This is a genomic window from Caldicoprobacter guelmensis (assembly GCF_016908415.1).
GTDB classification, from domain to species: Bacteria; Bacillota; Clostridia; order Caldicoprobacterales; family Caldicoprobacteraceae; genus Caldicoprobacter; species Caldicoprobacter guelmensis.
Genome location: NZ_JAFBDW010000003.1, coordinates 346,029 through 394,366, shown reverse-complemented (window position 1 = coordinate 394,366; position 48,338 = coordinate 346,029). Strand labels below are relative to the sequence as shown.

Below are 48,338 nucleotides of genomic sequence, written 5' to 3'. Positions count from 1 at the left end.
GTCAAATAAAGACACAGTATAATTTTGACCATTGTTATGTGCATAGTGAAGTGGGTACAGAGGCTGTAGTTGGGTTTATGATAATAGCTTTTAACTTAAGCCAGTTATACTTTTTTAGGAACCTAAGGGGATTTAGGGAGAAGAGGTTATTGCAGATAGACATAATGGAAGAAATAAGAGATGAGATGTTGTTAATAAAGGATTGGGTTAATCCAATTTTTGGTGTTACGTAGTTAGTAATAAAACTGGAAATACAGCTTTGATTAGAATGGGGGAGGGGGGAAGTGTACCTATAAGACAGAGTTTATGGTCTTTTCAAATTCCAGAATTACAATAAAATGGAAAAACGTTGATTCCTTATTACAAAAAATTTATACTGGAAATTAGATGCGAAATTTCTGTGAGAAAGGGATGAATTGCAAGGAATACAAAAATGCAGTATAATACTCTCTATGACTATGCTTTTTATCATGTAGGGCAACCCTTTTTTCAGACTCATCAACATTATAAAACACCGCGTAGTCAGTTAGATATCTACAGTAGTTGTTGAAAAAATGGAAGAAAGGAGGGGATAAATCTTAGTAAGGTTGACAACCAGAATTTTGTGAATACACAAAGTGTCAAGGAAGAAGGGGTGATTGGATGAAGTTTACAAACGGTTACTGGCAGATGCGCGAAGGGCTTAAGGCTTTTTTCCCTGCAGAGGTGCATGACATAGAGATAAAGGGCAATTCCCTCATAGTGTATGCTCCGTGCAGGCATATAAGGCACAGGGGCGATACGCTGAATTGCCTGCTCTTTACGGTGGAGTTTAGCTCGCCCATGGAGGATGTCATCAGAGTAAAGATATGTCATCACAAGGGAAGGATTGAAAAACCCCCGTTTTTCAATATCAACGAAAAGAGCGATGTCAAGGTCGAGATTGTAAACGGTGATGAATACGCATCGCTGGCCTCTGGACAGCTTAAGGTGCGCATAAAAAAGCAGGGAGACTGGCGGGTTGAGTTCTTGGGGCGAGATGATGAGCTGGTCACCGAGAGCAGCTTCAGGAATATGGGCTATATAGTCATGGATAGCGGTGAGACGTATGTGCATGAGCAGCTGCTGCTTAAAGTTGGGGAGTGCGTGTATGGGCTGGGTGAGCGGTTTACCCCCTTTGTAAAGAACGGACAGACGGTGGATATGTGGAACGAGGACGGGGGTACCAGCAGCGAGATAGCCTACAAGAACGTTCCATTTTACATGACCAATCAGGGATATGGGGTGTTTGTCAACCATCCCGAGAAGGTATCATTTGAGATAGCATCCGAGAAGGTAAGCCGTGTGCAGTTCAGCGTGCCGGGAGAATACCTTGAGTACTTTATAATCTACGGCCCCGAACCCAAGAAGGTACTTGAGAAGTACACCGACCTTACCGGCAAGCCGGCCCTTCCGCCGGCCTGGTCGTTTGGTCTGTGGCTCACTACCTCCTTTACCACCAGCTATGATGAAAAGACGGTTAACAGCTTTATCGACGGCATGGCTGAAAGGGATATCCCCCTCCATGTATTCCACTTTGACTGTTTCTGGATGAAGGAGTTTCACTGGTGCAATTTTGAATGGGATGAGAGGGTATTCCCCGACCCTGAGGGCATGCTGAGGAGGCTAAAAGAAAAAGGGCTTAAGATATGTGTGTGGATCAATCCATATATCGCACAGCGTTCCAGGCTATTTGAGGAAGGAATGAAGTACGGCTATCTCCTTAAGAGGCCCAATGGCGATGTGTGGCAATGGGACATGTGGCAGGCCGGCATGGCTCTCGTTGACTTTACCAATCCCGAGGCTCGCGAGTGGTTTAAGTCTAAGCTGAGGCGCCTGCTTGATATGGGCGTGGATGCCTTCAAGACCGATTTTGGTGAAAGGATACCCACTGATGTGGTGTATTACGATGGGTCAGATCCGGTAAAGATGCACAACTATTATACCTACCTCTATAACAAGACGGTGTTTGAGGTGCTGGAAGAAAGGTATGGCAAAGGTGGAGCGTGTCTGTTTGCCAGGTCGGCTACGGCAGGCAGCCAACAGTTCCCGGTCCACTGGGGAGGTGACTGCACCGCAAGCTATGAGTCAATGGCCGAGACTTTGAGGGGAGGCCTATCCCTTGGAATGTCGGGCTTTGGTTTTTGGAGCCACGACATAAGCGGCTTTGAACACACCGCCACACCGGACCTGTATAAGAGATGGGCTGCTTTCGGCCTTCTGTCTTCCCACAGCCGCTTGCACGGTAGCAGCTCCTATAGGGTGCCATGGCTGTTTGATGAAGAGGCGGTGGATGTGGTCAGGCACTTTACGAAGCTGAAATGCAGGCTGATGCCTTATCTATACGCTGCGGCCTGCGAGGCCTCTCAAAAGGGCATTCCCGTACTGAGGAGCATGCTGCTGGAGTTTCCGGATGACCCTACCTGCAGCTATCTTGACTTACAGTATATGCTGGGCGAGTCCCTGCTGGTGGCTCCCATATTCAACGACAAGGGTATAGCCAAGTATTATCTCCCCGAAGGGCGGTGGACCCATTTATTGGATGGGCGTGTAGTAGATGGAGGGCGTTGGGTCAAGGAAAAGTATGATTATATGAGCTTGCCCCTGTGGGTAAGGCCCAATTCCATAGTAGCGATGGGTGCTGTTGATACAAGGCCGGATTACGATTATGCCCAGGATGTAACCTTCCATATATTCCAGCTAGATGATGGTAGCGTTGTGGAAGCAGAGGTTCCCAACATTTGCGGTCAGGTTGAGATGCGCGTGCGTGCTGAAAGAAAGGGCGATATCATCACCGTTACGGTAGATAATGCTACCAAGCAGTGGAACGTAATGCTGCGCAACATGACGCCGGTGGAGGTCATAAAAGGCGAAAAGGTTTCTCAGGATTACGTTGGAACTTATATAAGGGCTGAGGCTGGATTGAATGAAATATTGGTTCGGGTATAATCAGGGTTTTATTGCAAAAATTCACAATTTAACATCTTTAAATCCAGTTTCCATATGTCAATCTAAATAAAAACGGGTTACCCTTTCCAAAATGTAGGGATAACCCGTTTTTCAGCTTTTTGTTTAACCCAGTATCTTATCTACCTCTTCTGCATCTACGTCCATTATATACTTGATGCCGGTTATCTTAGCTGCTTCGGGTGTCAAAGCTGCTATATCATCTCGTGTGATGTATTTAACGTCAAACTTACGTGCTCCAGCCATTAATTGTTGTAAACCGCCCATAACCCTATCCATATACGTGTATACAGCTATTGCCGCGGGTGACATTTTGTTAAAGGCTTCTTCACCGTATTGTTCTTTGAGTTTAATTGCTCCATAGAATATCTGATCTACTGATTGACCATATTTCTTAAGGTCATCGGGAAGTTTGCCTTCCTGTATCATACGGCCTATAGTTTTGCCGACCATTGCAGCGGTCATAGGCGAGCGCCCCATGCCTACTAGTCTTACATAAGGTGCACCAAGAGCCAACCCCTTGAATATATGGTCTTCAAGCGTAAAACCACCAGCTATGGCTACTGCTGGTATATAAGCGCCTTTATCTGCCAAACGTTTTAGGTAATTGTAAAGTAATGCTTCAATGTATACAGTGGGGATACCCCATTCATTCATCATACGCCATGGGCTCATTCCTGTACCGCCACCTGCACCATCTACTGTCAACAGGTCAATTCGTGCATCTGAAGCGTATTTTACCGCTCTGGCTAGATCAGCAGGTCTATAAGCCCCGGTTTTTAGGAAAATATATTTAGCTCCAGCCTCGCGTAATTGATTAACTCTAGCGTGGAAACTCTCTTCGTCGACCATTCCCAATCTGGAATGCCGTTCAAATTCGGTAAAAGCTCCATTCTTAAAAGCCTTCTGTACTTCTGGATCTGTAGGATCAGGCAGTACTATATAACCACGCTCTTTCAGCTGTAGCGCACGTTCCAGGGATGAGAGCTTAACTTCACCTCCGATATCTTTGGCACCCTGCCCCCATTTTATTTCTACAGCTTCAACGCCTAGTTTTTCAATGGCGTATTCTAAAACTCCCAAATTGGTGTCTTCTACATTTGCCTGTACTGCGATGGTACCGTATCCGTTATAGTATTTTCTAAACGCGTTAACGCGTGCTTCCATATCTGGAGAATGCTTCACTTTGCCATTTACTATTTCAGCGTTGGGGTCCATGGCACAAACATTTTCGCCCACTGTCACAATTACACCGCACAACGCGGCTCCACCAGCATAGCCTTCCCAGTTTTCTTTAGCTACATTGGTAGACCCTTGAGCAGGAAATACTATTGGCATCTTCAGTTTAATCTTATTATCTCCAGCTCCTATTTCAGTTTCTAACTTGACTGCGGGGAAAATAGCCTTATCTGGGTCGGCTTCAATACCTACTGCTCCTACAGCGGTGCCCATGATATTGAAGTGAGAAAAGTCAATGGGATAATCTTTTTCTGCAGCAGCTGTAATTTTACCAAAGGGTTGTGGATACAGTACTTCTCTACCTCTTATGGAGGATAACCCAATCTCGCACAGACCGGTACATCCTTCTAAGCATACAGAACACATGCCACTGAAGGGTGAAAAATCGTTGGGAGTACGTAATCTGGTTTTCGTAGCCAAGCTACGTCCCGGTTTACTGAACGACATTTTATGACCCGCCTCCTTATTTGAATTAAAATTTAAAATTTTTGTTGGGGGATGGGGTGTACCTACGACAACACTTATATTTTAATATAGGAGTTTAGTTTATGCAAGATTAAAATTAAAATATGTCATTTTGAATTTTGCAGTTGTTTTGTAGTTTGTGGTTTGTTAGTAATTTTCCGATTTTTATTGTTGAATTGAAATCTGTGAAAGAAATATTGCAGGAAAATGAAGGAATGGTATGCACTATCTTTCTTCTTCAGTAATTGTGTATTAAGCAAGAAACAATTAGCTAACGTTAAATGGAATTAGCGGCTGAGAATGACAAATTTGTAAATGTTAATAATTGATTATGATAATTATGATATTTGCAAATAGGTGGGATGAGTAGAGTAAATATATTGTAATTTTCAACGGAGTATTATACAATAAAATTTGATAAAATGGGTTTAACTTATTATAAAATTCAGCAAAAAGGACGAAAGTGGCATATGAACGGAAAAAAGAAAATTCTTCTGGTGGAAGATAGCCGCTTGACAGCCGCTATGGTGGGTGATTTTTTAGTAAAAAATGGCTTTGAAGTGGAGGTTGTGCCTACAGGAGAGGAAGTGGTACAGCGGATAGGGAAGGGCATGATTCCCGACTTGATATTGATGGACATAGAACTAGCCGGGAAAATGGACGGCATTGAGACGGCGGATATAATATCAAAGCAGCAGGATGTGCCCGTCGTATTTCTCACTGCTAACACTTCAAAGGAAGTCATAGAGAAGATTAAGAAGGTTAAGGCCTATGGCTTTGTGCTCAAGGATACAGATCGGGTTGCTCTGCTTTCTACCATAGATATGGCCATGAGGCTGCACGAGGCAAGCGTGTATGCAGCTGTGTTTGAGCGGCTTTTTGAAACGTCTGTAAATGAGCTATACATATTTGACCCAGACTCATTCAAGCTTGTGGTAGTCAATGAAGCGGCCAGAAATAACTTGGGATACAGCCATCTTGAACTTGAAAGGATGACTATTTTTGATATAAATCCTCAGTTTAATGCTGAATTGTTAAAAGAGATAATTGAAGAATTGAAGTCTGGAAAACAGGAGCGTGTGGTGTTTAATACTCTTCACAGAAGAAAAGATGGTTCACTGTATTATGTTGAGTCGCATATGCAGCTCTTTGAGTACAGAAGAGCTAAATACTGCATGGTCTTTTCCATTGATGTTACCGAAAAAAAGAAAGTCGAGGACGAACTTGAGGAAAGCCAGAAACAGTACATTGAACTAGCACAGGAGGCTCCCATAGGTATATTGAAATGCGATGTTGATGGAAATATCGTTTATATAAACAAAAAAGCCCTGGAGATACTCGGGTCTCCCGGGGTGGAGGAAACGCAGTGCATAAACCTTTTAACATTTCCGCTGCTTGTCGAGGCGGGATTGTCACAGAAGTTGAAAGAGTGCATGCAAAACAATGTGTCTCGAACTCTTGAGAAATTTTATAGGTCAAAATGGGGAAAAGGCGCCTGGCTCAGGATTCACATTAAACCCCTTTTGAATAGAGAGGGAGTGGTCAAAGGCGCTCAAATCATAATGGACGATATAACCGAAAAGAAGGAGATGGAAAGGCAGCTTTACCAGATGTCCATCACTGATCCCCTGACTAGCGCATATAATTTTAGATATTTTAATAAAAAGCTTGAAGAGGAGATTTTACGGGCTCAGCGATATGGTGAGAGATTTTCGCTCATAATGTTTGACATAGATCGCTTTAAAAATTTTAATGATTCCTTTGGGCATCAGACCGGAAATTTGGTATTGAAAGCTGCGGTCGACATGATAAAGGAACGAATACGTAGGACTGATACCTTGGCGCGGTGGGGTGGTGAGGAGTTTATAATCCTCCTTCCCAACACAAAGCTGGAGGATGCGGTGAAATTGGCTGAAGAATTGCGCCAGAGATTGATGCAGCTGAAAATAGGAGAGGCTGATAGCGTGACAGCCAGCTTTGGCGTGGTTGAGTATCAGGAGGGCGATACACTGGATTCCATTGTGAAAAGGGTCGATGATATGATGTACAAGGCAAAAAATGAAGGGAGAAACTGTGTGAGGTATTGATGCCCTTCAAAATGCCTGTAAGCTTGTTGTTGAACCTTAGTCTTTATAGAGTACACAGAGTCTTGAAGGGCAAGTAGTCTTATGTTGTGTTATAGGTAACCTGAACTGTTTATTCACCATAATAAACAAATAAGGCCATGGTGAGAGGGTGTTATTCTTCTTGTCATGGCTTTTTTATATTTATTTGACACTGTTTGAAGATATATTGCTACCATACACTATTGTCAAACCTATAATCTGTAATTATCCCACATATTACAATTCGTAATTTTACTCTTGCATGTTTTATAGGTATAATATTGTGAAAATGTAATGAGACGCTATTATTTGCAAGTTTATTTAAACGATTTTTCATAAGCGGCTTATTGGAGGGCATATTATGGGATTTTTGATACTGGAGGACGGTACGGTATTCGAAGGGGTTATATTTGGATCGCAGGAAAAAGTCGTTGGAGAAGTGGTGTTTAACACTGGAATGACGGGATATCAGGAGATTTTAACTGACCCTTCATATCATGGTCAAATCGTTGTGATGACATTTCCTATGATAGGCAACTATGGCATCAATCAGCTGGATGTTGAATCTGATTACCCCAAAGTAAAGGGGCTAATTGTGAGAGAAGCATGCATGACACCAAATAATTGGATGAGCCAGGAGACGCTGGAGGAGTATTTGAGAAAAAATAACATAACTGCCATTGAGGGAATAGATACGAGGGCTTTAACCAGAAAGATAAGGGAAAAGGGTACTATGATAGGGCTCATTATGCCCTATTTTCCTGATAAAGAGGAAATAGATCAGTTGAAAGAGTATACCATCCGCAATCCGGTGGATAATGTGACTACCAAACAGGTATACACTATTCCTGGAGAAGGTCCTCATATAGCGGTGGTGGATTTTGGGGTAAAAAGGAATATCATAGAATCTTTAAGGCGAAGGGGATGTCGTATAACTGTATTCCCGGCAAAGAGCGATGCACATGAGATTTTGAGCGTTAATCCCGATGGTGTTCTGCTTAGCAATGGACCAGGGGACCCTAAAGATAATGTGGAAGCCATTGAGACCATCAAAATCCTTGTGGAGCGGAAACCGGTATTGGGGATATGTCTGGGCCATCAGCTCCTGGCGCTGGCAGCAGGGGCAGATACTCATAAGTTGAAGTACGGGCACAGGGGCTGCAATCACCCCGTAGTGGATTTGATTCGCGATCGCACTTATATCACGTCGCAGAATCACGGATATGCAGTCAAAGAGACTAGTGTAGACCCTCAAAAAATAGAGATTACGCATAAAAATTTGAACGACGGAACCGTCGAGGGGCTAAAGTATAAAGACAGGCCTGTGTTTGGCGTGCAGTTCCATCCTGAAGCCTGTCCTGGTCCCGGTGATACCGAATTTATCTTTGATGAATTTTTAGCTTTAATTAAACAATAGGCTTGAAAGGAAGATGTGCATGCCTAAGAGAAAAGATGTAAATGCAGTACTGGTGATAGGCTCAGGTCCGATAATAATCGGTCAGGCGGCCGAATTTGACTATGCCGGAACCCAAGCATGCCGGGCATTGAAAGAGGAAGGCGTCCGTGTTATTCTGGTCAACAGTAATCCCGCTACAATAATGACCGATAAATACATGGCCGACAGGGTTTATATAGAGCCTTTGAAAGTTGATGTCATAAAGGAGGTTATCAAAAAAGAACGGCCAGACAGCATCCTGCCTACCCTCGGAGGGCAGACGGGATTGAATCTGGCTATGGAGCTGGCAGAAAGCGGGTTTTTGGATGAATATAATGTTAAATTGCTTGGGACCCCTGCTGAATCGATTAGAAAAGCAGAAGACAGGGAAGCCTTCAAAAAAACAATGGAGGAGATAGGTGAGCCGGTAATCGAAAGCGCGGTGGCAAACGATGTGCAAACCGCGCTGAAATTTGCGCGACAAATAGGGTATCCGGTTGTGGTACGACCGGCTTATACACTTGGGGGTACTGGTGGGGGTATCGCCAATAATGAAGAGGAGCTTGCAAGGATTGCTGCTGACGGGATAAGGCTCAGCCGCGTCAATCAGGTGTTGATAGAGAAATCTGTGGCAGGATGGAAGGAAATAGAATATGAGGTCATGCGCGATGGCAAGGGCAACTGTATAACGGTTTGCAATATGGAGAACATCGACCCGGTAGGGATCCACACTGGAGACAGCATAGTTGTGGCGCCTTCGCTTACCCTTCGAGATAAGGAATATCAGATGCTTAGGGCAGCGGCAATAAGGATAATAGATGCGCTTAAAATCGAGGGGGGCTGCAATGTTCAGTTTGCTTTGGATCCCCATAGCATGAAATACTACGTGATAGAGGTCAATCCAAGGGTAAGCCGTTCCAGCGCGCTGGCATCCAAGGCCACAGGTTATCCCATTGCTAAGGTGGCGACAAAGATTGCCCTGGGATATACTCTAGATGAGATAAAAAACAGCGTTACAGGGAAAACCTTTGCATGCTTTGAACCCGCCTTGGACTATGTGGTTGTAAAGATACCCAGGTGGCCGTTTGATAAGTTTGTAAATGCCGATACCACTTTGGGGACCAAGATGAAAGCCACCGGAGAGGTCATGGCAATAGGTTCTAATTTTGAAATGGCCTTGATGAAAGCAGTGTATTCCCTGGAGCTGGGGTTTGATTCTCTGGAATTGCCACGCATGTCAAAATTGAGCGATGAAGAAATAGTTGCTATGGTCGAGCAAAAGACGCATGAACGCCTGTTTGTGATTGCCGAAGCTTTGCGCAGGGGAATGGATGTGGGGGCTATTCACCGTAAGACGGGTATAGATCCCTTCTTTTTATATAAGCTGCGGAACATAGTCAAAATGGAAGAGGAGCTTAAAAAGCTGACTTTAGAGCAGCTAGATAAACAAACCCTGGAGCGCTGCAAGCACATGGGCTTTTCTGATCAGGCCATTGCAAGGTTTGTAAAGGCAAAGCCGGAAGATGTAAGGGAAAAGAGGGAACAATACGGAATAATGCCGGTGTTTAAGGTGGTGGATACCTGTGCGGCAGAGTTTGAAGCGGTAAGCCCCTATTATTATTCCTCATATGGCTGTGAGGATGAAGTAAATCCGGGTGAAAAGAGAAAAGTTGTGATCATAGGGTCGGGTCCTATCAGGATTGGCCAGGGCATTGAGTTTGACTACTGTTCTGTACATTGCATATGGGCTCTCGAGAAGCTGGGTTATGAGGCTGTGATAATAAACAACAATCCGGAGACAGTAAGCACAGATTTCGATGTTTCAGACCGCCTCTATTTTGAGCCCCTCATGCCCGAATACGTCATAAACGTGCTTGATAAGGAAAAACCCGATGGCGTAATGGTGCAGTTTGGTGGTCAGAGCGCTATCAAGCTTGCAAAGCCGATCTATGAGGCTGGTTACAGGATTTTGGGTACTCAGCCGGAATACATCAACAAGGCAGAGGACCGCAAGGAGTTTGATGCCCTGCTTGAAGAACTTGGTATTCTAAGGCCGGCAGGTGGGACGGCATTTACTGCTGAAGAGGCGTTAGAAGTGGCCGAACGGCTGGGATATCCGGTACTCGTGAGACCCTCCTATGTTCTGGGCGGACAATGGATGGAGATTGCCTATAACAGAGATGATATAATTGAGTATATGGGGATAATCAACCGTACAAAGCAGGAGCATCCTGTGCTCATTGATAAATATATAATCGGCCGAGAGATTGAAGTGGATGCCGTATGCGATGGAGAGGACATACTAATTCCGGGCATAATGGAACATGTAGAGAGGGCCGGGATACATTCGGGAGACAGCATATCGGTTTATCCACCCGTCAACCTGTCCAAGGGAGTTATACAGCAGATCGTTGAGTATACCAAAAAGCTTGCCGTTGCCTTACAAGTAAAGGGACTTATAAACATACAATTCATTGAACACAGGGGACGGCTGTATGTCATAGAGGTAAACCCGCGTTCGAGCCGTACTGTACCATATATCAGTAAGGTTACCGGTGTGCCCATCATCGAGCTGGCAACCAGGGTGATTTTGGGTGAGAAGCTAAAAGACATGGGATATGGAACAGGGCTTTACCCTGAAAAGGGTATTGTGGCTGTCAAGGTGCCTGTGTTCTCCTTCGATAAGCTCCCCATGGTGGAGGTTAGCCTGGGTCCGGAGATGAAATCAACCGGTGAAGTGCTGGGTGTGGCCAGAAGCTTGCCGGAAGCCCTGTACAAAGGCTTTGTGGCTGCCGGGTATAATTTTCCGGAAAATGGTAATGTGCTAATTACGGTTGCGGATATTTACAAGGATGAGGCGGCAGATCTTGCAAGGGAATTTGAAGACCTGGGCTTTAAGATATTTGCCACTGAAGGCACGGCAAAGGCTTTGAGGGCAAAGGGCGTAAAAGCCGAGGTTTTGAGCAAGCTAAATCAGCCCGATTTTAATATCGGCGATGCCATAAAGAAGGGAATGCTGAATTTGATAATCAATACTCCTACCCGTGGAAGGATACCGCAGAGGGATGGTTTCAGGATAAGGCGGATGGCAGTAGAAAACTCGGTGCCGTGTATAACTTCCCTCGATACAGCGTGGGCTTTTATAAATTCTTTTAAATTAAGAGCAAAGCAGAAGGGCTGCCCGGATGTCATATGCCTGCATGATATTTGACGTTCTTTTGTTAAGCGAATGTGTGATACGATGTATAGCTTTGTTATTTGGTAAATGGGGTTAAGCAACCACAGTCTTCATAATGTAGGGAATACTGATAGTAATAACAGTTGTTGATGATATGCGAATAATGCTGGTGACAGCAATGATTGCTAATTAATGTAAACCCTACTGAAGGCCTTTGATTTACCGTTTTTACTTCAGCAGGGTGATGCAGTGTTTTTAGTTATGTTGATTTGTGATTCAATAATTATAGTGCTTAGGAAGGAAGGTGGAACCATGTATAAAGAAATATCCCACTATCTCATTGAATGGATACGGAATAAGGTTGCTGAGGCCAATGCCAGAGGCTGTGTGCTGGGTATAAGTGGAGGTGTGGATTCGGCAGTAGTGGCTGCGCTGTGTGCAAAGGCTTGTCCGGGAAAGGTGCTGGGGATTCATATGCCCTGCTACAGCTCGCCTCAAGATACCGACGATGCTAGGCTTGTGGCCAAAAGCTTGAACATCGACTATATAGAGGTTGAACTCAACGATGTTTTTGACTGCATGATGGGCGTCTTGAAAGATGCGCGGCAAACAAATAAAATGAGGGAGTTGGAACAGAGAGTTGTGCCTACTGCCCATTCAGAGAGATTGGCATCAAGTAATATAAAGCCCAGGTTGAGGATGATAACTCTGTATTATTTTGCTAACCTCTACAATTACCTTGTTGTGGGGACTGGCAACAGAAGTGAACTGGAAGTGGGTTATTTTACTAAATATGGCGATGGCGGCGTGGATATTCTGCCGCTGGGAGGCCTTGTAAAGACTCAGGTTTGGGAGTTGGCCAAATACTTGGGCATTCCTGAGAATATTATAAATAAACCTCCTAGTGCAGGTTTATGGTCGGGGCAGACCGATGAGGGTGAAATGGGGTTTACCTACAGGCAATTGGATGAGGTCATTCTGACCGGTACGGGAGATGAGAGAGTTGTCAAAGAGGTGAAAAGGCGAAAGGCAGCCAGCCGCCATAAGCTGAAGGCTCCCTGTATTCCCGACATGGATATTTACTGCCACCGGTAAATAGAGGCTGACTTTATTTATCCTCCAGCTGATGGGATAATATGATGGCTTTTGCCAGCTCGCGTAGGGGTGTACCGGTATCCATGCTCCGCTTTTGCATCAGCCTGTAAGCCTGGCTTTCGGTGAGCCCGTATTTTTCCATGATAATGCCTTTGGCTTTTTCAATCAGCTTTCGGTCTTCCAGCTGGGCCTTAAGCTTTTTTATTTCTTCTTTAAGGCTCATTATTTTGCGATAGCTCAGCAGCGAAAGCTGGATGGTCTGCATAAGCCCCGATTTTGTGAGAGGGCGTTGGAGAAATATAACCCCACTGTTTGAATTGTTCCACAGGTCTCCTGTATTTGAACCGGTTATTACGATGACAGGAGCGATGTTTTCCTGTTCTGCAATTTCTGCCAGCTGTATTCCATTGATGCCAGGCAGGTCGGCATCTGTGATGATGAGGTCAGGCTGAAGGGTTTTTATACGCCGTAGTGCTGATGCACCGTCGGTTGATTCGTCTATAACGGTGAAGCCTTGCTGGGTTAAGAATACTTTGATTTTCTTCATCTCTTCTATTCTGCTTAGAGCAAGGCATATTCTAATTCCATTCATACCGCTCTTTCCCTCGCGAGATTTATTTCCCTGTTTATTATATAGTTGTCGCGTTTGTTTTGCAATGAGTAGACATGTATTTTGCAATATAAATTTGAACGGATAGGCATTAAAAATATTTATTTCGGTTTTAATAAATACTAATTACACAGAAAGCGCAAGATTGAGTTATAAATATTGCAGGTATACGGCATTAATTGTTATGCTTTAAAATAGGGGCAAATGCATTATGTAAGGATTTCTAAATACAAATTTAGCATGGAAAGAGGGGTATAGATGATCAGGTTTACCAAAATGCATGGTCTAGGGAACGATTATGTTTATATAGACTGTGTAAGGCAGGATTGTAAGGCTTTTATGGATAACCTGCCACAAATAGCCCGGCTCATAAGCGACAGGCACTTTGGAGTGGGAGCTGATGGACTGGTGCTCATACTGCCGTCGGAAGTGGCCGATTTTAAAATGAGGATGTTCAATTCTGATGGTTCTGAAGCTGAAATGTGCGGCAATGCCATAAGGTGTGTTGGCAAGTATGTGTATGACAGCGGACTGACGCGAAAAACTGCTGTAAGCATAGAAACCCTGGCTGGCGTTAAACTGCTTGATATGAAGGTGAAAGATGGAAAGGTACAGATGGTAAAGGTTGATATGGGGCAACCTATACTTGAACCGAAAAGGATACCAGTGCAAAGCGATAAGGAGGCTTTTATTAATGAGCCGATAGATGTGGAAGGACAGACTTTTAAGATAACATGCGTTTCCATGGGCAATCCCCACGCCGTGATTTACGTCAATAACCTTGCCGGCCTTCAGCTAGAAAAGGTGGGGCCAAAGATTGAAAATCATCCCTTGTTTCCTAACAGGGTAAACGTCGAATTCGTACAGGTCATCGATAGGCAAACCCTTAAAGTGAGGGTGTGGGAACGCGGTGCGGGTGAAACCATGGCATGTGGGACGGGTGCTTGTGCGGTGCTGGTGGCGTCTGTGCTCAATGGGTTAAGCCAGAGGAATGCTACCGTTAAGCTGCTGGGCGGAGATTTAATAATAGAATGGAACGAGGACGATGGCCATGTGTATATGACGGGACCTGCAGTAAAGGTATTTGACGGGGAAATAGATTTGGAGATGCTTTCAGCAACGGCTTATAAACAGCTATTATAAACTGGTGGGTGTTACTCAAATACTGTTTTTCGGAATAGCGTTGGATAGACCTTGACAGTCTTTTCGGCATCAAAGTAAAATTGACCAGGTAATGATCAATACAAGATGGGAGAGGTGTGCGATGGCGGTCAGGATCAATGAAAACTACCTTAAACTGCGTGGGAACTATCTCTTTGCAGAAATAGGGCGAAGGGTGGCTGCTTTCAAACAGCGAAATCCCCATGCCCGGGTTATAAGCCTGGGTATTGGGGATGTCACCAGGCCACTGCCTCGGGCCGTAATCGAGAGCCTTCACCAGGCGGTGGACGAGATGGGGCGCGTTGAGACTTTCAAGGGCTATGGGCCGGAACAGGGGTATGACTTTCTGATAAAGAAGATTATTGAGTATGACTATCGCTCCCGTGGTGTAGACCTGGAAGAGGACGAGGTGTTTATCAGCGATGGTGCAAAGTGCGATACCGGCAATATTCAAGAAATATTTGGAGTTGACAACATAGTAGCCGTTACTGATCCAGTCTATCCGGTGTATGTGGATACCAATGTGATGGCGGGGCGGGCCGGTAATCTGGATGAGTCAGGCAAATACGACAGGATAGTTTATTTGCCCTGCAATGCCGAAAATAACTTTATACCTGAATTGCCAAAGCAGCGCGTTGATATTATATACCTCTGCTACCCCAATAATCCCACGGGGATGACGCTTCCAAAGTCGGAGCTGAAAAAGTGGGTGGATTATGCGAGGGAGAATAAATCGGTAATACTGTATGACGCTGCGTATGAGGCATATATAAGGGAAGAGGATGTGCCCCACAGCATATATGAGATAGAAGGGGCCAAAGAGGTGGCTATAGAGTTCAGGAGTTTTTCAAAAACAGCCGGTTTTACCGGTACGAGATGTGCTTATACCGTGGTTCCCAAGAAGGTTATGGGGTATACACAAAAAGGAGAGGCTGTACCGCTTAATAAGCTATGGAACAGGAGGCAGACCACCAAGTTTAACGGTGTGTCCTACATAGTTCAGCGCGGTGCGGCGGCTATTTATACCGAAGAAGGACAGAAGCAGGTGAGAGAGCTCATAGATTATTATATGGCCAATGCAGCCATAATTCGTCAAGGGCTTTTGGAAATGGGATTTCAGGTGTTTGGCGGCATAAACGCCCCGTATATATGGCTCAAAATTCCTGAAGGAATGGATTCCTGGACCTTTTTTGATAAGCTGCTGAATGAGGCTCACGTTGTGGGAACGCCTGGAGTGGGGTTCGGTCCCAGCGGCGAAGGCTATTTCAGGTTGACCGCTTTTGGGAGCAGGGAGGATACCAAGGAGGCTATAGAGCGCATAAAGGCCATGAAGCTATGAAAATTTTTGTTGACATCTTTGATGTTTTGTATTATCATAAACAATAGATAAGTTGAATTGCGCGATGGAGCGCAGCGTTGGCATGTCTATAAAGGCGTACTCAACGGCGAGTACAAACGTCAGTTGAGTACGTCTTTTTGTTTTGCTAAAATTTAACTTTAAAGGGGAGTGTTTGTATGGGAAGATACAGCAAAGAGGACGTTTTAAGGTTGGTCAAAGAACTGGATGTAAAATTCATACGCCTGCAATTTACCGACATTTTTGGGACCTTGAAGAATGTGGCAATCACATCTGAACAGCTTGAAAAAGCGCTAGACAACAAGTGCATGTTTGACGGCTCATCCATTGAAGGGTTTGTGAGGATTGAAGAGTCGGATATGTATCTGGCGCCTGATCCAAACAGCTTTGCGGTATTTCCATGGCGTCCACAGCCCGGTAGAGTAGCAAGGCTCATATGCGACGTGCTCAATCCCGATGGTACACCCTTTGATGGAGATCCCAGGTATGTGCTTAAAAGGGCTCTAAAGAAGGCGGCTGAAATGGGGTATGATAGCTTCAATGTTGGGCCCGAGTGTGAGTTTTTCCTGTTTTTAACTGATAGCGAGGGTAAGCCTACCGTTAAGACTCATGATAACGCCGGCTATTTCGACCTTGGTCCTGTGGACCTGGGTGAGGATGCGCGAAGAAATATATGCCTTGCCCTTGAGGAAATGGGTTTTGAGATAGAGGCCTCACACCACGAGGTGGCGCCCGGGCAGCATGAGATTGATTTCAAGTATCAGGATGCCCTTACGACTGCGGATAATGTGATGACTTTTAAGATGGTTGTCAAGACCTTGGCTCAGAGAAATGGCCTCCACGCTACGTTTATGCCCAAACCCATATTCGGGATAAACGGGTCGGGTATGCACACCAACGTATCGCTGTATAAAGATGGCAAAAATGCCTTTTATGATGAGAATGACCCGCTTAAGCTGAGCCAGGAGGCTTACTGGTTTATAGGCGGTATCATCAAGCATATAAAGGCGATTACCGCTATAACTAATCCATTGGTAAACTCATATAAGCGTTTGGTACCGGATTATGAGGCGCCTGTGTATATTGCATGGTCTGCTAGAAACAGAAGCCCGCTCATCAGAATACCAGCGGCCAAGGGCGAAGCCACACGCCTTGAGCTCAGATCTCCCGATCCGTCATGCAATCCATACTTAGCATTTGCTGTCATCCTGGCTGCAGGACTTGATGGGATAAAGAACAAGATTCAGCCACCGCCACCTACCGATAAGAACATATTCAGGATGACGCGTGAAGAAAGGATAAGAGAAGGCATAGAATCGCTGCCAGCCAGCCTGGAAGAGGCCATCAATGAGATGGAGAAAAGTGAGCTGGTGAGGGAGACTCTTGGAGAACACATTTTCACCAAATACATTGAAGCAAAGCGCAAAGAATGGGAAGACTATAGGACGAAGATCACTCCATGGGAGATTGAGCATTATTTGACCAAGTATTAATTTAAGGTGGTCTTGTCATGGATGTAAATCTTGAGCTGTACAGGATTTTTTATCACGTTGTAAAAGCGGGTAGCATATCCAAGGCCTCCCAAGAACTGTTTATATCTCAGCCTGCCGTAAGCCAGGCCATCAAGAAGCTAGAGGCCAGGCTGGGGGGCCAGCTCTTTACCCGTGCCCCCAAGGGGATTGCCTTGACGCCCGAAGGCGAGGTGCTGTTCAAGTACATCGAACAGGGGTACAACATGATCATGCTAGCTGAAAGCAAGTTCATGGAGGCTATAAATCTGGATATCGGCAGCATACGCATTGGTGCAAGCGATATGACGCTAAAGTATTTCCTACTACCCTACCTGGAAGAGTTCCACAAGCTGTATCCCAAGGTGAAGATAATGGTCACCAACAGGCCTTCGCCAGAGACGGTAGAGTTTTTAAAGAAGGGGGCTATCGATTTCGGCGTGGTGAGCCTTCCGCTGCCCGACGATGATTCGCTGGAGATTTTCAAGGCGACGGAGATACAGGACTGCTTTGTGGCAAATGAGCGCTTTGGTCATCTTGCCGGGCGGGAAGTGTCCATCAAGGAGCTTGCGGAGTATCCTATCATCATGCTGGAGAGGAACACCAGCAGTAGGCGGTATATAGACGAATACCTTTCGCAGCACTCAGTGAATCTGGTGCCGGAGTTTGAGCTTGCCACCAGCGATTTGATAGTTGAGTTTGCCTGCAGGGGTCTGGGTATATCTTGCGTAGTAAGGAATTTTGCAGAGGAATATATAAAAAAAGGTACGCTGTTTGAGATTAACTTGAAGGAAAAGATCCCCCCAAGGCATTTTGGAATAATAAAGCTGCGCAATGTGCCGCTCACTGCTGCCGCCAAAAAGTTTATGGAACTTATACAGGATAAATGATCGAAAAAGGCTATACTACAAAAAGGCTGTACCATATGGTTGCTTAAAGGTACAGCCTGTATTTTTGTTTTGGAGTATAAATATTTTTGTGTAAGGGAGCTTTTGGCTCCTTTTTTCTGGCATTATCATTGTTTCGTTGTTTCCGGTGTCGTTACCTGTGGAACAGGTTTTTCAAGTATATATTTCTCCGAAATGGCTCTGGTAAAAGCCGCAAAAGGTATTCCTTTGCTGTTGGTCCCTATAACCATAAAATAAGGTATAACATATTCTTGCTGATATCCAATTGGATCCAACCTGTACATAAGTCTTACTTCTTTTATCTTACCAGAATCATTAGGCAACGCATCATATATTGTGGCTTTTCCTTGCTTTATATCCTCCAAGGCTTTGGAAAACTCCTTAATAGGATATTCACGAAATGGTTCTACATCCCGCCAAACCGATGCAGCACCGATTATTTTCCCATTTTCTCCAAAGTACACCGATATTTTCGGACCCACTCCGCCCCATGGAATGTCATCTGTTTTCCGTCCAAACCTCACCTCAATCATAAATGGGAGTTTTTTCTCAACGCCATTTTCTACAATGGTCACTGTATTCTCTTTATTGACATCTCTAAATTCTGCTTCCTCTTTCATTAAGCCAGAAGAAGTAAGAAATTCCAAGGCTAACTTTTTGTACTCTTCATCTGAAAGCACCGTTTTTAGCGGTGAAACGGCTGTTTCGAATTCTTTAGTAGTAAAATTGATAGATCCAGTTTCTTTATCAACAGAGAATATTGAACCATTTGTTGACATCACACGAAAATCAACTTCTGTTTCTTCAACACTACCAACTACCCCAAGCTTTGCAGCTTGTTCTCGAATCATCTCCTTTGTCAATGCAGGCTTAATAACCTTATAAACCATCATTTTCTCCGGAAACTGAGGCTCGGGAATGTCTAAGGTTAAACTCAAAAAATTTCCTCCAGAACCGGAATTAGGCATTGGACGCTGAACGATTAATGGTAAATTCTCTTGATTCCTGGCATTACTTAATATTGTAAAAATTCCAGCCCCAGCAATAACAATAAAAATAAGGATAGCGACTATTTTGTAACCTCTTTGCATATCATTCACCTCCTATTCCCAATTTAGTTTATAATCCCAATAGGCAAAATCCTCAAATGTACCTTTTAAAAAATTGCAGGTAAATGTTAACATCCATTCAGCATCTTTATATCCAGCATCCAAATCAGTAATGTCGGTATACCAATCATCTTTTTGAGTGCTGAAAACAAAATTATTGCCGAGACCATGACCACAAAAAGCTACCAAGTCAACGTTGTCACAATATGTTTCAGCAAGACCACCTAATCTTGATGCTTTCCAATCCTTCTCCCAAGCCGAACTATTCCCGTATGAAAAACGCCAAAACCAACTTGTATTTGGATCATTAACTATATCAATTAATCCATTTACAGCATCATCAGAAATTTGTAAATCACCATATGGTGCAGCAGGACTTCCAGTACCAGCATAATAATTAACATATTCAACTCCTATTTCTTTATAAGTGTTTCTAAAAAATAAAGCCCTGCTTAAGAAAAAGCAAGGCTTTTATCCATCAATTACTGTATATTATACTGGAATACTATATTACATTTTTGCAACGTGACTTTTAACTTCGGCTCCAGATTTATTTCTGAAGCTTCCCTACATTCTTATAATGCCAAAAATTTCATCAATAGTCAATAGGTCTATTATAGATTCACCCGAAGAGGTGTAAAGATATTTACCGCAGCAAATGTGCGTTGGAAAATATTAAAATGAAACTTCCAAAAGAAATATCTAAAATTTCCATGCCTTTACCAAGTGTCTTCTTCTACGAGCGTAAGCGTATTGCAAGATTATCGATGCTACAAGGAAATATTGATGCTGTACATTGTTATCTCAATACCATATTTAACATAAAAACGATAAAAGGGCAGAATCTTTGTTTTTAAAATGAGATATGGGGGTATAAATCTTTTAGAACGATTTAGAATTTTAAACGGTGTGCGGCTTGGCCGCTTTCATTCCATTTTTTCGTATTTTAGTATGAAATGGGTTTTAAATAAACGATTTGTAGAGATAGGTAACGTGCAAGAAAGCCATTTTGCTGCAATTCGATATTGGCACTGTAAACAATCGATTTTTAAAACGGGTAGGAGGAGCTGTATGGAAAAGATTAAGAAGATATTGAAATTTGCCATGAGAATGGAGAAAAACGCCAGGGATTTTTATGAATTTTATGCTGATAAGGATGTTTCAGCGGAGACAAAGCGCATCTTTGAGGAATTGATTGAAATTGAAAAGCAGCACTTTGACGCTTTAAAAAAGGAATATGATAAGGCGGGCTTTAAAGAGGCTCCTTTAGATATCTCATGGGTGGTGGATGAGAATTTTAAAGCCAGAGACCCTCATATATTGGCAGATAATTCAGATATGCTCAAAGAGGCGGATGCAGGGGTGTCGGATGTGTCGGTGATGCGCATGGCTTATTTGATAGAAACCGACTTCTGGTACTTCTATGACAAGGCAGCTAAGGCGGTGGACGAGCCTGAGGTCAAAAAGCTGCTCACCGACTTGGCTGAATGGGAAAAGCAGCACAGCGATATGTTTTACAAAAAATACCTTGAGCTGCTGGATAAAAATTTGAGAGATATAAAGATTATCTTGGAGTGATTGGCATTTTACGTCAGAGTAAAGCTGCTATAATATCGCTTGTTCTGGCTTTTTAACGAGTTCATGAGACTGTCAAATGGGTTCGTGTTAATTAAATGCAACACAGTTTATATTTCTTCTAGAACGAGATTTTACCTTAGTCAATGAGTTTGCCGGATTGTTGCAGGGTGAAATAGAGATAGAAAGTCCCCACCTTAAACAGGGTGGGGATTGTTTTTATTGTGATAGTTTGATGATTGCTAGTTTAAGTTAGCAGTTTATCAGTTGGAGTTTGAAGAAGCGTCAAATTAAGCGATTTTTCTTTGCTTGATTGTGTAATTTGTACCTACAAGATGATGTTCCTGTCAATGTGTGGATTATTTTACGCTTATGAAAGAAACATAACAATGGCTTGACTTTGCTATGGATGATCTTGATTCAGCAGAGATTATGCTTGAAGCAGGCAAGTACAATGCAGCATAATTATTATTGCAAGTTTCAGTTGGCGTTGAAAACTCAATACGCATACAGATTGCCATAAGGGCGATGGTTGTACGGATATATCTTCACAAATTGGCTGTCCATTATTGAGCGGTAGTCAAATCCGAAATAGTCAGAGAACTTCTTTACATATAAACCTATAATCTCCATGTCGCCATCCTCGGCCTGCGTCTGTTTTACCTCTTTTCCCAGTTTGTAGCTGTCGATGGGTATGCGCGAGTATATGACGCCGCCATGCATTCCGGTGCCACAGTAGTTTCCAACTATCTTTTGTGTGTCATCCACATTTAAGCCCAGCAGGATTATTATACCCCCTGCCATGTATTCTCCAAGAAAAGCTCCTGCTTTTCCACCGATTACGATGACAGGTTTCTTGTCCAAATATTCTTTCATGTGTATGCCTACCCGATACCCCACATCGCCCTTTATATAGACCTCGCCACCCCTCATTGCATATCCTAGAATGTCGCCCGCATTTCCGTGTATGACCACCTTGCCGTCGTTCATGGTATTGGCTACGCCGTCCTGGGCATTTCCGTGTACGACAATTGTTGCGCCGTCCATATAAGCCGCCATATCGTTGCCCGGGGTCCCTTCTATTATGATTTTGGAGTTTCCATGTATCCCGTCGCCTATATATCGCTGGCCTTGTACGTTCTTGACGAGTATTTCAGCAGCATTGCCTTTTATAAGCTGTTTAATCATGGCATTCAGGTCTTTATAGTGCATGCCGCTGGCATCTATCACTTTCATACGAATCATCCTTCCTCAATTGATTGTTGATGTTAGTGTAAAAGCCGATTTTGCTGCTAAACGAATTTGCTTGAATGCGCACTGAAAAAGAAAGTCGAGAAGTTGTTGTGTTATGCAGGCATCCGGCAAATTGAATTTTCTATGGAAAATCATCGGTTAATGACCGCTAGAATAATCGATTGAAAATAGCATAAACAATCATCCTTCCAGTATTAATTGGCTCCTGAGCGCTTTGGGTAAGTATATAAAGCCGAAGTCATCTCTCCCAAGCTGGTGTTCAAATGAGGATATATCTATCTTTCTCCTGATTAAATCGGTATATATACCTGCTCTGTCGATGTCATTTATTAAAAGATAGCCGACCAGGTTATTTCCTCTGATATAAAACTTCTTATAGGTGTTCTTTTCCTGGTTGTATATGGTTTTTACGGTTATGCCTTCACCGGGGGCTGACACGCCGGCACTCACAATTGAAAGGTCCAGTAGGGGCATTGAATTCATTATAAACCCCTTATCAAATATTTTTTGTGCTCCGGCCATGTTCTGTCCCGCTGTTTCTCCCTGTTTATAAGCGTTGGGGATTATTGGGATTTCGGTATTTCTTTCCTCTATGAAGTTATATCCCTCGGCCACATCGCCTGCGGCATAAACGTCAGGTATATTTGTCCTCATCATGGTGTCCACTATGATTCCTCTGTTTATCTTGAGCTTTGTGCCTTTGACAAGGTCGGTGTTGCATCTTACACCCGCTGCCAGAACAATAAAATCGCAGGGGACTTCCCTTCCGTCTTTGAGAAGCACGCCGATGGCGGCCTGATGGCCGAGGATTTTTTCTACACTGGTTTTGAGCAACACTTTGGCTTCGTACTTTTCGAGCATTTTCAGTGCCATTGAAGAGGCTGTTTCGTCAAATACCCGTGGCATGATCCTGTCCATGATGTCTATCACCGTAACATTTACGCCTCTCTGTACTAATGCCTCTACGGCTTTTAAACCGCTGAAGCTGGCACCTATGACCACGGCTTTTGAGTCCCTGGTTGCTACCTTCTCAATGGCTTTCGCATCATCCAGCTTTATGAAGTTAAAAACGTTCTGCTTTTCAACGCCTTCGATGGGAGGGGTTAGGGGTTTGCTGCCGGTGGCTATTAGAAGTTTTGTATAGCTTATTTTCCGTCCGTCTTCAAGAACTACTTCCTTTTTATCAAAGTCTATGTGCTGCGCTTTTACGCCCAATATAGGTTCTACGTTGTTGGCTTTATAAAAATCCTTACCGCGATAGTACATGTTGTCCTGAGTAACCTTTCCTGCCAGGTAGTAGGATATCAGAGGCCTGGAATAGGTATGGTAGGGTTCATCGGATATGATGACTATGGGATTTACTTTGTCGATCTTTCTTATCCCTTCGACCGCACCCACGGCAGCAACCGAATTACCTATGATAACATAGTTCATTTCTTAAGTCCCCCTTTGCAAAATCAATTATTATGCCTGTATTGCTCAGCTACTTTTCGAGAGTGTTCTCAGGTAATGCACGATTTTTAATGTTTTATTTATCTTTATAGTGGTAAAAACTTTTTGTTGAATTTCCCAAATTACAAGCAGCAATCAAAATATTTTTTAGACTTACAACCGCGTTTTGCCGCATTGGCTGTATTGCAACATCGCTGTTTTTAGACAGAGAATCCAAGTTGGCCAAGAAACATTGAGTCTGCCAGACTTTTTACAAATCATGGGATTTAACGGTATTCTTGATATACAGGGCCTCGTTGGGGCAGTTTTTAACGCATGCCGGCTCTAAACCGCTTTCCAGGCAAAAGTCGCATTTTGAGGCCACTTTTTTGTTTGTGTAATCGCGCCTGATAACGCCGTACGGGCATGCCAGTATGCAGGTCCAGCACCCTATGCATCTTTCGGTATCGTTTATGACCAGCCCTGTTTTTGGGTCTTTTTGCATAGCACCGGTTATGCAGGCTTTAACGCATTCAGGTTCATCGCAGTGCCTGCACTGAAGACCGAAGGATAGGGGTACATCTTCTTCAACTACTATACGGGGAAGTGGCCTTTTGGGAAGCTTTTTAAATGTCTTAATAAGGTCATGTCTGTATTTGGAATGGGCGGCGATGCAGTGAATCTCGCACAGCCTGCATCCTATACACACATCTTCCTTGGCGTATATCCTCTTTGGAGCTGTGATATTGGATTTATCCATTCTATAACACTCCTCGCTTTACCAGGATATTTAATAAAATGTGTCTTGTGCGGTGATAATTAATTTTGGTTATGTTTTATTTATTGCGATGAATGGTAATGGTTAACTAGATTTTATATTGAAAGCCTCTATGACTCATTCTCCGGCTGCCTTTATGCCCAGTATGTCAAGCTCTCTAGAGGTTAGCCCTATTCCCCGCAGCATGAGCCTGTTGCCACGCAGGCTTTCGATGGCGTTGATCCCCATGCCGCCCAGCATCTCCTTCATCTCGTGAGCCCAGGCTTTGATGAGGTTGACAAGCCTTCTGGCACCAATTTCAGGATTGAGCCTTTTTACCAGGTTGGGATCCTGAGTGGCTATACCCCAGTTACACTTGCCGGTGTAGCATTTCTGGCACATGTGGCATCCCATGGCAATTAAAGCCGCCTGTCCAATATAGACAGCGTCGGCACCCAGGGCTATCGCCTTTATAACATCTGCGCTGTTTCTTATGCCTCCCGCGCAAACCAGCGATACCTGGTTCCTTATGCCTTCCTGTCTTAACCTGGTGTCTACGGCGGCTAATGCAAACTCGATGGGTATTCCAACGTTATCCCGTATCCTCAAGGGAGCAGCGCCTGTGCCGCCTCTAAACCCGTCGATGGCTATTATATCGGCTCCGGCCCTTGCTATGCCCGAGCATATGGCTGCCACGTTGTGGACTGCTGCGATTTTAACCGCTACCGGTTTCTGATAATCAGTGGCTTCTTTTAGGGAGAATATGAGCTGGCGCAAGTCTTCGATTGAATATATATCGTGGTGGGGAGCAGGGGATATGGCATCGGAACCTAAAGGGATCATCCTGGTTTGGGATATCTGGGCGGTCACCTTTTCACCCGGAAGATGTCCCCCTATACCAGGCTTTGCGCCCTGACCGATTTTTATCTCAATGGCTGCTCCGGCGTTTAGATACTCTGGGTCAACGCCAAACCTGCCCGATGCTACCTGCACTATAGTGTTTTTGCCGTATTTGCGCAAATCCTTGTGAAGTCCGCCTTCGCCTGTGTTGTACATGATGCCCAGCTCAGATGCCGCCATTGCCAGGGCTTGACAGGCGTTAAAGCTTATCGAGCCGAACGACATGGCTGAGAACATGATGGGGACTTCAAGTTCCAGCTGAGGCGGCAGTTTCCCTTTGAGCTTTCCGTTTTCAACCTTAAGCATTTCGGGCTTTCGCCCCAGAAAGGTTTTAAGCTCCATGGGCTCGCGCAGCGGGTCTATTGATGGATTGGTTACCTGGCTGGCGTTTATGAGCATCCTATCCCAGTATATGGGGTAGGGTTTATCGTTGCCCATGCCGGTGAGCAGTATGCCCCCGGTTTCAGCCTGCTTGTATATTTCCCTTATAGCAGTTGCCGTCCAATTGGCGTTCTCTTTAAACTCAAGGGGATTTTTTCTTATAGTAATTGCCTTGGTGGGGCACAGGGTTACGCATCTGTGGCAGTTGACGCACTTGGAATCGTCTGCTAAAACCCTGTCTTCTTCCTCGTCATATATGTGTGCGAGGTTTGCGCACTGCCTTACGCATACCTGACATCTTATGCAGCGCGCGTCGTTTCTCTCTATTATGAATTCCGGTGTAAGAAGGCTTATGGCCATATATCTTCAACTCCTTCCAGTAGAGCAATTACTGGCTCCCCGCCCATAGGGGCCCATACCTCGTCAGGTTGTGGGCATACTGTTCTGACTGCTGATTCCTCGCTGGCGACAAACACAAAATCGCCTTTGGTTGCCGCCACCATCGGGCGAAGCTTTATCCTGTCGTTTAAAGCCAGTATACCGTTTTTGCAGGCCAGTATTATGGAAAATGGGCCGTTGATCAGGGCACTGCCGTATACCGCCCGTATCGCTTTCACGAGTTCCTGCCTCTCGTCATCCATCCTCTTTATTTCATCCCATAGCGATGCGGCCAGCGCGGTTACAACAATATCAAGGGGGAGTCGGTGTCTGCGTATCAAAAGGTCGAATATATAGGTGATGACCTCGGTGTCTGTCTGAAGTGTGCACTTGTAACCAAACATCTCGACCCACCGCCTGTTTGCATCGTAGGATGAGATCTCACCGTTGTGGACCACTGACCAGTCAAGCAGGGTAAAGGGATGGGCACCACCCCACCATCCGGGAGTGTTGGTGGGGAATCTCCCGTGTGCCGTCCAAATGTAAGCCTTGTATGTGTCCAGCATGTAAAATTCGCCTATGTCTTCGGGATACCCCACCCCCTTGAAAACTCCCATGTTTTTTCCGCTTGATACCACAAAAGCGCCGTCAATGCTTGAGTTGATCCTCATGACACACCTTACCACGAATTCCTCTTCGGTAAGGCCCCCTTCCATGAGCTTATCTTCTTTAGGCAAGACAAAGTATCTCCAGATTATGGGAGCATCCTTTATGGAGGGGATTTTCCTGGTGGGGATTTCTCCTGACAATTTTATGTCAAAATGCTTATTTAAAAATGCCTCGGTATCTTCTTTTGCGCCGCTGTGGTGATAGAACACGTGAAACGCATATAGGTCCTTGTATTCGGGGTATATTCCGTATGCAGCAAAGCCTCCCCCCAGTCCGTTTGAGCGTTCGTGCATCAGAGCGATGGACTTTACTATGTCATCCCCTGAAAACAGGAGGCCTTTTTTGTTTATAATGCCTGATATGGCGCATCCTGATGGAATCCTTATATCACCTTCACGAAATAGCATTTTAAATCACCCTGCTTCCTTAAGGATTTTCTACTTCTTGTATAAAACGAGGTATAACTTTTATTGATAAACGTTATAACAAAATGAAATATACAATACTACATCTTGCAAAAATTACACAAATCATTTAACTGTATATACAATTTAGGGCAATTTTGTTTAATTGATAAAACTAGAATTTATCGTATGTAACATTATATTTAAGTTTTTGGCACAAGTAAAATCGATAATGCTTATATACGATATAAAATAAAATTATGCAAGAAATAAAATTAAAAATTGCATTAAACCGCTAGTAGGGTAATATTAGATGTAGAAATATTTTTGAAATCGGGGATATAATATTAGCTGATTCTAAAGTTAGTAACTTTAAAGTTAGTTCTAGAGGTTTATATGCTAGTGGTACTTATACTGGTGGCTCGGGTCCGTGGGGTGGCAACACGATCCAGGCAATTCTCGAGTATATTCATACGTATCAAACTACTACCGGTGGCATTCAAATAACGGCTGGTCTTGGCGGCATAGGTGCTGGCTTCGTCCTCCAAACTACACATAAACGATGGAGCATTGTATGTATCATTAGTTGCCAGAAGTACTATTAAAACGTTATGGTATAATAAATTTATTTTTTGATCTTTCTTGGGGAATAAGAGAATAAATTTATAGAAAATCGTTGAAACTTGTTGGATTATATATCCATAAATGTTATAAGGTTGTAATGATGTTGTAAATAATTTGTAATATGTATTTTTTATAATAACTACAGATAAAAATTGAGAGGAGCATTCAGTATTACAAATTAGGAAAAACAGAAAAAGTATTTACAAAAACAGAGGACGCTGCTAAGAAAATTGCAGAAGACTTCTTAAAGAATAATATTGAACTTCCTGCTGACGCAGAACTAGCAAAAGTTCATGTAATGCGTTCAATTCCGTTGTTTGATGAAAAAAATCAGCCATTAGATAATCCCACTCCAGAGATTTTAGTATTTTTAAAAAGATAAGGTTACTGCTTACAGTAACCTTACCCTAATAAGAACGTAAGAAGGAGATTGGCTTTGAAAAAACCTTAATTATATTAGCATGTTTGTTTTTACTCGGCTGTGCAAATTCACGTTTGCAGCCATATAAGAATGGCGGGAATGAGAAAGCAATTCAACCAAATGAGATTCATGATACTGTCTCGAAGGAAACAAAGGAAAACAGTTCTGGAACTGATTCTACAACCACTTCTAAAACCAATGATATGAATACTCCGGGTAATTTGTCAGAAATGTTAATGACAGTTGAAAACGGGGGGGTCTAAAATTGGGTTATATGACTTCGGTACACAGCAATTTATTCCTGTAATGGATTCAGGTAAGTACTGGCTTTGCAGATATCTTCCCGAAAAGGAATCAATTGTATATGTGCAAGAGCGACAAGTGTTTATTTATGATATGAAAACAAAAAAGACAAGAGAACTGGTATCTATAGGTGAAAAAGAAGAGTGGGGAATGGATTTTTATGTGTCTTAGCAGGGTACGGAGCTTATTTTTACTACTGCAATATATCCGGATGAAGGCAGTTTTCTGTATGTTGTTAATCTGGAAAATGGAGCTTATCACAAGTTTGATAATATAGCTCGTGCCGTATGGTGGGGGGAGAAGATAATAGCTTGTGAAGTAATAGTGGATAATATAAATAAAGCAAGCATGGATAGCCATCTCGTTGTCATAGAGCCACATACTTATAAATCTTCAATTTTTAGCTAGACCGTTAGCCAAATAGATGGTATTATTCCTCTAAAGGACAGTATCATTATTGAAGGGGTTAAGAAGCAAGAAAAAGCAAAAAAACCGGAAGATCAATTGAAGGGGCTGTATGTTCTTAATAAAGAAGGAGAGATTGAAAAGATAATTTTTGAAGGTACACGGGAAGAGTACCCTAATATTGATAGGCTGGATTATTCCAAAGATTTTTCCAGAGCAGTATATACAGTAGGTGATACAGCACAGGGGAGAAAATATAAGGTTTTTTGGTAAGTTCAAAGGATACCCAACCTGAACTGATTTTCGAAGGTGAGTATGTTAATTATCCGAATATTTCAGAAGATGGTAAATATGTAGTTTTCAAAAAAGATTCGTCGCCCAAATCACAAATTATAATTTATGACATTGAAAAAAAAGAACAATATGAAGTTACGCCAAACTTGCCAGATGGCGGGGAATTCATTTTTTACGATTGGTAAGTAGGTAAGCATCGAATGGAGCACACCTTAAATATCTATTCTCAACCGCCGACCAGGATCAATTTATCAAATTTTATGAAGAACTTAAAAACCGTTTGGAAAATTGCTTCCAGAACCATTTGGAAATGGTTTATTTGTATCTACAAAATGATATTCCTGTCAATGTGTGGATTATTTTACGCTTACATATAAATTGGGATAATATAGAATTTGACTCCTCTGAAAGAGAAAAACAGATTATATCTTGCTCCCAAGCACTGGACAAAGTGATATCCTACCTAAAAGCTGCAAAGAATATTGATTATAATAAGGAAATGACTATTACAAATGTTGCACTTGTATATAGCAACAGCTTTGGTGTTTATGTACAAATCAAAGAAAACGGGGAGGTAGTGAACGAATTCAGGATAACCGGCCCAAGCTATTTAGATGAGGATGAGTATATAGCACTCACAACGGAAGGTATTAATGTGAACATCCCTGCTTTCATAGGCACAAAGCTTGAAAGCGAGCTAAGAAAAAATAATTATTCATTAAGTTATGGTAACTGAGGGTATTAAGCAAAAGTGTATTGTTAAGCGTATTCAAAGGGGAGTGATGACGATGTTTGGAGATCGAGAGTATTTTTAAGAAAGTTATTATTGGATAGGAGTGGTTACTAGCATGAAAGTATCAAAGAAAGACATCATTATTTTTATTTTACTAGCGATTATTATAGCTACGGCTGTTATAGCGGGTCATTATAAAATTCAAAGGGATAGAATGGAAACTTTTGTCAACCAAAGCTGCTATATGAAATTTGTTGATTATTTTTGGAAGCAAAATGAAAATCTATATGATCAATTTAAACCTATTTTTGAAGAAAAACATATAACGGTCAAAGAATTGGTTCCAATAAATCAATCGGCAAAAGAAATTGTGACTTTTGTTGATGAATTAACAGATTACTATAATGCGTTTTATGGAAACAGTAACAACATATTAGGAGAACCGAGTCAATATATACAGCTTATGCACTCAGTAATTTATGTGGAAACATTTAAACTATTAAATGGAGGCAAATATGAAATAGAAATACCCGATTACCTAATTGAATATTTCAATCGTGTCCAGCTAGAAGAAAAATTGAGTCTAATACAAAAAGTTATTCAAGAATTTAGGAACCAACATGCAACATATTTGGAAAATCCATTGATGAATCCTGCGGGGAAAAGTTTTTTAAAAGATGCTTACTGGCAAAAACTATTCGATGAATTAGATAATCGGGTGTTACACGTATATAGATACATAAATCCATAGACAGTATGTGACTGCTCGACTTCAAAAAAATACTTTGACAAATATCTAGCGGCATTCTGCCTCTAATTTATTAGGGGCAGAATGCCACATTCAACAAAAGGTGGTGTTGTGTATGAAAAAGAAGTTGGTAATTATAGCAATTACGGCAGGGATTTCCGCAGGAATATATATTGCCGTCTATTTTATTTGTAAATCATATTTCATGTGGTGAAGTCCTATGCACAGTTATACAGCGGACTGGACTACAAGACATTATTATATTTGGTAATCACACAGTTAAAGTAGCGTCATCAGGTTATGACAGTGTCTATAATGCTGTTGTTGCATATAATTCATCTAGTGTACCTGTGCACGCGGCAGTGAGCAGAATAAGAATCTTTGGTCTGGAAAGCAAAATTGTTCAGTGTATTTATCCATGCTATCCCCGATTTCCAGATCATTGCCAATAAACAAGGAGCGTTTTTTTATGAAAAAACCTGTATTGTAATAATATCTATTCTGACCATTGTTATAATTGTGTGTAGCATACTTAGGATGAACAGCTTCTCGCTTGCGCTTAGGAGAGCTGGACTTAATCCCTATGATGTCATACCCTTGGAATCAGACTTTGATGCCAATGGGGACGAGATCAAAATAATAAAGAGCAGCTCTGACAAACAGGAAATAGTGCTGGTGTATATGGTGAAAAACAAGATGGGGTTTTGGTCTGTCGGCTACCAGTCTCCAAATCCACATCCCGAGGGAGAACTGGATGAGATACAACCCGTCTACATCGGTTGGATGGGACCCGCTGGTACAAAATGGTATAATATTGGTGGAGACACTCCCTTTGAAATGGAATATCATCTATTGTACTATGGTAATAACGCCATTAAGCTCATCGAGTTTCTATCAGGCCAGATTCCGAATAATGTGGCTGTCAATATCCAGCAGGCCGGTAATGAATATAGTATTCACCTTATACATTTTGATGTCCCAGATGTTTTCAATAACATTAACATGCCTTCACTTCTGCTCGAGGCTAAATGTATCAAAGAATAAATAAGGGAGGAAGGGAGAATATGAAAAGAACTCATATATATATATATATATAGCAATTATTTGGACTGTACCGTTGTTTTTCTTTATAATTTTTTGTTTACACGTTTATTTATACACTACAAATGCAGGTATTTACAAATTTGAAAAGTTATTTGACATGAAGCTGCCTAAAGGTACGGCCTGGGAAGAATTATATGATAGTCATGGTGGGTTCCACGGTGACGGAGCGCTACTATATCGATATACTTTTACCGCTGAGGGCGAAGCCAAATTTCTTTCATATATCACAGAACAAGATAAATGGAATCCTCTTCCGCTTTCCGATGCATTAAATTTACTCATGTATGGGGAAACGGTTGAGGAAAGTGACGGCCGATTTGCTGAGGAGGTTGGGCTTCCTAAAGTCATCAATGGGTATTGGAAGGTAGTGAACAAACAGGGTCATAGAGATATTGACATGAAATACTTGGAAACCACTCATTCATTTAACTTTGCTTTGGCAATATATGATGTTGACAATAAAGTGTTATATATGTTTGAAATTGATACATAACCAAAAACACTCTCGAAAAGTAGCTAAATAACATAGGTACAACCATTGATTTTGCAGAGCAACCTTGCAGATAAGGTGCTGCCCGGGTTAAAGCCGAACCAACCAAACCACAGCAGGAATGTGCCCAGGGCGGCTAGCGTAATGCTGTGGCCCGGGATGGCGTTGACTTTTTCTTTGTGGTTTGGACAGCTCATGAGTGGGCCCCAGTTTTGTGCGTATTTAATCCAGGTTGATTTATGGCTCAGGGAATATGGTATTAACATAATTGCCTGATTTACTTATAAGATGTGCTCGTGATATAAGTACAGCTTATACATTAAATAAAATTAGTGAATTTTACTAGTGTCTTTAGGAGTAATATAATTAGAAAGTAAGAAATGCATATGATAATCTGTTTTTTGGAGGTAATGCGATGGTTAAGGCTATTGTGGGTGCCAATTGGGGCGATGAGGGAAAAGGCAAGATTACCGATATGCTGGCGGCAGAGTCGGATATAGTGGTCAGGTTCCAGGGAGGGAGCAATGCGGGGCATACGATAATAAACACTTACGGGAAATTTGCTCTGCATATGCTGCCCTCGGGAGTGTTTTATCAGCATGTAACTAATGTGCTGGGACCGGGCGTGGCTCTTAATATAGAGATGCTTGTAAGAGAATTAAAAGCTTTGGAAGAGAAAGGGGTGCCACGGCCCAACATTCTCATATCTGATCGCGCTGAGGTTGTAATGCCGTGGCATATACTGCTGGATAGATATGAAGAAGAGAGGCTGGGCAGCAGGCAGTTTGGCTCTACAAAATCTGGTATTGCACCATTTTATTCAGATAAGTACTACAAGATAGGGATACAGGTGTGTGACCTCTATTATCCTGATATATTGAAGGGAAAGATAGACTCCATATTGGAAGTTAAGAATATAATGTTAAAAACCCTTTACGATGCTCCACCTATAGATGGTGACAAGGTATATAACGATTTTTTGAGACTGGGCCAAGAGATAGAGGATATGGTGGGAGATACCACCGTTTTTTTACACAAGGCAATTAAAGAGGGCAAGAGGATTTTGTTGGAAGGGCAGTTGGGAGCGCTGAAAGATCCGGATCATGGGATTTATCCTTATACCACATCTTCGTCGCCATTGGCCGGTTTTGCCGCTGTGGGTGCAGGCATCCCGCCTTATGAAATAAACGAAATTATAGCTGTAGTAAAGGCATATTCCACATGTGTAGGAGCGGGCCCATTCGTAACAGAGATTTTCGGGGAACAGGCGTCGGAGCTTAGAGAAAGGGGTGGCGATGCAGGGGAATACGGGGCCACAACCGGCCGACCACGAAGGATGGGATGGTTTGATGCGGTGGCGACAAGATATGGCTGCAGCATACAGGGAGCAACCTCTATAGCATTAACGCTTCTGGACGTGCTGGGATATCTCGATGAGATACCCGTATGCGTTGCTTACGACATCGAAGGGGATGTGACGCAAGACTTCCCTGTTACACCTCTGCTTCCTAAAGCTAAGCCTGTATACAGGATGTTTCCCGGTTGGAGATGTGATATAAGGGAGGTCAGGAAGTACAGCGACCTTCCTGATAATGCTAAAAGATACGTGGAATTTATAGAGGAGTTCATAGGTATCCCCATTAAGATGATATCAAACGGCCCCAGGAGGGAGAATATAATATTGAGGTAGAGGTTAAACTGCCGGAGTGAGACAAAAAAAGAGGCAACTTTGAGGTTGCCTCTTTATTCTTCCAACTTTTTTATGAGCAGTTCGTTTAAAAGCTGCGGGTTGGCTTTACCTTTGGTGGCCTTCATAGCCTGTCCTACTAGGAAACCAATTGCCTTTTTCTTACCTTTTTTGTAGTCAGCTACTGAATTGGGATTCTCCTCGATTACCTTTTCTACAACCTGAAGGAGAATGGATTCGTCGTTTAAAACCTCAAGGCCCTGCTCTTTGACTATTACCTCGGGGTCTTTCCCGCTGTCAAACATGTCTTCGAATACTTTTTTGGCTGTGGGGCCGTTTATTACTCCTTTGTCCAGTAATGCCACCAGCTTTGCCAAATATGCCGGCGGGAATGGAATCTGGGATACTTCAAGGTTTCTTTCGTTAAGTATTCGCAACATATCACCCATTACCCAGTTGCTGATGGCTTTAATGTTGTTGCTGACTTTGGCTGCTTCTTCAAAGAAGTCAGAAAGCTCCTTTGAAGATGTAAGCACCCCTGCGTCGTATTCGGGCAATCCGTACTCCATCATATATCGCTGTTTTCTGGCGTCGGGGAGCTCTGGCAATTCTTTCTTTAACCTTTCTACCAGCTCTTCTTTGATGATCAACGGAGGTAGGTCCGGTTCAGGGAAGTACCTGTAATCCTGTGCATCTTCCTTGCTTCTCATGGGATAGCTTTCTCCCCGGGCGTCATCCCAGCGCCTGGTTTCCCTTTCTATTGTCCCGCCGGACTTTACCACTTCTATCTGACGGGCAATTTCAGCTTCAATTGCTCTATAGACTGCGCGGAAGGAATTTAAGTTTTTCATCTCCGTCCTTTCGCCTAATTCTTTGGAGCCTTTGGGACGAATAGATATATTTACATCGGCACGCAAGGAGCCTTCTTCCATCTTACAATCAGAAACTCCTATGAACTGCAATATTGCCTTGAGCTTTTCAAGGTAGGCCTTTGCCTCTGCTGCAGAGGATATATCGGGTTCGCTCACTATTTCAATGAGCGGTACACCTGTACGGTTGTAATCCACATAGGAATAGTAACCGTATTCGCTGTGCACAAGCTTTCCTGCATCTTCTTCCAGGTGAATCCTGTTTATGCGAATTTTCTTTTTTCCGTTTTCGGTTTCGATTTCGATATACCCGTTTTTGCATAGCGGCAGGTCATATTGTGATATTTGATACCCCTTTGGCAGGTCAGGGTAAAAATAGTTCTTTCGATCTTGTTTGGTGAAATAAGATATGGTGCAGTTTGTAGCCAATCCTGCTTTTATAGTGTATTCTACTGCCTTGCGGTTTAGTACCGGGAGGGTTCCAGGCATGCCAAGGCAGACAGGACAGCAGTGGGTATTGGGTTGACCACCAAATTCTGTGGTACAGGAGCAGAATATTTTCGATTTGGTAGATAACTCGGCGTGTACTTCCAGGCCAATTACCGCTTCGTATTCCATTTGCCTTCACCTCTATCGTAGTTTTTCTCATATTGAATCTATCTTGCAGGTCTAATTAAGTAGCTTTTAAGTTGTGTCCTAATCTCAACGAATTAAGTGGTATACTCCAGTGAATGTATGCATAGGTATATCCTCGCACAACTTTCATTCATCTAAATGTTGATAAGCCAAGTATACATTTATTCGTCTATTTTGGGCTTTGCTTTATGAAAATCGGTGTTCTGTTCAAATGTATATGCAGCCCTTATGATGGTGGGCTCGTCAAACCTCTTTCCTATGATTTGAAGCCCTATGGGCAGAGACTGCTGATCAAATCCACACGGGATGGATATAGCAGGAAGCCCTGCTATGTTGACCGGTGCAGTGAATACATCTTCCATATACATCTGAACAGGGTTGTTGATTTTTTCGCCTATCTTGTATGCTGTTGTAGGCGATACCGGCCCTATGATGATGTCGTATTTTTCAAAGGCTTTATTAAACTCACGGGTTATGATAGTGCGAGCTTTAAGCGCTTTCTTATAATATGCATCATAATATCCCGAGCTCAATGCGTATGTGCCCAGCAGTATCCTGCGTTTCACTTCGGTGCCAAACCCTTCACTCCTTGAGCGCATGCAGAAGTCAAGCATGTCCTTGGGGTTGGCAGCCCTGTATCCAAATTTTACGCCATCGTATCTTGCAAGGTTTGAGCTGGCTTCTGCAAGGGCTATTATGTAATATGTTGGTACCACATAGTCCATGATGGGGATTGATATCTCTTCGCACTCTGCTCCCAGGTTTGAGAATACCTTTACGGCATTGAGTACGGCATCTCTTACCTCCCTTTGCACGCTGTCAGCTATAAATTCGCGAGGCACCCCGATTTTCATCCCCTTAACGTCATTTACCAATGCTTTCGTGTAGTCGGGCCGTTCTCTCCTTGAGGAGGTCAAGTCCATGGGGTCATGTCCTGCTATGGCGTTTAATACCAGTGCACAATCGGTTACCGTTTTGGTCAGTGGACCAATCTGGTCAAAGGAGGAGGCGTAGGCTACAAGCCCGAATCGGGAAACCAAACCATAAGTGGGTTTAAGTCCCACACACCCGCAAAACGAGGCTGGCTGTCTTATTGACCCCCCAGTGTCCGAACCAAGGGTATATATGGCTTCTCCTGCTGCTACTGCAGCTGCTGAACCACCGCTTGAACCCCCAGGCACCCTTTCTGTGTTCCATGGATTTTTGGTTTTTTTAAAGTAAGAACTCTCTGTAGAGCTACCCATGGCAAATTCGTCCATGTTGAGTTTGCCAAGCAATATGGCACCGTTGCTGTAAAGCCTTTTTACTACGGTGGCATCGTAGGGCGGAACGAAGTTGCTGAGCATTCTGGAAGCACAGGTGGTGAGTATGCCTTTGGTACATATGTTGTCTTTTATGCCCATGGGTATGCCTGCCAATGGGGAATTTAAAGAGCCTTCATCTATCATTTTTTGAACGCTTTCGGCCTGTTCCATGGCCTGCTTTTCAGTGACAGTTATATAACATTCAAATTTTGAATCTAATTTTTCTATTCTATTTAACATGTATCTTGCTAGTTCAGGTACGCTGACCTCTCTTTTCCTTATCAATTCATGGAGTTGGCTTATGGTGTATTCATGGAGTTTCACGAAATTCCCTCCGTTCTTTACCATTTTGTGGTTATTGAGTTATATTTTGAAAAAGCTGATACGGTTTATAGGCATTTTCTTTGCAGTAAAGGGTACTTCCTTTCATAAACGTGGTTTTCGTTAAAACACGGTTTAAGAATTACTCAACGACCTTTGGGACGGTAAAGTATTCTGAGTCTTCCTCTTCTTCAGGATGTAATAGCTGTGCCCGCTCGTAGGACTGGCCTACTACGTCGTCACGTAACGCATTTTCAAATACATCCTCTTCCATGCTTAAAAATTCCATGGCGTCAATATTAGATGTATCCAGCTCTTTTAGCTTGTCAAAATAAGAGATGACCTTGCTTATGTCCGAAACCATGTTAGCTTCTTCGTTTTCATCAAGCTGCAGCCTAGCGAGCATTGCAATGTATTCAATTATTTCTTTTGTTATTGCCATACCTCTTTACCTCCAAAGCTGATATTAGCGTTATTATCTCTACATATATAGAGGATAAACTTTTTGTCTTTATGTTTCAAGCATTATTTTAATTTTTTTATAAATGGCTTGATATTTTTCCAGAGGTGTTTTGTTTAAATAAAGTTTTATTTTAAAAAAGGAATTTCGGGTGTTGACGTCGTATATAAATAAAGAACGACGTTTGTAAGGCAATCATGTAAAAAGTGTTTTCCCAAATTTTATAAAAAGTTCATTTAAAAAAGGTTGTGATTGGAGTGAAACCGGTTATAATCAGGACGGAAGGCGTAACGCGGTATTTCCCTTCAGGCAGGGAAGTGGTGTATGCCTTGAAGGACGTCAGCATTTCCATTGAAGCGGGCACTTTGACCATTTTAAGAGGCCGTTCAGGTTCTGGTAAGACCACCCTTATAAATCTGCTGGGGGCATTAGATAAACCCAATAGCGGCAAGATATACTTTAACGGCAACGAGATCACAGGTCTTCCGGAATCTAAGAGGGATCTAATACGGCAAAAGGAAATGGGGTTTGTATTTCAATCCATAGCGCTTATTTCTATGATGTCGGCTTATGAAAACGTGGAGTTTGCTTTAAGGGTGGCTGGGTATGACCCTAAGGAGAGAAAGAAGAGGGCTGAGGAGTGCCTTGCTTTTGTAGGGCTTCAAAAGAGGATGCACCACAGGCCTCACGAGCTGTCTGGAGGAGAGCAGCAGCGCGTGGCCATAGCTAGGGCTATTGCCCATCGTCCACGTGTGGTGTTTGCTGATGAGCCCACCGCTGAACTGGACACCCACACCGGATTGCAGGTGGTTAAGGTTTTTAAAGACCTGGTCGAAAAGGAGGGGTTGACGGTGGTCATGACCACCCATGACCCCAGTATGGTTGATATAGCTGACCGGGTGTTTACATTAGAGGATGGGGAGATTGTGGATGAGCGATGAAGGATTAAAATACATGGTGGTGTGCGATAATTTAGTTAAGATATACAAAGTGGCTGACATCGAAGTGGTGGCGCTACAAGGTTTGGACCTGATGGTGGAGAAGGGCGAATTTATGGCCATCATCGGAAATAGCGGCAGCGGCAAATCTACGCTTCTTAACATACTGGGTGGATTGGATCGTCCATCTGCGGGTAAGGTATTTGTTGACGGAAAGGATCTATTGAGGCTCAGTGATAAACAACTGGTCAAGTACAAGAGGGAGACTGTTGGTTTTGTATGGCAAAACAATGCTCGGAATTTGATACCTTATTTGACTGCACTGGAAAACGTAGAACTTCCCATGCTGTTAACCGGTAGGGCCAGGAGGGAGCGGGCGCTTGAACTTCTTGATATGGTAGGGTTGTCACACAGGAAAAACTACAAATTGGAACAGCTGTCTGGAGGTGAACAGCAACGCGTGGCCATTGCCATTGCCCTGGCCAATAACCCCAAGTTGCTTCTAGCCGATGAGCCTACAGGAGCAGTAGATACCAGGACGGCATCTCAAATACTGGATGTATTCAGGAAAATAAATGATGTCCTGGGCGTTACCGTAATAATAGTTACTCATGATAGACAAATTGCTAGGAAGGTAAACAGGGTGGTAGCTATACGTGATGGCAGGACCAGTAGTGAATTCATCCGGAGGAAGTCCTACGCTGAAGAGCTGGCTGAATTGAGCAACGATATAGGGACTGTGGGTGCAGATACCCATGAAGAGCTGGCTGTACTTGATAGGGCAGGGCGGCTTCAGCTTCCTCACGAATATCTGCAGGCCTTGGGGTTGACAGGCGAAAACAGAGTAAAGGTTGAGCTGGAAGGAGACAGGATTGTGATCATGAACCCGGATCGCTCAAAGGGTATAAAGCGCTCTTTTGGGAATTGACAGAGATTGGGGAATTGGTTAAAACTAAAATAAAGCGTCCTAGCTTGGACTTTTTACCAATGAAGCTAGGACGTTTTTCATTTCAAACTTTATAAGCCTCTACATATTTTCTGAGCTCCAGGGAAAGTTCACTTAAGGTTTTTGAGTAGGAAGCTATCTGTTCTATTACGTTTCTCTGTTCAGTGGTGCTGGCTGCTACTTGCTGGCTGGCGGCAGCAGCCTGCTGTGAAACCGCTGAGATGTTCTGTATGGCTTCGATCACCTTGTTTTTATCCTCTTCTATGGCTGCCATGGATTGGCTTATGTTGTTTATGCGGCTTATTACATTTTCGATGCCCTTTGAGATGGCGTGGAATGCTTGGTATGTATTGTCCACCGCTTTTACTTGGTTTTCCATGACGGCCCTTACCGAGTCTATTATACCTGACGCTTTATCGGCTTCTTCTATGATTTTTGTCATTATCTCCTCGACCTGTTCGGTGGCCTTTTTGGTGGCGTCGGCCAGCTTTCTGACCTCATCAGCGACGACTGCAAACCCTCTGCCGGCTTCGCCTGCCCTTGCCGCTTCTATAGCTGCGTTAAGGGCAAGTAAATTGGTTTGTTCTGCAATGCTGTTGATGGTGCTGACGAATTCTCCTATGCTCTTTGATTTTTCAGCTGATGAATTGATAAATTCCAATACTTTGGCAGCAGCCGTTTGGCTTTGCTCGTTTGACTGGCGAAGCGTTTTGACTGCTTCCAGTCCCTGCTCATTCAACTCTCGCATTTTATTAGAGTCTTCTACTACTTTGTTAGTGTTTTCATATACCAACTGGATTTGTTCAGATAGCCGGGTTATTAGGCTTACACCTCTTTCGGCCTCTGCAGCCTGTTCGGACGCTCCGTGGGCTATCTCATTCATAGAGGCGGCGATATCGTCTATAGCCTGGTTAACCTTAATGGTGTTGGTATTTAAGAGTTCAGCAGCGTCCACCAAACGCCTGGTGATGTTTTTTAATGAGGACATTATGGATTTTAGGTCGCTTATCATGTTGTTGAAGCTGGTTGATACGGCTTGGAGGTCTTCAAATTCTGAGAGGTTTACAGTGTAGGACAGGTCCCGATTTTTTATCCGGTCCATTATGTAGCTGATGGATTCTACTTTTGAATGTATTGATTTCATCAATATGTAAGCTGTAAGTTCCAGTATCGCCAGCTTTAATAAAAATAGAAAAATGATGGAGAGAAAGCTGATATTTGGTACAACAAGTTTTTCCATTACTGTGGCTATAAGTGCAAGGATGGCTGCGAATGCAAAAGGTTGTTTTATTGCAAATTTCATGGCTTTTTGTTTTAACCGCTCTAGAACTCCCATATATACACCCCTTCTTTTATTGGAATTTTCGATTTGTGTTTTATTATACCACAATATATAAATTGGCAAAATAAAACTTTTTTCCCTTTTTGACTTGTCGATTAATGGAGAAACGGCTTTGTCCGCAAGAAATTCATTGACACGGCTTGTATAATTGTATACAATTATTGTAACCGTTGCATGTGGTTCTAAATACGTCAAAGGGGGATTGTCAATGGGGAAAAATATAGTGCAGAAGATTATAGAGAGCCATTTGGTATCCGGCAAGATGATACCGGGAGAGGAGATTGCCATTTCCATTGATCAGACCTTGACTCAGGATTCGACAGGGACCATGGCTTATCTCCAGTTTGAGGCTATGGGTGTACCGCGCGTGAAAACCAAAAAATCGGTGGCTTATATAGATCACAATACTCTTCAAACGGGTTTTGAGAATGCCGATGACCACAAGTATATCCAAACGGTTGCAGCTAAATATGGTATATACTTTTCCAGGCCGGGCAACGGCATTTGTCATCAGGTACATTTGGAAAGGTTTGGGAGGCCCGGTTGGACGCTTCTAGGCTCTGACAGCCATACGCCTACCGCAGGTGGAATCGGCATGCTGGCCATTGGTGCCGGCGGGTTGGATGTGGCAGTTGCCATGGCAGGAGGGCCTTACTATTTTACTATGCCAAAGGTGTGCAGGGTGGTGCTCAAAGGGAAGCTTCAGCCATGGGTGAGCGCAAAAGACATCATCCTCGAGCTCTTAAGGAGGCTTACCGTCAAAGGCGGGGTTGGCAAGGTCATGGAATACGCCGGCGAGGGGGTTGCTACGTTGACGGTGCCCGAGAGGGCTACCATCGCCAACATGGGCGCAGAGCTGGGTGCTACCACATCTATCTTTCCCAGCGATGAGGTAACCAGGGCTTTTATGAGGGCTCAAGGGCGTGAGCATGAGTGGATCCCTCTTGAGGCAGACCCAGATGCCCAATACGATGAGGAAATTGAAATTGACTTGACTAAGCTGGAGCCTTTGGTGGCGCAGCCACATAGCCCTGATAATGTGGATACGGTAAGGAATGTAGGTCCTATCAAGGTGGATCAGGTTGCCATTGGAAGCTGTACCAATTCTTCTTATCTTGACCTGATGCGGGTAGCAAAGATATTGAAGGGCAAGACTGTGCATCCAGACGTAAGCCTGGTAATATCTCCTGGTTCCAAGCAGGTTTATACTATGCTGGCGCGCAATGGTGCGCTGGCGGACCTGATAGCGGCAGGGGCGCGTATTCTCGAATGTGCTTGCGGACCGTGTATTGGCATGGGCCAGGCGCCGGCCACTAATGCGGTATCGGTACGAACCTTCAACCGCAACTTCTATGGACGCAGCGGCACTCCCAGTGCAAAGGTGTATTTGGCCAGCCCTGAGGTGGCGGCGGCTACTGCTTTGACGGGTGTGCTGACTGATCCGCGTACACTAGGCGAATATCCCCAGGTTGAAATGCCCGAAACCTTTGAAATTAACGATAACTGTATCATCCCTCCTGCTCCGGAAGGGACAGATGTAGAAGTGGTCCGTGGGCCCAACATTAAACCCTTCCCTGTTAACAAAGAACTTTCAGACAGAGTAGAAGGGATAGTGCTCCTTAAAATGGAGGACAATATTACTACCGACCACATTATGCCGTCTAATGCAAAGCTGCTTCCCTACCGCTCTAACATCCCTTATCTTGCCGATTATTGCCTTACTCTGGTGGATAAGGATTTTCCTGAACGCGCGAGGAAGGCAGGAGGCGGTTTCCTGGTGGCCGGGCATAATTATGGTCAAGGGTCCAGCAGAGAGCATGCGGCTTTGGTGCCATTGTATCTGGGCATAAAAGGCGTGATAGCAAAATCCTTTGCCAGGATTCACATGGCAAACCTTATAAATTCAGGCATACTGCCATTGACGTTTATGGATGAAAAGGACTATGATGAAATTGACCAGGATGACAAGCTGGTCATTGAAAACGCCGTGGAGCAGATAAGACAGGGCAATGTGCTCATCGTAAAAAACCTTACAAAGAATAGAGATATAAAAGTAGGATTGAATCTATCTCCTAGGTTAAGAGAAGTCATACTGGCGGGAGGTTTGCTCAATTACACCCGAAAGAATTCGGGACAATAAGCGAGAGAGTGAGGTATTATGGAGGATTTTGAAGAGAGCAGAGTGGCAAAATCGAAAAAATTTGCCAAAATGCAATCCCTTGAGAGGTATTCTCTGCATTCGTATGTGTTTAACTATATTCGTGATGCCATATTGAATGGCCGCTATAAGCCAGGCGATGCGCTGGTTGAGACAAAACTGGCTGAGGAACTGGGAGTGAGCCGGACTCCCATACGCGAAGCCATAAGACAGTTAGAGCTGGAAGGTTTAGTGATTTCTATTCCCAATAAGGGAGTGGTAGTAAGTGGCGTTTCGCAGCAGGATGTGGATGATATATATACCATACGCTCCATGCTGGAGGGTTTGGCGGCACGGTGGGCGGCACAACGCATAGATGAGCAGGCGCTTAAAGAATTGGAAGAGATTGTAGAGCTTATGGAGTATTATACTAGGAAAAACGATTTTGACCAGCTCACGCAGCTGGATACGCGCTTTCACGGCGTAATATATGATGCCTGTGCTAGTAAAGTGTTGAAACATCTACTGGATAATCTGCTGAGATATGTGGAGCGAGCACGGCGAGGTTCTTTAATGGTACCCACACGGGCCCATCAGTCGCTCAATGAGCACAGGAGCATTTTTGAGGCGATTATGGAAAGGAATGCAGCAGAAGCTGAAAGGCTTATGGCTGAACATATTTCCCGTGCCATTTTAAACCTACACTCTCTTACTGAGCAGCATGAAGAAAAGGGTTGACGAAAAAGCATTCTCGGCTTTTAGATATTTAAGCTGATAAGCCGGGAATGCTTTATTTTTGCAGTTTTGTATTGAACTTGTTTGTATTATTTGTTACACTGATATTGATAGTAGCAATTTTGAAATAATGGTATTGACGTGGCTTAAACGGTGTTTAACCTTTCAGGAGGTGAGTTTGATATGGAAAGAGACAGGCGTAGGGTTTCTGAGGCGGTTATACGGAGATTGCCCAAATACTACAGATACCTTACAGAACTTAAGAAAAAAGGTGTGCAACGGGTATCGTCCAGTGAGCTGGGTCAGAAGATGGGGCTTACAGCATCCCAAATCAGGCAGGATTTTAATTGTTTTGGGGGGTTCGGGCAACAAGGGTATGGCTATAATGTGTCGGAGCTGTGTGAAGAGTTCAAAAAAATACTGGGATTAGATAGACAGTACAACATGGTAGTGGTAGGGGCCGGGAATTTGGGTCAGGCTCTAGCAAATTACAGTGGCTTTGAGAAAGAGGGTTTTTTTATTAAAGCCATGTTTGATGTAAATCCCCGCCTGATAGGCATGTCTATTCGTGGTATTGAAATATATGATGTGGATAACTTGAGAAACTTCGTAGCAAATCAGCATATAGATATAGGGGTTATTTGCACTCCCAAGGAAAAGGCACAGGAAGTGGCTGAACTTTTGGTAAGTTGTGGCATAAAATACATCTGGAATTTTGCCCCTGTTGACGTCGTTTTGCCAGATGATGTTATAGTTGAGAACGTTCATTTAAGCGACAGCCTTTATATACTGTGTTATAGGATCAATGCGGTGGAGTCATGAATGAAGTGATAAAATGTTGATGGCGTAATTGGAGTTGGTGGTATGAAGGCTAGGCAAGATGTTAAAGGGTTGCCGGTGATATGCATAAGGGAAGGGATTGAGTGCGGGAAAGTTAGAGAATTGCTAGTAAATTGCCATGAAGGAAAAGTACGGTATATAATAATTGAAGATGAAGAGTGGTATTTAGGGGCTAAGCTGTTACCTTTAGACAGAGTGGTGGGAATAGGGCGTCACGCTATTGTCACGGAGAGCAGAGAAAATATTTTGCCTTTTTCGCTGGTTAAAGAAGCGCAGGATTTAATAAGACAAGGGATAGGGTTTATCAATTGCAGGGTTTATACACAAGAGGGCGAATACATTGGTGTTGTAAAAGAATATTACTTTAATGAGGAAGACGGCAATATTGTAAAATGCAAGTTAAGCGGGGAGGATGGAGGTAGTTTTGAATTGGATGCCTCCCAAGTTATCACTTATGGTACAGAGTTGCTGGTTGTGAGCGATAATGTCAGTAGAGTGATTGTTCACGAAGGTAGGGATTACCAAGCTGCTGCCCCTGCTGAAGATGCTAAGAAAGATGTCGAGCACCATATGGAAGGTTCATCTTTGTTTGAACAAAAGCAGAGGCGATTTCTCCTTGGCAAGAGGGTGACTAAGAAGATAGTGAGTGAGGCGGGAGAATTGCTGGCTGCTGAAGGGGATATAGTGACCGGTGAGCTTATCGACAAGGTAAAAGCTGGAGGGAAACTTGTCGAGCTTACCATGAACATTGAGGCTGTATAACAGTGAGGCTTGACGTTTTGAAGCAAAACTATTACGAAAGTTTTAAAAAGTTTTACGGTTTTGCTTCAGAGTGTTAAGCTTTTATTATTTTATGGCATAATATATTTACTTCTTGAAGCAGTTATTTTACTATAGTAATTGTACGTTTGGCTGTTGTAAGTTCAAGATTTTAAATGAGCGGATAGTATAATGAGTGGAGGTTAAGGTTTAAATGCAATCCACAACTCAGTCTGAGAGAGAAGCGGTTGGGAGAAAAGCTGCACAAAAGAAGAAAAAAAGCGTTATATACAAAGCGAGGGTTATGATTGTTTTTACTCTCGCTTTTTTGGCCATTTTAGGGGCAGGGGCTTATGCTTATAACATTCTAAATAGTAATCACTTTTATCCAGGGGTCACGGTTGATGGTTTACCTATGCAAGGGCTAACATTTGAAGAGGGTTTGGAAGCTATCCGTAAGCTTAGGCAACCAGAGCTGGATGCCATAAAGCTGACGCTGAGGCATGGCAAATACGAATGGGAGTACAATTACCAGAATATTGGTGCAAGCTTCAACATAGAAGACGTTGTGGAGGAAGCCTATCGGGTGGGGCGAGTGGGTAACATATTTGAGAGGCTAATGGAAATATATGAAGTAGGCAAAAAAGGGCGGCAGTTTACTACTGTTTTGACGTATGACGTTTCACTTCTTAAGAATGAGCTCGAGGCAATTGCTAGGCAGATAAATATCCAACCTGTGGATGCGCAAATCGAGTTTCATCCCGATAGCAAACAGAAGTTTACTTTTACCAAAGAAGTCATAGGGAAGGGCATGTTGATTGAACAGGCCATGGCCGATATAAAGGCCAAAGTGGATGCCAAGGATTTTACACCCTATGAGATACCAGTACAAACTCTTTATCCTAGATATACTCTGGATGAGGTTAAAACCTGGACCAGCAGGATTGCCGTTTATTCCACTAAATTAAGCGGGACTCCTGAGCGGATTCACAATATAACCCTTTCTTCTAAGAGTTTTGATGGGCTTCGATTGGACCCGGGAGAGGTATTTTCATTTAATGAAGCAACGGGGCCGCGAGACAAAGCGCACGGGTATCTAGATGCTCCTGTCATAAAAGAGGGCAGAAAACTAGTAGATGAGCCGGGAGGTGGCAATTGCCAGACCTCTACCACATTATACGGTGCCGCAGTGCGTGCTGACTTGGAGATATTGGAGCGGTGGCATCACTCATGGCCTTCTGCTTATACAGAGGTGGGACAGGACGCAACAGTGAACTACCCTACACTTGACCTCAAAATTAGGAACAACAAGGATACACCGGTGTTTTTTAACAGGTATATCAGTAATGGAAGGCTGTATGTTGAAGTGTATGGTAAAGCGCCTACCGCCTATGATAAGATAGAGCTGATTTCGGTGATATTGGAACAAACCGATAAACCGCCAGAAAAGGTGGTGCAGGATAATACATTAAAGCCTGGCGAGGAGGTTATCGAATATGAGTCCAGGCCTGGCATAAAAGTGCAGACATATAGGGTGTATTATAAAGATGGGAAAGAGGTTAAACGGGTCAAAGAGGCGTATAGCAATTATCCTAGGATTGTGGGCAAGAAGAGGGTAGGCCCTCCAAAACCTCCTGAAGAGGTTGCCCCGGAGGCAGGGAGTCCAGGGGAGACGCTAAAACCGGATGAACAGCCTGCGGACAGCGGTGTGAATAATGGAGGCGCACCGTCGGCTCAAAACGGGACTGAAATTCCGTCGGATGAAATGGTGAACTGAAAACCGCTTGGGCGACCAGGAGAAACTTAATATTTGCATTTGAGGCTTCTGTTCTTCCGGAGTTAACCGGAAGTTTTTTGTTTTAAACAATGTTCTTCAATTTTTGGGGATAAATCGTTATAATAAAAAAGGTGGCTTGCTCAGCAAAATTTTTCAGGCAAGTGCAATAGATGGAGAACAGTGCTAGAGGAGGAACCCGTTATATGTGGTATCCATTGCTTTTTGAACCTATCTTGAAGGAAAAAATATGGGGAGGTAATACCCTTCAGAAAAAATATAGCAGAAAACTCCCATCCGTGAAAATAGGGGAGAGTTGGGACGTGGCATGTCATCCGAATGGTACCAGCGTGGTGGCCAATGGCCCTTTAAAAGGGCAGACATTGAGACAGCTGATCGATTCTTATGGAAGTCAACTATTGGGGCAAGAGGTACAAAAGAGGTTTGGGGGTAAATTCCCTTTGCTTATAAAGCTTCTCGATGCAACAGAGTTCTTATCCGTTCAGGTACATCCTGATGATAAATATGCGGCTTTGCACGAAGGTGGACAGCCGGGTAAAACTGAGATGTGGTATATAATTCATGCACAGCCCGGTGCTCAGTTGATTTACGGTCTTGTGCCTGGGACCAGTCGAGAGGAATTTGAGCAGGCTGTAATGGAGGGAAAGCTGGAGAAATATCTAAGGAGCATTGAAGTTAAGGCAGGGGATGTGTTGTACATACCGGCTGGAGTAGTGCACGCTATAGGGCCGGGGATTTTGATATGCGAGATTCAGCAGAATTCCGATACTACTTACAGGGTGTATGACTGGAACCGGCTGGGGGATGACGGTAAGCCCAGAGAACTCCATGTAGACAAAGCGCTGGACGTGATAGATTTTAGTGGAAGGCTTACAAGGGATAAGCTGACTGGCTTGTCGGTTGAAGAAGAAGGCGGCAGGCGCACATACTACATCGCCTGCGATTACTTTGCTGTTGAAAAAATTGAATGCAGAGGCTCTATTTATGAAAAAGGAGATGGGACAAAATTCTTCACTTTGACGGCAGTGGAGGGACAGGGAGAGATAGTGTACAGCCAGGGCAATCAGCCTTTTAAGGGTGGGGATTCAATACTCATACCTGCCTGTCTGGGGGATTATGTGATTAGAGGAAAATGTACTATAATAAAGGCGTATGTCCCCAACAGGGAGAGGGATGTAATTGCACCTCTTCAAGCCAAAGGTTTTACTAAAGACCAGCTTGGAGTCATTGCAGGTTTATTTGAAGGAGATGGTGGAGAAAAGTGATCAATTTGCCTGAGGCTTTTGTAGACAAGATGAAAGGCCTTTTGGGGCCAGAGTATTCTAGGTTTATGAGTTGTTTTAAAGGGTCACCTTACCAAGGTTTAAGAGTGAATACTTTAAAAATACCCATAGAGGATTTTTTGTCCATCGCCCCTTTTGATTTAAAGCCCGTTCCGTGGGCTGAAGGCGGTTTTTATTACGGTGATGAAGACCGCCCGGGGAAGCACCCTTATTACTATGCCGGCCTGTATTACATTCAGGAGCCCAGCGCCATGGCTCCG

39 protein-coding genes and 2 pseudogenes (1 of these 41 only partly in view) are annotated in these 48,338 nt (G+C 43.5%); 26 read left to right on the top strand and 15 right to left on the bottom strand.

From position 1 onward, the window contains the following. A pseudogene (locus JOD02_RS06145) lies at positions 1 to 233 on the top strand (transposase); the annotation flags it as partial. A gap of 409 nt (positions 234 to 642) precedes the next feature. Next, entirely contained in the window at positions 643 to 2,967 is a 2,325-nt protein-coding gene (yicI, locus tag JOD02_RS06140) for an alpha-xylosidase (protein ID WP_204487907.1), read from the top strand. A 123-nt stretch (positions 2,968 to 3,090) separates the two neighbouring features. Here the strand turns inward: yicI and JOD02_RS06135 are convergent, their stop codons facing one another. Beyond that, entirely contained in the window at positions 3,091 to 4,671 is a 1,581-nt protein-coding gene (locus tag JOD02_RS06135; RefSeq protein WP_204487905.1) for an FMN-binding glutamate synthase family protein, read from the bottom strand. A 488-nt stretch (positions 4,672 to 5,159) separates the two neighbouring features. On the opposite strand from JOD02_RS06135, the gene JOD02_RS06130 reads away from it, so the two are divergent. The 4 genes from JOD02_RS06130 (at position 5,160) to JOD02_RS06115 (ending at position 12,502) form a co-directional block, all read left to right on the top strand. Continuing rightward, a complete protein-coding gene (locus JOD02_RS06130; RefSeq protein WP_243426361.1) occupies positions 5,160 to 6,776 on the top strand; it encodes a GGDEF domain-containing response regulator in 1,617 nt (538 codons plus the stop codon). A gap of 376 nt (positions 6,777 to 7,152) precedes the next feature. Then, the gene (locus tag JOD02_RS06125; protein WP_204487967.1) at positions 7,153 to 8,211 is read left to right on the top strand and encodes a carbamoyl phosphate synthase small subunit; all 1,059 of its coding nucleotides are present in this window, start codon (positions 7,153 to 7,155) and stop codon (positions 8,209 to 8,211) included. A 19-nt stretch (positions 8,212 to 8,230) separates the two neighbouring features. Beyond that, a complete protein-coding gene (gene carB / locus JOD02_RS06120; RefSeq protein WP_204487902.1) occupies positions 8,231 to 11,440 on the top strand; it encodes a carbamoyl-phosphate synthase large subunit in 3,210 nt (1,069 codons plus the stop codon). 216 nt (positions 11,441 to 11,656) lie between these two features. Further along, positions 11,657 to 12,502, top strand: coding sequence for an NAD+ synthase (locus JOD02_RS06115; protein WP_341534543.1), 846 nt, complete (start codon positions 11,657 to 11,659; stop codon positions 12,500 to 12,502). A 13-nt stretch (positions 12,503 to 12,515) separates the two neighbouring features. Here JOD02_RS06115 and JOD02_RS06110 read toward each other — a convergent pair whose 3' ends face one another. Then, the gene (locus JOD02_RS06110; RefSeq protein ID WP_204487900.1) at positions 12,516 to 13,094 is read right to left on the bottom strand and encodes an ANTAR domain-containing response regulator; all 579 of its coding nucleotides are present in this window, start codon (positions 13,092 to 13,094) and stop codon (positions 12,516 to 12,518) included. 279 nt (positions 13,095 to 13,373) lie between these two features. Here JOD02_RS06110 and dapF point away from each other — a divergent pair, with 279 nt between their 5' ends. From dapF to JOD02_RS06090, 4 genes are all read left to right on the top strand, one after another. Beyond that, on the top strand, positions 13,374 to 14,255 hold the full coding sequence (gene dapF, locus JOD02_RS06105) for a diaminopimelate epimerase (RefSeq protein WP_204487963.1): 882 nt from the start codon (positions 13,374 to 13,376) through the stop codon (positions 14,253 to 14,255). A gap of 121 nt (positions 14,256 to 14,376) precedes the next feature. After that, a complete protein-coding gene (locus tag JOD02_RS06100; protein WP_204487898.1) occupies positions 14,377 to 15,612 on the top strand; it encodes an LL-diaminopimelate aminotransferase in 1,236 nt (411 codons plus the stop codon). A gap of 176 nt (positions 15,613 to 15,788) precedes the next feature. Beyond that, positions 15,789 to 17,123 carry a type I glutamate--ammonia ligase gene (glnA, locus tag JOD02_RS06095; RefSeq protein WP_204487897.1) on the top strand — a complete coding sequence of 445 codons (1,335 nt, stop codon included), beginning with the start codon at positions 15,789 to 15,791 and terminating at the stop codon, positions 17,121 to 17,123. Between the two features lie 17 nt (positions 17,124 to 17,140). Then, positions 17,141 to 18,028, top strand: a complete 888-nt coding sequence (locus JOD02_RS06090; RefSeq protein ID WP_204487896.1) for a LysR family transcriptional regulator — start codon at positions 17,141 to 17,143, stop codon at positions 18,026 to 18,028. Positions 18,029 to 18,153: 125 nt separating this feature from the next. On the opposite strand, the gene JOD02_RS06085 is transcribed toward JOD02_RS06090, so the two are convergent. Beyond that, the gene (locus tag JOD02_RS06085; RefSeq protein ID WP_204487895.1) at positions 18,154 to 19,137 is read right to left on the bottom strand and encodes a hypothetical protein; all 984 of its coding nucleotides are present in this window, start codon (positions 19,135 to 19,137) and stop codon (positions 18,154 to 18,156) included. 12 nt (positions 19,138 to 19,149) lie between these two features. Continuing rightward, entirely contained in the window at positions 19,150 to 19,572 is a 423-nt protein-coding gene (locus JOD02_RS11915; RefSeq protein ID WP_394355751.1) for a DUF6345 domain-containing protein, read from the bottom strand. 654 nt (positions 19,573 to 20,226) lie between these two features. On the opposite strand from JOD02_RS11915, the gene JOD02_RS06080 reads away from it, so the two are divergent. Then, a complete protein-coding gene (locus tag JOD02_RS06080) occupies positions 20,227 to 20,733 on the top strand; it encodes a ferritin family protein (protein ID WP_204487894.1) in 507 nt (168 codons plus the stop codon). Positions 20,734 to 21,228: 495 nt separating this feature from the next. On the opposite strand, the gene JOD02_RS06075 is transcribed toward JOD02_RS06080, so the two are convergent. From JOD02_RS06075 to JOD02_RS06050, 6 genes are all read right to left on the bottom strand, one after another. Next, positions 21,229 to 21,966, bottom strand: a complete 738-nt coding sequence (locus JOD02_RS06075) for a GltB/FmdC/FwdC-like GXGXG domain-containing protein (protein ID WP_204487893.1) — start codon at positions 21,964 to 21,966, stop codon at positions 21,229 to 21,231. Positions 21,967 to 22,164: 198 nt separating this feature from the next. Next, positions 22,165 to 23,418 carry an NAD(P)/FAD-dependent oxidoreductase gene (locus JOD02_RS06070; RefSeq protein WP_204487892.1) on the bottom strand — a complete coding sequence of 418 codons (1,254 nt, stop codon included), beginning with the start codon at positions 23,416 to 23,418 and terminating at the stop codon, positions 22,165 to 22,167. A 268-nt stretch (positions 23,419 to 23,686) separates the two neighbouring features. After that, entirely contained in the window at positions 23,687 to 24,175 is a 489-nt protein-coding gene (locus JOD02_RS06065; protein WP_204487891.1) for a 4Fe-4S dicluster domain-containing protein, read from the bottom strand. A 135-nt stretch (positions 24,176 to 24,310) separates the two neighbouring features. Next, complete coding sequence (locus JOD02_RS06060) at positions 24,311 to 25,813, bottom strand: glutamate synthase-related protein (protein ID WP_204487889.1); 1,503 nt, start codon at positions 25,811 to 25,813, stop codon at positions 24,311 to 24,313. Next, complete coding sequence (locus JOD02_RS06055) at positions 25,804 to 26,907, bottom strand: class II glutamine amidotransferase (RefSeq protein WP_204487887.1); 1,104 nt, start codon at positions 26,905 to 26,907, stop codon at positions 25,804 to 25,806. The genes JOD02_RS06060 and JOD02_RS06055 overlap by 10 nt, the downstream gene beginning before the upstream one ends. A 389-nt stretch (positions 26,908 to 27,296) precedes the next feature. After that, positions 27,297 to 27,461 (bottom strand): hypothetical protein, encoded by a 165-nt coding sequence (locus JOD02_RS06050; protein ID WP_204487886.1) that lies wholly within the window; start codon positions 27,459 to 27,461, stop codon positions 27,297 to 27,299. 1,462 nt (positions 27,462 to 28,923) lie between these two features. On the opposite strand from JOD02_RS06050, the gene JOD02_RS06045 reads away from it, so the two are divergent. From JOD02_RS06045 to JOD02_RS06025, 5 genes are all read left to right on the top strand, one after another. Next, positions 28,924 to 29,136, top strand: a complete 213-nt coding sequence (locus JOD02_RS06045) for a hypothetical protein (protein WP_204487884.1) — start codon at positions 28,924 to 28,926, stop codon at positions 29,134 to 29,136. A 95-nt stretch (positions 29,137 to 29,231) separates the two neighbouring features. Further along, positions 29,232 to 29,687, top strand: coding sequence for a hypothetical protein (locus JOD02_RS06040; RefSeq protein WP_204487882.1), 456 nt, complete (start codon positions 29,232 to 29,234; stop codon positions 29,685 to 29,687). A gap of 112 nt (positions 29,688 to 29,799) precedes the next feature. Next, on the top strand, positions 29,800 to 30,435 hold the full coding sequence (locus tag JOD02_RS06035; protein ID WP_204487881.1) for a hypothetical protein: 636 nt from the start codon (positions 29,800 to 29,802) through the stop codon (positions 30,433 to 30,435). A gap of 378 nt (positions 30,436 to 30,813) precedes the next feature. Further along, positions 30,814 to 31,476, top strand: coding sequence for a hypothetical protein (locus JOD02_RS06030; protein WP_204487879.1), 663 nt, complete (start codon positions 30,814 to 30,816; stop codon positions 31,474 to 31,476). Positions 31,477 to 31,633: 157 nt separating this feature from the next. Next, the gene (locus JOD02_RS06025; protein WP_204487877.1) at positions 31,634 to 32,029 is read left to right on the top strand and encodes a hypothetical protein; all 396 of its coding nucleotides are present in this window, start codon (positions 31,634 to 31,636) and stop codon (positions 32,027 to 32,029) included. 65 nt (positions 32,030 to 32,094) lie between these two features. Here JOD02_RS06025 and JOD02_RS06020 read toward each other — a convergent pair. Further along, positions 32,095 to 32,202 (bottom strand): annotated as a pseudogene (locus tag JOD02_RS06020) (hypothetical protein); the annotation flags it as partial. 239 nt (positions 32,203 to 32,441) lie between these two features. On the opposite strand from JOD02_RS06020, the gene JOD02_RS06015 reads away from it, so the two are divergent. After that, complete coding sequence (locus JOD02_RS06015; protein ID WP_204487875.1) at positions 32,442 to 33,716, top strand: adenylosuccinate synthase; 1,275 nt, start codon at positions 32,442 to 32,444, stop codon at positions 33,714 to 33,716. 53 nt (positions 33,717 to 33,769) lie between these two features. Here the strand turns inward: JOD02_RS06015 and gatB are convergent, their stop codons facing one another. From gatB to gatC, 3 genes are all read right to left on the bottom strand, one after another. Further along, the gene (gatB, locus tag JOD02_RS06010; RefSeq protein ID WP_204487874.1) at positions 33,770 to 35,200 is read right to left on the bottom strand and encodes an Asp-tRNA(Asn)/Glu-tRNA(Gln) amidotransferase subunit GatB; all 1,431 of its coding nucleotides are present in this window, start codon (positions 35,198 to 35,200) and stop codon (positions 33,770 to 33,772) included. A 179-nt stretch (positions 35,201 to 35,379) separates the two neighbouring features. Further along, positions 35,380 to 36,846 (bottom strand): Asp-tRNA(Asn)/Glu-tRNA(Gln) amidotransferase subunit GatA, encoded by a 1,467-nt coding sequence (gene gatA / locus JOD02_RS06005; RefSeq protein WP_204487872.1) that lies wholly within the window; start codon positions 36,844 to 36,846, stop codon positions 35,380 to 35,382. Positions 36,847 to 36,985: 139 nt separating this feature from the next. After that, a complete protein-coding gene (gene gatC / locus JOD02_RS06000) occupies positions 36,986 to 37,285 on the bottom strand; it encodes an Asp-tRNA(Asn)/Glu-tRNA(Gln) amidotransferase subunit GatC (RefSeq protein ID WP_204487870.1) in 300 nt (99 codons plus the stop codon). A 275-nt stretch (positions 37,286 to 37,560) separates the two neighbouring features. Between gatC and JOD02_RS05995 the strand changes: the two genes are divergently transcribed. Together JOD02_RS05995 and JOD02_RS05990 are read left to right on the top strand one after the other, a co-directional pair. Continuing rightward, positions 37,561 to 38,244: an ATP-binding cassette domain-containing protein gene (locus JOD02_RS05995; RefSeq protein WP_204487868.1), complete on the top strand. Its 684-nt coding sequence runs from the start codon at positions 37,561 to 37,563 to the stop codon at positions 38,242 to 38,244. A gap of 13 nt (positions 38,245 to 38,257) precedes the next feature. After that, positions 38,258 to 39,169, top strand: a complete 912-nt coding sequence (locus JOD02_RS05990) for an ABC transporter ATP-binding protein (protein WP_394355750.1) — start codon at positions 38,258 to 38,260, stop codon at positions 39,167 to 39,169. Positions 39,170 to 39,251: 82 nt separating this feature from the next. Here the strand turns inward: JOD02_RS05990 and JOD02_RS05985 are convergent, their stop codons facing one another. Next, entirely contained in the window at positions 39,252 to 40,523 is a 1,272-nt protein-coding gene (locus JOD02_RS05985) for a methyl-accepting chemotaxis protein (protein ID WP_204487865.1), read from the bottom strand. Between the two features lie 214 nt (positions 40,524 to 40,737). On the opposite strand from JOD02_RS05985, the gene JOD02_RS05980 reads away from it, so the two are divergent. The 7 genes from JOD02_RS05980 to JOD02_RS05950 all read left to right on the top strand — a co-directional run. Then, complete coding sequence (locus JOD02_RS05980) at positions 40,738 to 42,669, top strand: aconitate hydratase (protein ID WP_204487863.1); 1,932 nt, start codon at positions 40,738 to 40,740, stop codon at positions 42,667 to 42,669. 69 nt (positions 42,670 to 42,738) lie between these two features. Beyond that, positions 42,739 to 43,404 carry a GntR family transcriptional regulator gene (locus tag JOD02_RS05975; protein WP_204487961.1) on the top strand — a complete coding sequence of 222 codons (666 nt, stop codon included), beginning with the start codon at positions 42,739 to 42,741 and terminating at the stop codon, positions 43,402 to 43,404. 180 nt (positions 43,405 to 43,584) lie between these two features. Further along, positions 43,585 to 44,223, top strand: coding sequence for a redox-sensing transcriptional repressor Rex (locus JOD02_RS05970; RefSeq protein ID WP_204487861.1), 639 nt, complete (start codon positions 43,585 to 43,587; stop codon positions 44,221 to 44,223). Between the two features lie 42 nt (positions 44,224 to 44,265). Continuing rightward, positions 44,266 to 45,003, top strand: coding sequence for a PRC-barrel domain-containing protein (locus JOD02_RS05965; RefSeq protein ID WP_204487859.1), 738 nt, complete (start codon positions 44,266 to 44,268; stop codon positions 45,001 to 45,003). A gap of 211 nt (positions 45,004 to 45,214) precedes the next feature. Continuing rightward, positions 45,215 to 46,777, top strand: a complete 1,563-nt coding sequence (locus JOD02_RS05960; RefSeq protein WP_204487857.1) for a VanW family protein — start codon at positions 45,215 to 45,217, stop codon at positions 46,775 to 46,777. A gap of 170 nt (positions 46,778 to 46,947) precedes the next feature. Beyond that, positions 46,948 to 48,060, top strand: a complete 1,113-nt coding sequence (locus tag JOD02_RS05955) for a type I phosphomannose isomerase catalytic subunit (protein ID WP_341534541.1) — start codon at positions 46,948 to 46,950, stop codon at positions 48,058 to 48,060. Next, a protein-coding gene (locus JOD02_RS05950; protein ID WP_341534540.1) for an RsmB/NOP family class I SAM-dependent RNA methyltransferase crosses the window boundary here: on the top strand, positions 48,057 to 48,338 show its 5' end (the start). It continues 1,092 nt past the right edge of the window; 282 of the gene's 1,374 nt are visible here — the first part of the coding sequence; the start codon lies at positions 48,057 to 48,059; the stop codon falls past the right edge of the window. The genes JOD02_RS05955 and JOD02_RS05950 overlap by 4 nt, the downstream gene beginning before the upstream one ends.

Excerpts from the sequence above, each read along its gene's own strand:
- JOD02_RS05970 (WP_204487861.1), top strand. The coding sequence starts at position 43,585 with ATGGAAAGAGACAGGCGTAGGGTTTCTGAGGCGGTTATACGGAGATTG.
- JOD02_RS05965 (WP_204487859.1), top strand. The coding sequence starts at position 44,266 with ATGAAGGCTAGGCAAGATGTTAAAGGGTTGCCGGTGATATGCATAAGG.
- gatC (WP_204487870.1), bottom strand. The coding sequence starts at position 37,285 with ATGGCAATAACAAAAGAAATAATTGAATACATTGCAATGCTCGCTAGG.
- JOD02_RS06065 (WP_204487891.1), bottom strand. The coding sequence starts at position 24,175 with ATGGATAAATCCAATATCACAGCTCCAAAGAGGATATACGCCAAGGAA.
- JOD02_RS06075 (WP_204487893.1), bottom strand. The coding sequence starts at position 21,966 with ATGAAAGTGATAGATGCCAGCGGCATGCACTATAAAGACCTGAATGCC.
- JOD02_RS06025 (WP_204487877.1), top strand. The coding sequence starts at position 31,634 with ATGAAGCTGCCTAAAGGTACGGCCTGGGAAGAATTATATGATAGTCAT.
- JOD02_RS05955 (WP_341534541.1), top strand. The coding sequence starts at position 46,948 with ATGGAGAACAGTGCTAGAGGAGGAACCCGTTATATGTGGTATCCATTG.
- JOD02_RS06080 (WP_204487894.1), top strand. The coding sequence starts at position 20,227 with ATGGAAAAGATTAAGAAGATATTGAAATTTGCCATGAGAATGGAGAAA.
- JOD02_RS05985 (WP_204487865.1), bottom strand. The coding sequence starts at position 40,523 with ATGGGAGTTCTAGAGCGGTTAAAACAAAAAGCCATGAAATTTGCAATA.
- JOD02_RS06100 (WP_204487898.1), top strand. The coding sequence starts at position 14,377 with ATGGCGGTCAGGATCAATGAAAACTACCTTAAACTGCGTGGGAACTAT.
- JOD02_RS06070 (WP_204487892.1), bottom strand. The coding sequence starts at position 23,418 with ATGAACTATGTTATCATAGGTAATTCGGTTGCTGCCGTGGGTGCGGTC.
- JOD02_RS06090 (WP_204487896.1), top strand. The coding sequence starts at position 17,141 with ATGGATGTAAATCTTGAGCTGTACAGGATTTTTTATCACGTTGTAAAA.
- JOD02_RS05980 (WP_204487863.1), top strand. The coding sequence starts at position 40,738 with ATGGGGAAAAATATAGTGCAGAAGATTATAGAGAGCCATTTGGTATCC.
- glnA (WP_204487897.1), top strand. The coding sequence starts at position 15,789 with ATGGGAAGATACAGCAAAGAGGACGTTTTAAGGTTGGTCAAAGAACTG.
- JOD02_RS06135 (WP_204487905.1), bottom strand. The coding sequence starts at position 4,671 with ATGTCGTTCAGTAAACCGGGACGTAGCTTGGCTACGAAAACCAGATTA.
- JOD02_RS06015 (WP_204487875.1), top strand. The coding sequence starts at position 32,442 with ATGGTTAAGGCTATTGTGGGTGCCAATTGGGGCGATGAGGGAAAAGGC.
- JOD02_RS05960 (WP_204487857.1), top strand. The coding sequence starts at position 45,215 with ATGCAATCCACAACTCAGTCTGAGAGAGAAGCGGTTGGGAGAAAAGCT.
- yicI (WP_204487907.1), top strand. The coding sequence starts at position 643 with ATGAAGTTTACAAACGGTTACTGGCAGATGCGCGAAGGGCTTAAGGCT.
- JOD02_RS06060 (WP_204487889.1), bottom strand. The coding sequence starts at position 25,813 with ATGGCCATAAGCCTTCTTACACCGGAATTCATAATAGAGAGAAACGAC.
- JOD02_RS06110 (WP_204487900.1), bottom strand. The coding sequence starts at position 13,094 with ATGAATGGAATTAGAATATGCCTTGCTCTAAGCAGAATAGAAGAGATG.
- gatB (WP_204487874.1), bottom strand. The coding sequence starts at position 35,200 with ATGGAATACGAAGCGGTAATTGGCCTGGAAGTACACGCCGAGTTATCT.
- JOD02_RS06055 (WP_204487887.1), bottom strand. The coding sequence starts at position 26,907 with ATGCTATTTCGTGAAGGTGATATAAGGATTCCATCAGGATGCGCCATA.
- JOD02_RS05990 (WP_394355750.1), top strand. The coding sequence starts at position 38,258 with ATGGTGGTGTGCGATAATTTAGTTAAGATATACAAAGTGGCTGACATC.
- JOD02_RS06130 (WP_243426361.1), top strand. The coding sequence starts at position 5,160 with ATGAACGGAAAAAAGAAAATTCTTCTGGTGGAAGATAGCCGCTTGACA.
- JOD02_RS06050 (WP_204487886.1), bottom strand. The coding sequence starts at position 27,461 with ATGTGTAGTTTGGAGGACGAAGCCAGCACCTATGCCGCCAAGACCAGC.
- JOD02_RS06035 (WP_204487881.1), top strand. The coding sequence starts at position 29,800 with ATGAAAGTATCAAAGAAAGACATCATTATTTTTATTTTACTAGCGATT.
- JOD02_RS05975 (WP_204487961.1), top strand. The coding sequence starts at position 42,739 with ATGCAATCCCTTGAGAGGTATTCTCTGCATTCGTATGTGTTTAACTAT.
- carB (WP_204487902.1), top strand. The coding sequence starts at position 8,231 with ATGCCTAAGAGAAAAGATGTAAATGCAGTACTGGTGATAGGCTCAGGT.
- JOD02_RS06085 (WP_204487895.1), bottom strand. The coding sequence starts at position 19,137 with ATGCAAAGAGGTTACAAAATAGTCGCTATCCTTATTTTTATTGTTATT.